The sequence below is a fragment of the Stenotrophomonas pavanii genome (assembly GCF_900101175.1).
Lineage (GTDB): Bacteria > Pseudomonadota > Gammaproteobacteria > Xanthomonadales > Xanthomonadaceae > Stenotrophomonas > Stenotrophomonas pavanii.
The window spans coordinates 223517-281187 of sequence record NZ_FNFQ01000003.1; the positions used below are offsets into that span (position 1 = coordinate 223517).

Genomic DNA, 57671 nt, shown 5'->3' on the forward strand with positions numbered 1-57671 from the left:
CATCGAAGGGATTGGGGGACAGCTTGACGCCGTCGGTGACCACGCCGGAACCGTCCGGCTTGACCTGAATGCGGACGTTGTAGTCCACCACGCGCTTGTACGCGACGAGGATTTTCATCTGGTACGGGGTCCTTCAATAACGGGGAGAACGTCCGGTCCTCGCACAGCAACCGGTTCGGGGGTGGGATCCCGATTCTAGCTGGCTTGAGGGAACCATGCGAATGCGTATGGTTATGCTGCGGTGCAGTATGGCTTGTGTTGATCGGGTGCGTCGTTCACGTCACGCAGGCAGTCGTGAAGACGAACCACATGTATCCTGTACTGCTGTGCTGGGTGCTTGGTAGCGCCCCCTTGGATGAATTTAGATCAGGAGAACAGGTAGTGCCCACATGGCTTGTCACCGGCGGTGCCGGATTCATTGGCGGTAACTTCGTTCTCGAGGCCGTCGCACGCGGCGTCAAGGTCATCAACCTCGACGCGCTGACCTACGCCGGCAACCTGAAGACCCTGTCCAGCCTGGACGGCAACCCGAACCACGTGTTCGTGCAGGGTGACATCGGCGACAGCGCCCTGGTGGCCCGCCTGCTGGCCGAGCACCAGCCGGACGCAGTGCTGAATTTCGCCGCCGAGAGCCACGTCGATCGCTCCATCGATGGCCCGGGTGCCTTCATCCAGACCAATGTGGTGGGCACTCTGGGCCTGCTGGAAGCCGTGCGTGATTACTGGAAGGCGCTGCCGGCCGAGCAGGGCGCGGCCTTCCGCTTCCTGCACGTGTCGACCGACGAGGTGTACGGCACCCTGGGCGAGACCGGCAAGTTCAGCGAAACCACGCCGTACGCCCCGAATTCCCCCTATTCGGCGTCAAAGGCCGCTTCGGACCACCTGGTGCGTGCGTTCCACCACACCTACGGGTTGCCGGTGCTGACCACCAACTGCTCCAACAACTACGGCCCGTACCACTTCCCGGAGAAGCTCATTCCGCTGGTGATCGCCAAGGCGCTGGCCGGCGAGCCGCTGCCGGTGTACGGCGATGGCAAGCAGGTGCGCGACTGGCTGTTCGTGTCCGACCACTGCGAAGCGATCCGCACCGTGCTGGCCAAGGGCCAGGTCGGTGAGACCTACAACGTCGGTGGCAATTCGGAAAAGCAGAACATCGAAGTGGTGCAGGCCATCTGCGCGTTGCTGGACCAGCGCCGCCCGCGTGCGGATGGCCAGCCGCGCAGCAGCCAGATCACCTATGTCACTGACCGCCCCGGCCACGACCGTCGCTATGCGATCGATGCGTCCAAGCTGAAGAACGATCTGGGCTGGGAGCCGGCCTACACCTTCGAGCAGGGCATCGCCTTCACCGTCGACTGGTACCTGGACAACCAGGACTGGGTCAACGGCGTGCTGGACGGCAGCTACCGTCTGCAGCGCATCGGCACTGCGGCCTGAACCCTGGAGACGACATGACGCAGCGTAAAGGCATCATCCTCGCCGGTGGGTCCGGCACCCGGCTGTATCCGATCACCAAGGGCGTCAGCAAGCAGCTGCTGCCGGTGTACGACAAGCCGATGATCTATTACCCGCTCAGCGTGCTGATGCTGGCGGGCATCCGCGAGGTGCTGATCATCAACACCCCGCACGAGCAGGCGCTGTTCCAGCAGCTGCTGGGCGACGGCTCGCAGTGGGGCATGGATATCCAGTACGCGGTGCAGCCGAGCCCCGATGGCCTGGCCCAGGCCTACCTGATCGGCCGTGATTTCGTCGCGGGCAAGCCGAGCTGCCTTGTGCTGGGCGACAACATCTTCCACGGCCATGGACTGCGCGAAGTGCTGCGCAACGCTGACCAGCGCGAGCAGGGCGCGACCGTGTTCGGCTACTGGGTCAACGACCCGGAACGCTACGGCGTGGCCGAGTTCGACAAGGACGGCAAGGTCATCGACCTGGTCGAGAAGCCGGAGAATCCGCGTTCGAACTATGCGGTCACCGGCCTGTATTTCTACGATGGCAATGCCAGCGACCATGCGGCCGAGCTCAAGCCTTCGCCGCGTGGCGAGCTGGAAATCACCGATCTGAACCAGCGCTACCTGCGTGAGGGCCACCTGCACCTGGAAGCGCTCGGCCGTGGTTATGCCTGGCTCGATACCGGCACCCACCAGTCGCTGCTGGAGGCGTCCAACTTCATCGAGACCATCCAGACCCGCCAGGGCCTGCAGGTCTGCTGTCCGGAGGAAATCGCGTTCGGCCAGGGCTGGATCACTGCCGAACAACTGGAGGCACTGGCTGCACCGCTGATCAAGAATGGCTACGGCCAGTACCTGCACAAGCTCGCCCTGCGTGGAGTCGTACCGTGAAAGTGATTGAAACCAAGTTGCCCGGCTGCGTGGTGATCGAGCCGGCCGTGTTCGGCGATGCGCGCGGCTATTTCTTCGAGACCTGGAATGCCGAGCGCTTTGCCGCGCTGGGCCTGCCGGATCGCTTCGTGCAGAGCAACGTGTCGACGTCCGCGCAGGGCGTGCTGCGCGGCCTGCATTACCAGTGGCCGCGCCCGCAGGGCAAGCTGGTCAGCGTGCTCGAAGGCGAGGTCTACGATGTGGCCGTCGACATCCGCCGCGGCTCGCCGACCTTCGGCCAGTGGGAAGCGGTGGTGCTGAGCGCGGAGAACAAGAAGCAGTTCTGGATTCCGGAGGGCTTCGCGCACGGCTTTGCCGTGTTGTCCGAGCGCGCGGTGTTCAGCTACCTGTGCACCGAGGTCTACCTGAAGGACTTTGATGCCGGCGTGCGCTGGAACGATGCGGACATCGCCGTGGACTGGCCGGTCAGTGCCCCGACGTTGTCGGCCAAGGACGAGAACGCGCCGTTCCTGAAGGACATTGCTGAAGACCGCCTGCCGGTCTACGTGCCATGACCGTGCTGGTGTTGGGTGGCAACGGCCAGGTTGGCCAGGAGCTGCTGCGCGCGCTGGTGCCGCTGGGCAAGGTGGTTGCGACCACCCGCAGCGGCCAGCTGCCGGACGGCAGTGCGTGCGAAACGGCCGACTTCGGCCAGCCCGACAGCCTGCCGGCCCTGCTGGATCGCGTGCAGCCGTCGGTGGTGGTCAATGCCGCGGCCTACACGGCGGTGGATCGTGCCGAACAGGATGCGGACGCTGCGTTCGCCGCCAACGCGCAGGCACCGGGCGTGATCGCGCGCTGGTGTGCGGCGCACGGCGTGCCGTTCGTGCATTACTCCACCGACTACGTGTTCGATGGCCAGGGCAGCGCGCCCTATCGCGAGGACGAGCCGACCGCCCCGCTGGGCGTATATGGCACCAGCAAGCGCGATGGCGAGGACGCGGTGCGTGCGGCCGGTGGCCGCCATCTGATCTTCCGCACGGCGTGGGTGTATGCCTCGCACGGCGCGAACTTCCTGCGCACCATGCTGCGCGTGGGCGCCGAGCGCGATGCGTTGCGGGTGGTGGCCGACCAGATCGGCACGCCAACGCCGGCCGCGCTGATCGCTGATGTCACCTTGCAGGCGCTGCAGCATCCGGGGCAGTTGTCGGGTACCTGGCACCTGACCGCCAGCGGCCAGACCAGCTGGCATGGGTTCGCCGAAGCGATCTTCGCCGAGGCATTGGCCACCGGCGTGTTGGACAAGGTGCCGACGGTCGAGGCGATTCCCAGTTCCGAGTATCCGACCCCGGCCAAGCGCCCGGCCTGGTCTGTGCTGGACAACCGCAAGCTGCAGCAGGATTTCGGCATCGTGCTGCCGACCTGGCAGGATGGCCTGAAGCGGGTGATGGCGGAGATTGCCTGATGGCCGTAGCGCCGGGCCATGCCCGGCGACGCTGCGCGGCCGGGCCGATCAGGAACGGGTCAGAGCCCGCTGCGCAGCAACGGGATCCGACCCCGGGCAAACCTCAGCTGCGCCCGTAGGTATCCTCGAAGCGCACGATGTCATCCTCGCCGAGGTAGCTGCCGGATTGCACTTCGATCAGTTCCAGCGGCAGCTTGCCCGGGTTGCGCAGGCGGTGGGTCACGCCCAGCGGAATGTAGGTGCTCTGGTTCTCGCTGAGCAGGATCACTTCATCGCCACGGGTCACCTCGGCGGTGCCGCTGACCACGATCCAGTGCTCGGCGCGATGGTGGTGCATCTGCAGGCTCAGCGTGCCGCCGGGCTTGACCGTGATCCGCTTGACCTGGAAGCGCTCGCCGTTGTCGATCGAATCGTAGGCGCCCCACGGGCGATAGACCTTGCGGTGCCAGGTGGCCTCGCTGCGGCCTTCGGCCTTCAGCTGGGCCACCACGGTCTTGACCTCCTGCATGCGGTCGGCCTTGCCCACCAGCACCGCATCGTCGGTCTCGACCACGATCACGTCATCGAGGCCGACCATGGCCACCAATCGTTGGCCGTAGGCATAGGTATTGCGGCAGTCGATGGCGATCACGTCGCCCTGGTGGGCATTGCCATCGCCGTCCTGCTGCGAGACATCGCGCAGCGCGGTCCACGAACCGACATCGTTCCAGCCCGCATCCAGTGGAATCACCACCGCGTCGGCGGTCTTCTCCATCACCGCGTAGTCGATCGAATCGGACGGAACGGCAGTGAAGGCGTCCTTGTCCAGGCGGGTGAAGTCGGCATCTCGGCGCGCCTGCTGCCAGGCCTGGCGGCTGCCAGCCAGCATCGCGGGCTGGAAGCGTTCCAGCTCCTGCAGGTAGCGCGAGGCCTTGAACAGGAACATGCCGCTGTTCCAGTAGTACTGGCCGCTGCTGACGTAGCCGGTCGCGGTATCCAGGTCCGGCTTCTCGACGAAGCGCTCGACCGCACGCAGGCCCTGGCCATCGGCGGCCTTGATGTAGCCGTAGCCGGTTTCCGGCCCGGTCGGCACGATGCCGAAGGTCACCAGCTTGCCGGCCTCGGCAGCGCCGGCCGCCGCCTGCACGGCGCTGCGGAACGCGGCCTCGTCGGTGATCACGTGATCGGACGGCAACACCAGCAGCAGGGCGTCGGCACCGTCGCGGGTGGCCTCCAGCGCGGCCACCGCGATCGCCGGGGCCGTGTTGCGGCCGACCGGCTCGAGGATGATCGCGGCCGGCTCGGCGCCAACCTGCTGCAGCTGCTCGGCGGCGACGAAGCGATGCTCTTCGTTGGCGATCACCAGCGGTCCGCGCGCGGCGATCGGCGCCACGCGCTTCCAGGTGGCCTGCAGCATCGTCAGTTCGCCCGCCAACGGCAGGAACTGCTTCGGGTACGCCTCGCGCGACAGCGGCCACAGGCGGGTACCGGATCCACCGGACAGGATGACGGGCTGGATGCTGCTCATGCGTTCCTCGGTTACTGCTGGATGAGGCGGGAGATGTCGTCGGTGCGCGCCTGCATCAGCGCGGCATCACCACGGGCTTCAACATTCAGGCGCAGCAGTGGCTCGGTGTTGGAGCTGCGCAGGTTGAAGCGCCAGTCGCCGAAGTCGGCACTGATGCCGTCGGTGTGGTCCAGCGTGGGCGACTGCGCCGCGAAGTGCTCCATCACGCGTGCGACGGCCGCCTTGGCATCGCTGACCTTGAAATTGATTTCGCCGCTGCACGGGTAAGCCGCCATGCGGTCTTCGACCCAGTCGGCCAGCGAGCGCCCGCTTTCGGAAACCAGCTGGGCGATCAGCAGCCACGGGATCATGCCCGAGTCGGCATAGGCGAACTCGCGGAAATAGTGGTGGGCGCTCATCTCGCCGCCGTACACCGCGTCTTCGGCGCGCATCTTTTCCTTGATGAAGGCGTGGCCGCTCTTGCACTGCACCGGTACGCCGCCGGCCTGTTCGACCATGTCCACGGTGTTCCAGACCAGGCGCGGGTCGTGCACGACCTTGCCGCCGGGGTTGCGCGCCAGGATTGCCTTGGCCAGCAGGCCGACCAGGTAGTAGCCCTCGATGAAGCGACCGGTGTGGTCGAAGAAGAAGCAGCGGTCGAAGTCGCCGTCCCAGGCAATGCCGAAATCGGCACCGTGTTCGCGCACGGCGTCGGCGGTGGCGGCGCGGTTCTCCGGCAGCAGCGGGTTGGGAATGCCGTTGGGGAAACGGCCGTCCGGCTCGTGGCAGATGCGGATGAACTCGAACGGCAGGTGTGGTGCCAGCAGATCGACGATGGCACCGGCACCGCCGTTGCCGGCGTTGACCACCAGCTTCAGCGGTCGCAGCTTGCCGGCGTCGACATAGCTCAGCAGGTGCTGGATGTACGCGCTCTTGTCGTGCTGGGCGCTCTGCGCGGCACGCGGCGGTTGCGCCGCGGACGTATCGGCGGCAACCGCATCGGAAATCGCGAACAGGCCAGTATCGGAGCTGATCGGCCGTGCGTTCTCCTTGACCAGCTTCATGCCGTTGTAGTCCATCGGGTTGTGGCTGGCGGTGACCATCACGCCGCCGGCCGCGCCCAGGTGGTCGGTCTGGAAATAGACTTCTTCCGTGCCGCACAGGCCGATATCGATCACCTCGCGCCCGGTACCGCGCAGGCCCGCGGCCAGTGCATCCTGCAGCGCGGGGCTGGTCAGGCGCACGTCATGGCCCAGTACCACCGGGCCCGGCGCAAGCTGCGCCGCCAGCGCCACGCCGATGCGGCGGGCCAGATCTTCGTTCAGTTCTTCCGGCACGCGGCCGCGGATGTCATAGGCCTTGAAGGCGGGCAGGGGCATTGATCGGGATCCTTGGGTGGCTCAGCACGCGATTGTAGTACCTGTCTTGTATGGGAAGCGTTTCCATGCCGCAACGCCACGTGACCGCCTGCTGCGCTGGCCTAGAATGGTGTGATTACATCAACGAAGTGAGGGCGTAGATGAGCAATCCGGCAACGACCGGCGGAAAGCGCGGCAAGCGCTACGCCAGCGCGGCGGAGGCCCTGCAGGGGGTGGTCGCCGATGGCCAGACCCTGGCCGTGGGTGGCTTTGGCCTGTGTGGCATTCCCGAGGCGCTGATCGCTGCGCTGCGCGACAGCGGCGTCAAGGGCCTGACCGTGATCTCCAACAATGCCGGCGTCGATGGCTTCGGCCTGGGCCAGCTGCTGGAAACGCGGCAGATCAAGAAGATGATTTCGTCCTACGTGGGCGAGAACAAGGAATTCGAGCGGCAGTTCCTGGCCGGCGAGCTGGAGCTGGAGTTCAACCCGCAGGGCACCCTGGCCGAGCGCCTGCGTGCCGGAGGCGCGGGTATTCCGGCGTTCTTCACTGCCACCGGCTACGGCACGGTGGTGGCCGAGGGCAAGGAGACCCGCGAGTTCGACGGCAAGCACTACGTGATGGAAAGCGCGCTGCGCGCCGACGTGGCGCTGGTCAAGGCCTGGAAGGCCGACGAGGCTGGCAACCTGGTGTTCCGCAAGACCGCGCGCAACTTCAACCCGGCCTGCGCGATGGCCGGCAAGGTGTGCATCGTGGAGGTGGAGGAGGTGGTGCCGGTCGGTGCGATTGATCCGGACCAGGTGCACCTGCCGGGCATCTACGTGCATCGCATCGTGCACAACGCGCATCCAGAGAAGCGAATCGAACAGCGCACCATCCGCGCGGAGGGCAACTGACATGGCGTGGACCCGAGATGAAATGGCCGCACGCGCGGCGCGCGAGCTGACCGATGGTGCCTACGTGAACCTGGGCATCGGCCTGCCGACGCTGGTGGCCAACCATATTCCCGACGGCGTGGATGTATGGCTGCAGTCGGAGAACGGCCTGCTCGGCATTGGCCCGTTCCCGACCGACGCCGAGGTCGACGCCGACCTGATCAACGCCGGCAAGCAGACCGTCACCGCACGTGCGGGCGCCAGCTACTTCGGCAGCCACGACAGCTTCGCGATGATCCGCGGTGGTCACGTCAACCTTGCCATCCTCGGCGCCATGCAGGTCACCGACAAGGGCGACCTGGCCAACTGGATGGTGCCCGGCAAGATGGTCAAGGGCATGGGCGGCGCGATGGACCTGGTGGCCGGCGTGCAGCGCGTGGTGGTGCTGATGGAGCACACCGCCAAGAACGGCGAGCACAAGATCCTGGCCGAATGCACGCTGCCGCTGACCGGCGTGGGCGTGGTCGACCGCATCATCACCGACCTGGCGGTGTTCGACGTGACTGACAAGGGCCTGCTGCTGGTGGAGGCCGCGCCGGGTGTCAGTGATGACGAGCTGAAGGAAAAGACCGGCGTCGCATTCCAGCGCGGCTGATCGATACGGGCAAGGGGGGCGCGTTGTGCCCCCCTCAACGTCAGCCGCGTCGGGCGTAGGCGTACTCGTCGCTGCTGGCATCGGCCTCGCCGAGGCAGGCTGCGGCTGTCGCGACGCGCAGTCCAGCGTGTTCGCAGCAGGCACCCAGTACACGTTCAATGGCGTGGGCCAGCGTTCCATCGATCTGGCCCTGCTCGATGTCGAAAGCGCTGCGATACAGATGCGCGTCCAACAATGGACGCAGGGCCTGCAGCCGCCACCAGCCCATGCTGCCGGCGCCAAACCGGCTGGTGTCCACGGGTACTTCCAACCCAAGCCGTGCCTGCAGTCGAGCCAATGCGAGACCATTGCCGCCCACGAAATCAGCGACGGGCAGCAGATGCCCTTCGGCCACCACCATGCCCAGCCCAGGGTCGGCCTCGAAGGCGGCAAGGATGCGTGCGGCACGCCCGTCCTGTACCAGCCGTTGCAGTAGTTCCTGCCGCCATTGGTCGCCATCTGCGCGATGGGTTGAGCGTTTCGTATGCAGCTTAAGCACCACTTCGTGCCCGGCCTGCAGCAGCCGTTCGGCGACCTCCAGGAACGGCAGGATGTCGCGACCGTGGTTGTCCACGGCCACCACCTCGCCCTCAAGCCCATGTGTCGCCAGGGCCTGCCGAACCTGATCGATCTGCGCAGCCGGGGTGGTCACTACGATTGCCCAGTCCAGTGTTGCCTCGCGCAGAGCTCGCAGCACTTCCGGCAGCGTCTCCAGATACCAGGCGTGGAGATGCACTGCCGGTGCGGGACGCGGCGCCGGCGCCGGCAACAACGCATCACGGGTGGCCTGCAGCCAAGCATGGCCGAGGCGGGCATCCGGTTCCAGCACGGCACCTTCAGCCCACTCGTTCCAAGCGTTTATGAACACCAGTCGCTGCGCCTGCGGTGCTGCGGAGAGGCGTTCATGGATCGTGGTGCGCAACCAGTCACGGTAACCACGTGGTGAGGCGTGCAGGTACACGCGGCCGCGACCGGAACGTCGGGCCTCGTTGTCCCAACCGGGGTTGACCCCGGGATAGAGCGGATAATCGGGCAGGGCACGGGCGGCGATTTCGCCGGCCAATTCGCGCCAATCGCGGACATCGCCATTGAAATCGGGATTGAGCAGCCACTGCTGTGCCGACAGCGAAGAGGGATTGCTCATGTTCGGCGGAAACTCGACCGCAGCGTCAAAGCCGATGTCGCGTGGATCGGGGCGCTCGAAGCCCTGGACGTAGGCCAGATGGATTTCGCCCACGCCGTTGTCGCGGCACCAGCGGCGCCAGCGCTCGGCAGTCGCACGGGCGTCGGGCAGCAGGTTCGGGCGATAGACCAGCAGCATCGGCCGCCCCTCGACCTTCAATGCACGGCGGTCGCGCAGGTAGGGCGCGACATGTGCGATGAAGGCCAGATCGTCCTCAGCGCTGTGCTGCTGGCCGATCAGGATATCGTCGTCGCGGCCGTCCCAGCGTCGCGCCCAGTTTTCATTGGCCCAGCACAGGCAGAACGGCAGGTCGATGCTGTCATCGGCCAGCCATTGCCGCAGCGGGTCCTCCATCAACGTGCGGCCGCTGAACCAGTAGTAATAGAAGCAGAACGCGCCGATGCCGTACTCGGCGGCAAGCTGCGCCTGGTCGCGCATCACCTGCGGGTTGCGCAGGTCATAGAAACCCAGATCAGCCGGAAGCCGCGGTTGGATGTGGCCTTCGAACTGCGGTAGCGCACGGGTGACGTTGCGCCATTCGGTGAAGCCCTTGCCCCACCAGGCGTCATTTTCGGGGAAGGTGTGGAATTGCGGCAGGTAGAACGCGACCAGCGTGGCGGGCATCGGGTCCGGCAGCGCGTCCTTCTGGTGCGGGCGGTGGCCGATCGCGGCCTCGTCCGCGCGCCAGCGGAGCTGCGCGCTGGCCCGCGGCCTACCCGCGTCCTGCCGTCCCTTCGGCGGCGGTGGCACCCAGTCGCCGTGCCGGGCCAGCCAGCGGGTACGCAGGCGGTCGCGCTGCGCCTGCGACAGCGGCAAGACCCGGAATACCGCGCGCAGCAACGGGAACAACGACTGGCGCAGGCTCATCGGGCGTAGCCCCAACCAGTCAGGCAATCGCAGGGTATCGGCATCTGGGCAACGGTCATGGGCTCATTTTCAGTGTTGGCGGCCACGACGGCAAACGCCGGCGAACGCCGGCGTGCTAGCGTGTGGCCATGCTGTTCCCCCACGACCTGCCCGACGCCGACGTCCAGCACCTGCCGGGCTGGCTGGCCGCAGCCGACGCCGACCGGCTCATGGGGGCGCTGCTGGCCGACGTGCCGTGGGAGGTCCACCGCATCCGCATGTTCGGCCACTGGGTGGATTCGCCGCGGCTGAGCTGCTGGATCGGCGATCCGCAGGCCCGCTACCGCTATTCCGGTGCCGAGTTCGTACCGCACCCCTGGCCGCCCGTGTTGCAGGCCGTGCGCGAGCGCCTGCAGGCCGAAGGCCACGGCCGCTTCAACAGCGTGCTGCTGAACCGCTACCGCAGCGGGGGTGACTCCATGGGTTGGCACAGCGATGACGAGCCGGAGCTGGGACCGGCCCCGGTGATCGCGTCGCTGAGCCTGGGCGCCGCGCGCCGTTTCCTGCTGCGCCGACGCGACGATACGTCGCGCAAGGCGGAATTCGTGCTGGGCCACGGTGACCTGCTGCGGATGGCCGGGCAGACCCAGCGCTTCTACCAGCACGCGCTGCCGAAGATGGCGCGCGTGCGGGGCGAGCGGATCAACCTGACCTTCCGCTGGATTACGCCGCGGTGACGAAGAAGGGGTCAGATCCCTTTCCCGTCGGGGAACGGCTCTGACCCCTGCGATGCGTCAGCGCTTGGCCGCCGCGGCGTCGGCCTGCCCGCTCACCAGCGTCCAGCCCACAACATCCTGCGCCAGCTGCTGCAGGCCGCGCTCGAACGCCGCGGTCACCGCCGGTACGTCGGTGCTGCCGACCGGCTGCGCCTGGCGGAAGGTGCGGTCGGCCACCACGCGCTGGTCGGCGACGTGGATCAGCTTGGCGTTGACTTCGATCACCACAGTCGGCGTGGCCTGGCCCTGGTAATCCGATTCGAAGCGGCGCACGTCGGTGGACAGCTTGTAGTCGGCACGGATGCCGGCGGTGCTGCGCGCCACGCCGCGGATGCGGCCGGAGTCTTCAAAGCCACGCAGCAGCGTGTCCTCGATCATGTCGGTGGCCGGCTGCGCCCAGCTGGCGCCCTTGTAGATCTCCAGCTGCGAGGGCGTCGGCCGCACGTTGATGCGCGGGCTGTCGACCAGGCGCGCGGCGCTGGGCTTGGCCAGCACCAGCTGCCAGCTGGCCTGCGGCCAGGCTGGGTCCGCCTTGACCTGCACGGACGGCGAGTACAGCGTCACTGCGGTTTTCTCGCTGCTGCCGAGGATGGAGCAGCCGCCCAGCAGGCCGGCCATCGAAGCGGCCAGCAGCAGGCGCGGAAGGGTGGGCGTGCTCATTGGGGTTCGAACTCCTTCGGTGCGTCGCGGCCCAGCAGGTAGCGCGCGGGGTTGTTCTCGAGACGGTCGCTGACCCGGCGCAGGTCGCGGATCAGGCCGCGCAGTTCGGTCAGCGTCGGGCCCAGCTGGCCGAGGCCATCGTTGGCGAAGCTGTTGATCGCGGCGCGGTTCTCGCCAAGGATCGAATCGGCATTGCCGGCGGCCGAGTCGAGCTTGGCCAGGGTCGCGTCGAGCTTGTCGATGATGCCGGGCAGCTGCTGCACCAGGTTCTTGTCCAGGCGCTCGATGGTGCCGTTGGTGGTCTTCAGCGTGGTGTCCAGGCTGCGGGCGGCATCGCGCGCGCTGAGCAGCAGCGCCTGCGTGCCCTGGTCGCGGTCGGCCAGGCCGCCGCTGATCGTCTCCAGGTTGGCGAGCGTCGCGTTGATCGAGGCCACGTTGCGGTCGCTGAGGATCTGGTCCATGCGCTCGACGATGCGGTTGGCCACATCGGTGATGTTCTGCAGCGCCGAGGGCGTGGTCGGGATGATCGGTGCCGGATCCTTGTTGACCGTGGTCAGCGCCGGCGACTGCGGCGTGCCGCCGCTGAGCTGGATGATCGACGGGCCGGTCAGGCTGGTGATCGCCAGCTTGGCGCGGGTATCGGTCTTGACCGGCGTGTTGGAGTTCAGGCGGATGCGCGCGACCACCTGGCGCGGGTCGTCGGGCACCAGGTTCAGTTCGGTGATCGAGCCCACCGCGATGCCGTTGTACTGCACCGGGCTGCCCACCGACAGGCCGGTCACCGCTTCGCGGAAGACCACGCGGTACTCCTGCCAGGTGCGGTCGGAGGAGTATTTGGCCGCCCACAGTCCGAAGGCCAGCAGGGCCAGGCCGGTGATCAGGGTGAACGCGCCGATCAGCACGTAGTTGGCTTTGGTTTCCATGGCTCAGGCACTCTCGATCTGTTCGCCCCGCGCGGCGCGCGCGCGGGGTCCGTGGAAGTATTCCTGGATCCACGGATGATCCAGTTTCTCGATGTCCGGCAGCGGCGCATTGGCCACCACCCTGCGGTCGGCCAGCACGGCGACGCGATCGCAGATGGCATACAGCGTGTCCAGGTCGTGGGTGATCAGGAACACGGTCAGCCCCAGCGCTTCCTGCAGGGTCTTGATCAGGCGGTCGAACGCGGCAGCGCCGATCGGGTCGAGGCCGGCGGTGGGTTCGTCCAGGAACAGCAGCGGCGGATCCAGCGCCAGCGCCCGCGCCAGGCCGGCGCGCTTGCGCATGCCGCCGGACAGCTGCGAGGGCAGCTTGTTGATCGCGTCGGCAGGCAGGCCGGCCAGCTTCACCTTCAGCAGCGCCAGTTCGTAGTGCCAGCGCTCGGGCAGCTCGCGGTGGTGTTCCTTCAACGGCACCTGCACGTTCTCGCCCACGGTCAGCGAGGAGAACAGGGCGCCGTCCTGGAACAGCACGCCGGTGTTGCGTTCGATGTGCAGGCGGCTCTCGGCGTCGTCGGCACGCGCGTCGCGGCCCAGCACTTCGATCTGGCCCTCGTCGGGCGTGCGCAGGCCCAGGATCGAGCGCATCAGCACCGACTTGCCGGTACCGGAGCCACCGACCACGCCCAGGATCTCGCCGCGGCGCACGTCCAGGTCAAGGTCTTCGTGCACGGTCTGGCTGCCGAAGCGGTTGACCAGGCCGCGCACGCGGATGGCCAGCGCGTGGCCGTCGCCATCGCGCATGTCGAGCGTTTCAGGGGAAGAGGAGGTGCTCATGTCACCAGTCCATGTGCATGAACCACAACGCCGCGAAGGCGTCGATGATGATCACCAGCGAGATCGTCTGCACCACGCTGGAGGTGGTGCGCTCGCCGACCGACTGCGCGGTACCCTCGACCTTCAGGCCCTCCAGGCAGCCGATCAGGCCGATCACCAGCGCGAACACCGGCGCCTTCGACAAACCCACCAGCAGGTGCCGCACTTCCATCGTCTCGTGCATGCGCGCGATGTACATCTGCGGCGGGATGTCGAGGTCGAACGCACCGACGGTGATGCCGCCGGCCAGGCCCGCGATCATCGCGATGAAGGTCAGCAAGGGCAGGGTGACCAGCAGCGCCAGCAGTCGCGGCAGCACCAGCAGGTCGACCGGGTCCAGGCCCAGCGTGCGCATCGCATCGATCTCCTCGCGTGCCTTCATCGCGCCGATCTGCGCGGTGAACGCACTGGCGGTACGGCCGGCCAGCACGATCGCGGTCAGCAGCACGGCGAACTCGCGCAGGAAGGCGATGTTGACCAGCTCGACCACGTAGATCTCGGCGCCGAAGTCGCGCAGGATGGTCGAGCCGAGGAACGCGATCACCGCGCCCACCAGGTAGGACAGCAACGCCACCAGCGGCACCGCATCCAGCCCCACCTGTTCCATCTGATGCACGGTGGCGGTCAGCCGGAAACGGCGCGGTTCCTTGACCAGCCGGGCCGCCTTGACCAGGTTCTCGCCGAGGAAACTGCACAGGGCCTTGATGTTGTGGCCAGTGGCGTGGACGCTGACACCCAGCCGCTCCAGTGCCGCCAGCACGCCGAAATCGCGCTTGGCCCTGGGCCGGTCATCGGCCACTTCCTCGATGGTGCATACCAGCGCCTGGTGGTCCGGGCGGAACTGCAGCGCGTCTTCGTGGAGATCGGCGCGATGGGCCACGCGCAGCACCTGCAGCACGCCGGCCGAATCCAGCTGCTCGATGCCGGTGGCATCGATGCCGGTCAGCTTGTCGGGAACGCCGTGCAGGACCTCGGCCGCGGCCAGCGCGGTCTTCAAGGTCCAGGTGCCGGACAGGTGGATCAGGCCCGGGTCATGGGCATCCTGTTCGAGCTGGGGGGCGAGGTTCGGGGTGACGTGGGCCATTCGGGTCGCAGCATAACCGTTCTGTCTTGGGCATCGCGTCGAACTCGGATGAATTTCTCCGGTAAGCCCCTGCCTAGGTAATACTACGGCGCATGTCCGCAGATGCTCACACGATCCCCACGCCCCAGGCCACCTACGCGCAGCGCGTGGCCTTCGTTTCCGAGATCGCCGGACGCCTGCACAGCTATGGCACCACGGCCCAGCGCCTGGAGACGGCGGTGGTGGCACTGGCCCGCCAGCTCGATCTGGATTGTGAACCGTGGTCGAATCCCACCGGTATCATCCTCAGCTTCAGCGACCCGGCGCAGGCCATCGGCTCCAGTGACATCACCCGCGTGATCCGCCTGGCGCCCGGTGAAAACGACCTGCACAAGCTCAGCGTTGCCGACCATATCGCCGAAGAAGTGTCCAACGGGCGGATGAGCATCGCCCAGGGCCACACCGCGCTGCGGCAGCTGGACAAGGATCCGGGCCGGCGCGGCAAGCTGCGCACGATCCTGTCGTTCACCCTGGGCGCGGCTGGCGTGGCCGGCATGTGGAAGCTGCCGTGGCTGGACATCGCCACCGCCGGTGTCATCGGCCTGATGATCGGCCTGCTCGGCATGGTCACCGACCGCCGCCCGGCCACCCGCGAAGCCGCCGAGGCGCTGGCCGCGCTGCTGGCCGGCATGGTTGCCACTCTGGTGGCGTCCTTCATCGGCGCGCTAAACCTCAATACGGTGATCATCGCGTCGCTGGTGGTGCTGCTGCCCGGCATGTCGCTGACCAATGCGGTCAACGAACTGGCCAGCCAGCACTGGGTATCGGGCACCGCGCGCTTTGCCGGCGCGCTGACCACCATCATGAAGCTCAGCGTCGGCGCGATGATCGCGGTGACCCTGGCCGACGTGCTCGGCCTGGACCCGGTGATACGGGCGGCGCGACCGCAGGGACCGTGGGTGGAGTGGGGTTCGCTGCTGACCGCGGCCTTTGCGTTCGCGATGCTGTTCAAGGCCAACCGCCGCGATTACCCGTGGGTGATCGCCGCCTCGGTGGCCGGCTATGCGATCTCCAAGTTCGGTGGCCACGCCTGGGGCGCGCCGGCCGGCATCTTCCTGTCGGCGATGCTGCTGACTGCCGGCGGCAATCTGTTCGGTCGCCTGGTCGGGCGTCCGGGCGCGATCATCCGCCTGCCCGGCATCATCATGATGGTGCCCGGCAGCACCAGCCTGCGCGGTGTGCTGACCCTGGTCCAGCAACAGGATGTCGGCGCCGGCCAGAGCGTGTTCCTCACCGTGCTCAACGTGGTGATGGCGCTGGTCGCCGGCCTGCTGTTCGGCAACCTCCTGATGCCCGCCCGCAAAACCCTGTGATGATGTCGGTGGGTGTGGACCTCGGTCCACACACCGGAGAATGAAAAACGCCGGCGTCCGCCGGCGTTTTTCATTGCATCCCGATCCGGCCTCAGGCCTTCTTGATCAGGAAATCTTCCGGCTTCTTGTTGCCCTTGGCGGTCAGTTCGGCCATCCAGCGCGGCTGCTTGCCACGGCCGGTCCAGGTTTCCTTCGGATTGGCCGGGTTGCGGTATTTCGGTGCCACCTTGCCCAGCTTGCGGCCGGCGGTCTTCGACGGCGCCTTGGCGGCCGGGGCGGCCTTGCGGGCACGCGTGGCCGGGGCGCTGCCGAACAGTTCTTCGATGGTGTAACCCTCGGTCTTGGCCAGCTTGGTCAGCTGGGCCCGGACCTTGGTGATCGGCCGGCGCTTGGCGACGATGGTCTGCTGCTTCTTGGCGGTACGGATCAGGGCGCCCAGCTCGCGTGCTGACAGGCCGGTCAGGTCAATGCTCATTTACGGTTACTCCGGAAACTAATGTGTGGACGGGACAAGCCAGTCCATGGCGTCGGCGGACAGAATAGAGATGAATTAATCACAGCACAAATGCAGGCGGGTCATGGCGTGGCGGCATGCAGACGCCGTCGGGGTGATTTTGACCGGATTATGTCCGCTGCAATATCGGGGAAGGCCGCGGCAGAAAAAAAAGACCGGGGCAGGCCCCGGTCTTTTTGCCGATCAGCCCTGCAGGCGCTGCAGCAGGGAGGCCTTGTCCAGGCTTTCCGCTTCGCTGGCGCGGCGCGAGCGGTATTCGTAGGTGCCGGCGGCCAGGCCACGTTCGCTGACCACCACGCGATGCGGAATGCCGATCAGTTCCATGTCGGCGAACATCGCGCCGGGACGCAGGCCGCGGTCGTCAAGCGCGGCGTCCAGGCCGGCGTCGCGCAGTTCCTGCAGCAGGCTAGCCGCGGCATCGGCCACGGCGGCGTCGCCCTTGGGATTGATCACGCACACCACTACCTGCCACGGCGCCATCGCGTCCGGCCAGATGATGCCCGCCTCGTCATGGTTCTGTTCGATCGCGGCAGCCACAACCCGCGAGATGCCGATGCCGTAGCAGCCCATCGCCATCACCGCTGCCTTGCCGTTCTCGTCCAGCACGGTGGCGTCCAGCGCCTCGGCGTACTTGCGGCCGAGCTGGAACACATGGCCGACCTCGATGCCGCGGGCGATCTTCAGTTCGCCGCCGTCCACGGCACGATCGCCGGCACGCACGTTGCGGATGTCGGCCACTTCCGGTTCAGGCAGGTCGCGGCCCCAGTTGACGCCGGCCAGGTGGAAACCGGCCTCGTTGGCGCCAACGACGAAGTCGGACATCGCCGCCACTTCGCGATCGGCGACCACGCGGATGGCCTTGGCCGGGGCGACCGGGCCGAGGAAGCCCGGTACGCTGCCCAGGTACTCGGCGATCTCCGCTTCGCTGGCGAACCGCTGCTCGTCCAGGCCGGCGACCTTGGCCAGCTTGATCTCGTTGACTTCGTGGTCGCCACGCACCAGCACCAGCACGAACTGCTGGGCCTCGCCTTCGCCGGCGATCAGCGCCACCGACTTCACCGTGCGCTGCAGGTCGATGCCGAGCAGGGCAGCGACGTCCTCGCAGGTCTTCTGGGTGGGGGTATCCACCTTGCGCATCGCTTCGGTGGCGGCGGCACGCGGTGCCGGATCGGCGGCGATCGCCGCTTCCATGTTGGCCGCGTAGTCCGAGCCGGTGGAGAACACCAGCGCGTCCTCGCCCGAATCGGCGATCACGTGGAACTCCTGCGAGGCATCGCCGCCGATCGCGCCGGAGTCTGCCTGCACCATGCGGAAGTCCAGGCCGAGGCGGGTGAAGATGCGGCTGTAGGCCGACTTCATGTTCTCGTATTCGCGCACCAGGCACTCATCGTGCAGGTGGAACGAATAGGCGTCCTTCATCAGGAATTCGCGCGAGCGCATCACGCCGAAGCGCGGGCGGATCTCGTCGCGGAACTTGGTCTGTACCTGGTAGAAATTCACCGGAAGCTGCTTGTAGCTGGACAGCTCGCTGCGCGCGAAGTCGCAGGCGGCTTCTTCGGCGGTCGGGCTGTAGCAGAACACCTGGTCCTTGCGGTCCTTGATCTTCAGCAGCTGCGGGCCGAACTTCTGCCAGCGGCCGGTCTGCTCCCACAGCTCCTTCGGCTGGATGGTCGGGATCTGGAATTCCACCGCACCGGCCCGGTCCATTTCCTCGCGCACGATGCGCTCGACCTTGCGCAGCACGCGCAGGCCCAGCGGCGACCAGGTGTACAGGCCCGATGCCAGCTTGCGGATCATGCCCGCGCGCAGCATCAGCCGATGGCTGGTCAGCTCGGCGTCGCTGGGGGTTTCCTTGGTGGTGTGCAGGTGGAACTGGGAGAGGCGCATCGTCGGCTTCGGATAACGGCAGAGACCTCTATTCTGCCAGCCCGGCCGGGGGGAGGGGTATCGGCAGGGCTGCGCCCTGCACCCGCGGTAGTGCCGGCCGCTGGCCGGCAACCTCAGAAGCAACAGCCGAAGCAACAACGGGTTATGCGGCTCATGCCCCCCAACCGGACCCACCCCGCCTTAGACAGTTTCCTGCGAGCTGTCGAAATGGCTCCCGGGGTCAGATCCGTTTTCCGCAGGAAAACGGATCTGACCCCGGATTCAATTCGAGATCCGACAGATTTCATCCACGCATGGCGTGGATCTACCACCGTCACCGGGAAACTGTCGAAGGCGGGGCGGTGTCGGATTGCGGGGTGTCCGCGGCATGGATGCCGCGGCCAAGCCCCCATGGACGGGTTTACGGCGTCCCCGCAATCCCACACCGCCCCGCCCAACCCCACAGAAAGCCCAGAGCCGGCTGTTGCCCTTGCTGTTGCCTCTGCGGGCGCAGGGCTGCAAGCCCTGCCGATACCCTCACTGTGCTGGGCAGTAAGCCTTGATGGCCGCCTCCGCCAATCCCCTCTGCGCGGTGTGCTGCTCCGGGGTCAACGGGGTATCGGCCTTGCCATCGCCATCGGTGTCCTGCATCACCTGGCCACCGCCGTCCAGCAGGGCCAGGTTGGCCCGGGCCGTGCTGCACTGCTCGGGGACCGGCGCGGCCGGGGCCTCGCTGCTGGCTGCGGCCTGCGGGGTGCGCGCCTGCTCGCGGGTCTCGTACTTCCGGCCCGCCGGCGGGGTCTCCGAGTACTGGGTCACGCCCCGGGCGTCCTTCCATTTGTAGACGGGACCGGCCACGGCGTTGGCACTGACCAACAGCAGCAGGCATCCAAGGCAGGACAGGGCACGCATGGCAGACTCCACGGAATGGGCGCAGAACATCGATTGCAGCATTGGCGCCGACCGCTGGCAAGTCGATTAAACTGGATTCCATGGACCCGATCACACCGCCGCCGCGCTCGCGCACGATTTACCTGCTGCCCAACCTGTTCACCACCGCCGGCCTGTTCGCCGGCTTCTACGCGATCATCGCCGCGGCCAATGGGGATTTCGTCAACGCCAGCATCGCCGTGTTCGTGGCGGCGGTGATGGATGGCCTGGACGGGCGCGTGGCGCGCCTGACCGGCACCAGCAGCGAATTCGGCGTGCAGTACGACTCGCTGGCCGACCTGGTCAGCTTCGGCATGGCCCCGGCGCTGGTGATGTACCACTGGTCGCTGTCGTGGCTGAAGTTCGACGATCCGCTGCTCGGCCGCGTCGGCTGGGCCGTGGCCTTCCTGTATGCGGCCTGCGCGGCACTGCGCCTGGCCCGCTTCAATACCCAGGTGGCGGTGGTCGACAAACGCTGGTTCGTCGGCCTGGCCAGCCCGGCCGCAGCGGGCCTGATGATGTCCTTCGTCTGGGCCTTTGCCGATGGCAACCTGGGCTGGGACGGCAACCAGCTGCGCTATGTGGCGCTGGCGGTGACGATCATCGCTGCGCTGCTGATGGTCAGCCGCATCCGCTTCTGGAGCTTCAAGGGCGGCGGTGCCAAGGGCACCCGTTCGGACCGCGTGCCGTTCCTGGTGCTGGCACTGGTGCCGGTGGCCATCGCCATTGCAGTCATCGACCTGCCGCGCGTGCTGTTCGCGGTCGGCATCCTGTACGCCTTGTCCGGCCCGGTGATGTGGGCCGTGCAGCGCCTGCGCAAGAAAACCGAGGCGGCGTGAGCCAGGACCTGCCCGTGCTGTGGTCCCCGGCCCAGCAGGCCTGGCTGCAGGCCATGGGCTACACCGTCTATCACGACGGCCAGCTTGCGGCCGAGCTGGACGCCGCGCTGCAGTTGAGCGTGGCCGAAGCCGAGGCCAGCGTTGCCCCGCCACACCCGGTGCCGCCGCTGGAGGCGGCGCGCGCACTGCCGGCCAGGCCGGCGCCCGCCACCGGCCAGCAACGCCCGGCACCGCCGCGCCGCGAAACGCCGGTCAGGGCGCCGGACACCGTGCCGGCCGCTGAGCGACCGTTGCCCAGCGGCACCGCGCGGGAACCGGTGGTGCGCCTGCCGGACCGTCTGCAGATCGCGCTGCTGCGCGCGTCCGGCTGCAACCCGAATGACCCGGCCACGCAGGCGCTGATGGACAGCTGGCCGCTGGACCAGCTGCGCCGCGATCCGGCGGCCAAGCGTGCGCTGTGGCCGCAGCTGCGAGCCCTGCGCAAGCGGGGAACGCCATGAGCGCGGTGACCCGGCCCGGTCCGGTCAGCCTGCGCGCGCTGCGCGAGAGCGACCTCAATGCCGTGATGGCGATCGAGCTGCGGGGCTATCCCTTCCCCTGGACCCGCGGCATCTTCATCGACTGCCTGCGCGCCGGCTATCCCGGCCTGGCGATGGAGCGCGATGGCCTGCTGGTCGGCTATGGCGTGCTCAGCATCGCCGCCGATGAAGCGCACGTGCTGAACATCTGCATCGATCCGCTGGCGCAGTCGCGCGGGCTGGGCCGCCAGCTGCTGCGCGCGCTGGTACGGCTGGCCGCCGATCGCGGCGCACAGCGCGTGTTCCTGGAAGTGCGCCCATCCAATACGCCGGCATTGGCGCTGTACCACAGCGAAGGCTTCAACGAGATCGGCCGACGCCCGCGCTACTACCCGGCTGCACAGGGCCGCGAGGATGCGGTGGTGATGGCCATCGAGCTGGTCGACGGCGACCTGCAGGCGATGCCGCCGCTGTGACGGAGAAGGGTTGCCGGCCAGCGGCCGGCACTGCCGATGCGTCGCTCACGCCAGGCGCAACGCCAGCACACCGCCGACGATGAGCACCGCTGCCAGCCAGCGCGCGCGGGGTATCCGTTCGCGCAGCAGGAACACCGAGATCAGCAGCGCGAACAGGATCGAGGATTCGCGCAGCGCCGAGACCATCGCCACCGGCACCTGCGTCATGGCCCACAGCGCCATCGCATAGGAGGCGGTGGTGCCGACGCCGCCGGCCAGCCCCAGCGGCCAATGCTGCCGTGCATAGTGCAGCACCGCGCTGCCGCGCGTGTACACCGCCCACAGCGGCAGCGGGATGCCCGACAGCAGGAACAACCACAACGTGTAGCTGAGCGCGTTGCCGGACTGGCGTGCGCCGTGCGCGTCGACCAGCGTGTAGGTGGCGATCATCGCTGCGGTCAGCAGCGGCAGTCGCAGTTGGCCGCGCCGTGCACCCAGCGCCATGCACAGGATGCCGGTGCTTACCAGCACCACCCCGAGCCAGGCTGCCGCCGGCAGCGTCTCACCCAGCAGCGTGCCCGCCAGTGCGACCAGGATCGGCGCGCAGCCACGCATCAGCGGATAGGCCAGGCTCATGTCGACCTGCTGGTAACAGCGCGCGACCAATCCGTAGTAGGTCACCTGCAGCAGCACCGACGCGGCCAGCCAGGGCCAGCTGTGCGCGGCCGGGAACGGCAGCAGGGGCAGCGCAGCGGCGGACAGCAGCGCTGCGCTTCCGGTAACCAGCACCGTGCCGAGGAACTTGTCCGGCCCGCGTTTGACGATCGCGTTCCAGCTGGCATGCAGCGCCGCGGCAGCGAGGACCAGCAGGAAGATGGAAATCGGCATCCGGTGATGATGCCATGCGAGAGAAATGCAGAGTCGAGCCATGCTCGACTGCTGTCATGCGTCGAGCACCGCTCGACTCTACAGAAGGAAACGCCGGGCAGTGCCCGGCGTTTCCCTGCGGCGGTTACAGCTTCGCGCGCTGCTCGCGCAGGCCGGCCAGCTGGGTGTTCCAGTCGACCAGGCGCACGCGTTCCTGCTCGACCACCGCCGGCGGCACCTTGTCGGTGAACCTGGCCAGCTTGGTCTCGCTCTTTTCCTGTTCGCCTTCCACGCGCTTGATTTCCTTGTCCAGGCGCGCACGCTCGGCATCAAGATCGACCAGGCCTTCCAGCGGCACCAGCAGCTTCAGCTCGCCCACGATCGCGGCGGCAGCCGGCGGCGCGCTTTCGCCTTCGGCCAGCCACTGGATGCTGTCCAGCTTCAGCAGGAACGACAGCGAGGCGCTGAAGCGCTCGATGCGCACCCGGTCCTGCGCCAGGCCGGCCTGCAGGCGCAGCGGCACCTGCCTGGACGGCGCGACGTTCAGTTCGCTGCGCACGCGACGCACCGCACTGATCACCGCCTTCAGCCATTCCACGTCGGCCTCGGCCTGGGCGAAATCGCCCTCGAACTCGGCGGCGGTGGGGTACGGGCGCAACGACAGCGTGGTTTCGGCCAGGCCCAGGCGCGGCGCCAGCTGCTGCCACAGCTGTTCGGTGATGAACGGCGTCAGCGGGTGCAGCAGGCGCAGCAGCGCTTCCAGCACGTACAGCAGGGTGTGGCGGGTGCTCTCGGCGTCGGCGGCGTCGGCGCCGTTCAGCGCCGGCTTGCTCAGTTCCAGGAACCAGTCGCAGAACGCGTTCCAGGCGAATTCGTACAGGCACTGCGCCAGCAGGTCGAAACGATAGGCGGCGAAATGGCCCTGTGCCTCGGCGGTGGTGGCGGCCAGGCGCGCGAGGATCCAGCGCTCGGCATCGGTGCGCGGCTTCGGCACGCCGGTGAACGCAGCACCTTCGGTGTTCATCAGCGCGAAGCGGCTGGCGTTCCACAGCTTGTTGCAGAAGTTCTTGTAACCCTCGGCGCGGTTCATGTCGAACTTGATGTCGCGGCCGTGGGTGGCCAGCGCGGCGATGGTGAAGCGCAGCGCATCGGCGCCGTGGGCCGCAATGCCGTCCGGGAATTCCCTGCGGGTGGCCTTCTCGATCTTCTCTACCATCTTCGGCTGCATCAGGCCGCCGGTGCGCTTGGCGACCAGGTCGTCGATGCTGATGCCGTCGATGATGTCCAGCGGGTCGAGCACGTTGCCCTTGCTCTTGGACATCTTCTGGCCTTGGCCGTCGCGGATCAGGCCGGTGAAGTAGACGTCCTTGAACGGGATCTTCCCGACCAGGTTGTCGGTGGCCATGATCATGCGCGCCACCCAGAAGAAGATGATGTCGAAGCCGGTGATCAGCACCGACGACGGCAGGTAGCGGTCGAAGCCGCGCTCGGCCATGGCCTGTTCGTTGGGCCAGCCCAGGGTGGAGAACGGCCACAGCTGCGAAGAGAACCAGGTCTCCAGCACGTCGCTTTCCTGGTTCAGCACCACCTCGCTGCCCAGGTTGTGCTTTGCCCGCACCTCCTCTTCGCTGCGGCCGACGTAGCAGGTGCCGGTAGCGGCGTCGAACCACGCCGGAATGCGATGGCCCCACCACAGCTGGCGGCTGATGCACCAGTCCTGGATGTTGTTCATCCAGTGGCGGTAGGTGTTGATCCAGTTCGGCGGCACGAAGGCAATGCTTCCGTCCTCGACCAGTTCCAGGCCACGCCTGGCCAGCTCGTCCATCTTCACGAACCACTGGTCGGTCAGGTACGGCTCGATCACCTGGCCGGTACGGTCGCCGCGCGGCACCTGCAGCTTGTGCGCCTTGGTTTCGACCAGGATGCCGAGGTCTTCCAGTTCGGCCAGTACGGCCTTGCGCGCGTCATAACGGTCCAGGCCCTGGAAGCGCTCGGGCGCGTTCTCGTTCAGCGCCGCCACCGGGGTGAACAGGTTGATCATCGGCAGGCTGTGGCGCACGCCGACTTCATAGTCATTGAAATCATGGGCCGGGGTGACCTTGACCACGCCGGTGCCGAACGCGCGGTCCACGTACTCGTCGGCAATCACCGGCACGCGGCGGCCGGTCAGCGGCAGCACCACGCTCTTGCCGATCAGGTGCGCGTAGCGCGCATCTTCCGGGTGCACCATCACCGCGGTATCGCCCAGCAGGGTTTCCGGGCGGGTGGTGGCGACCACCAGGTAGTCGCGGGTTTCGCGCAGGGTTTCCACGCCGTCGGCATCGCGCTCGACGTGCTCGTAGCTCAGGCCTTCATCGAGCGTGTAGGCGATCGACCACAGGAAGCCATCTTCCTCGGCGCTCTCCACCTCCAGGTCGGAAATGGCGGTCTTCAGCACCGGGTCCCAGTTGACCAGGCGCTGGCCGCGGTAGATCAGGCCCTGCTCGTACCAGCGCACGAACGCTTCGTTGACCGCCGCCGACGGCTGCGGGTCCATGGTGAAAGTGCTGCGCGACCAGTCGGCGGAGGTGCCGAGGCGACGCATCTGGCGCTCGATGGTGTCGCCGGACTGCTGCTTCCACTCCCAGACCTTGCCGATGAAGCCTTCGCGGCCCAGCGAGTCGCGGGTCTCGCCCTTGCCTTCCAGCGCCAGGTTGCGGCTGACCACCATTTCGGTGGCGATGCCGGCGTGGTCGGTACCGACCTGCCACAGCGTGTCGTAGCCGCGCATGCGGTGGTAGCGCACCAGCGCATCCATCAGGGTCTGCTGGAACGCGTGGCCCATGTGCAGCGTGCCGGTCACGTTCGGCGGCGGCAGCAGGATGGTGTACGGCTCGCCCGTGCCGGACGGCTTGAAGTGGCCGGCCTTCTCCCAGGCCTCGTAGAGGTCGGTCTCGAAGGACGTCGGGTCGTAGCTGGAGGCGAGTTGGGTCATGCGGGGGAACCAGGAGGTAATCGTTGAAGGATCAGGGCACGGCGGCGGCCCATCAAGGGGGCCGGGGCGCGCTTACATGTCGTGCTTGTTCAGGTCGTAACCGGCCGCCTTGTACTGGCGCCAGCGCTCGCGCAGCGGTTCGCGCGCTTCCGGATCGGCCGGAACCACTTCCAGCACGCGCTCGCACTGGCCCAGCCAGGGCGCGTCGCGCAGGTTGATCACCAGCGGACGCGCCGGTGCCTCGGTGCCGGGCACGGCGATCAGCACCAGGGCTTCTTCCTCGTCCATGTCTTCCCCGGCAATCTGGTGCGGGATGTAGGCATCGTTGTCGAAGGCCCACAGCAGCTCGTCCAGCTCCTCGGCCTGGGCCTGGTCGCGGGCCAGTACCAGGGTGAACAGCCCGGCGTCGTTGGCCTTGCGCGCCAGTTCGCAGACCAGGCGCAGGGGCTCGGTCAGGAAGCGGGGCTTGGCGATCAGGTAGAAGTCGGCGCGGGGCATGGCAGGGTCCGGGTCAGGCAGGGGCCCGGCAGTGCCGGGCGAGGCCCCGGCCGGCGTCTGCCGGCCAGGGTCGGGTACGGCATCAGGCGCGGGCGACCTGGTCCAGCAGCCACTGGCTCAGCAGGCCGACCGGGCGGCCGGTGGCCATGCCGCGCTTGCCTTCATCGCTGGCCACGCCGGCGATGTCCAGGTGGGCCCAGCGCTGGCCTTCGGTGAAGCGCGACAGGAAGCAGCCGGCGGTGATCGCGCCGGCCCAGCGGCCGCCGATGTTGTAGACGTCGGCGAAGGTCGAATCCAGCATCGGCTGGTATTCGTCCCACAGCGGCAGGCGCCAGGCGCGGTCGAACACCTGCTCGCCGGCGGCCAGCAGCTCGCTGGCCAGGTCGTCGTGCTTGCTCATCAGGCCGGCGGTCTGGTGGCCCAGGGCGACCATGCAGGCACCGGTCAGGGTGGCGACGTCGACCAGCGCGGCCGGTTCGAAGCGCTGCGCGTAGGTCAGTGCGTCGCACAGGATCAGGCGGCCTTCGGCGTCGGTGTTGCCGACTTCGATGGTCTTGCCCGACATCGAGGTGATCACGTCGGACGGACGGTAGGCGTTGCCGTCGATGGCGTTTTCCACCGCCGGCACCACCACCACCAGGTTCAGCGGCAGCTTGGCCTTGACCGCCGCGACGAAGGTGCCGATGACGTTGGCGCCACCGCACATGTCGTACTTCATCTCTTCGATGCCGCCCTGAGTCTTCAGGTTGACGCCACCGGTATCGAAGGTGATGCCCTTGCCGACCAGCACATAGGGCTTGGCGTCGCCGCCATTGTTCCACTTCAGCACGACCAGGCGCGGGCGGTTGGCCGAACCACGGGCCACCGCCAGCAGCGAGCCCATGCCCAGCGCTTCCATCTGGTGCTCGTCGAGGATCTCGGCTTCGGCACCGTCGTGCTCGCCGGCGAACTTCACGCCGACCTCGGCCAGGTAGGCCGGGGTGCAGTAGTTCGGCGGCAGGTTGCCCAGTTCGCGGGCGAACTCGACACCGGCAGCGATCGCCTGGCCCTGGGCCAGCGCCTGGGCGTCGTCACCGGCAATGGCGAGCTGGGCCAGGCCGGCATCGTCGGCCTTCTTCTTGCCCAGGGTGGCGGTGTAGCGATACGCGGCGTGATCGGCGGCGATCACCGCCTGGCGGATCGCCCAGGCCGCATCGCGGTCCTTCACGGCCACTTCGGACAGGGTGAACAGCGCGCTGCGGGCGGCACCGGCCTTCAGCGCGCGCACCGCATCGCCCACGGCCTTCAGGTACTGCGGCACGCCGAAGCGGGCGGCGTCGCCCAGGCCGACCACCAGCACGCGCGGCGCGGTCACGCCCGGCAAGTCGTGCAGCAGGGTGGTCGCGCCGGTCTTGCCGGACAGGTCGCCACGCTGGGCCAGAGCGGCCAGGCGGCCACCGCTGGCGGCGTCCAGGGCCTGCGCGGCCGGGGTCAGGGTATGGTCGGCATACGCACCGACCACCAGGCAATCAACGGTGGCGGCGGCCGGAGCAACGTGGTTCAGGGTGAATTCGAGGGCCATTGAGCAGATTCCATTGGCGAGTCCGTACAATCGCAGGCCGTTTACGCCCAGACAGTAGACTGGGCGGCACCGCGAACGAACCCCAGAGTTTAAACCACCGCCCCATGCTGAAGCTCGACCGATACCTGCTGGGCGATTTCGTCCAGAGTTTCCTGGCTACCCTGATCGTCCTGCTGGTGGTCAGCGTGGGCGGCGTGCTGGTGGACATCCTCGGCAACATCGCCGACGGGCGCCTGCCGGCCAAGCTGCTGTTCTCGCAGCTGGGCCTGCAGTTCATCGCCTACCTGCCGCTGATCCTGCCGCTGGCGCTGATGCTGGGCCTGCTGCTGGCCATTGCCCGCCTGTACCGCGACTCGGAGATGGCGGTCATCACCGCGATCGGGGTGGGCCCCAAGCGGCTGCTGCGGCCGCTGCTGATGCTGGTGGTGCCGGTGGTGCTGCTGGTCGGCGCCTGCTCGCTGTGGCTGGGCCCGTGGGCCGGCCGGGTGGCCGAGCAGATGATCATCGAGGCCAACCGCAGCGTGCTGATGGCCGGCCTGGAGCCGGGCCGTTTCACGCCGCTGCCCAACGGCGGCGTGGTCTACCTGTCCTCGATCTCGCCCGACGGCACCCAGCTGGGCAAGGTGTTCCTGCAGCGGCAGAAGGACGACCGCCTGGAAGTGGTGTCGGCCAACAGCGGCCGCATGTACTTCGAGGGCACCCGCCAGCGTTTCCTGGAGCTGGATGATGGCCACCAGGTGGAGGGGCCGGTGGCCGGGGCGCTCGATTACCGGCTGGCGACCTTTGCCCGCAACGACGTGGCCCTGCCCGACGGCGCGCAGACCCGCACCGAGGACGACCCGGAACTGATGCCCACCCTGCAGCTGATCGGCGATGCGCGCCCGCAGGCGCAGGCGCAGCTGCATCGCCGCCTGGCACCGCCGCTGATCGCGCTCGCCTTCGCCCTGCTGACCGTGCCGCTGGGCCGCAGTTCGCCGCGCCAGCAGCGTTATGGCCGCATGATGCTGGCCCTGATGGCCTACATGGTGGGTACCAACCTGATGTTCATCGGCAGTGGCTGGATCGCCAACGGCAAGATTCCGGCCGCGCTTGGCCTGTGGTGGTTGACGGTGCCGCTGCTGGCGCTGGCGATCTGGATGTATGTACGTGATGGCCGCCTGGGCCGCCCGAAGGGAGCCCGCGCATGAGGCTGCGCCCGATGCGTTTCGACCTGTACCTGGGTCGCTCGGTGTTCACCACGGTGCTGCTGACCTGGGCGGTGCTGGTCGGCCTGGACGTGGTGATGGCCTTCTCCGGCGAGTTCAAGGACATCGGCAAGAACGGCTATACGCTGGGCCATGCCGCTGCCTGGGTGCTGTACACGGTGCCGCGCCGCGCCTACACGATGTTCCCGACCGCCGCGGTGATCGGTGCACTGATGGGCCTGGGCCAGCTGGCGGCGACCTCGGAGCTGACCGCCCTGCGTGCGCTGGGCCTGTCGCGCAAGCGCCTGAGCGTGTCGGTGGCGATCGCGCTGTCGCTGCTGACCGCGGTGATGGTGCTCAGCGCCGAGACGCTGGGCCCGTGGGGCCAGGACCGCGCCGACGCACTGAAGTCCAGCGCCAAGTGGGGCCGTGACATCTCCACCACCCGGTACTCGGGGCTGTGGGCGCGCGAAGGCGACACCTTCCTCAACGCCCAGAGCGGCGAGGAGCAGCTGGTGGGCGACAAGGGCACGCGGCTGATCCTGCGCGACGTGCGCCTGTACCGGATCGCCGAAGACGGCAACATCGCCTCGCTGACCCATGCGGCCACGGCCGAGCATGACAAGGACGGCTGGGTGCTGACCGGTGTGCGCCGCGATACCTTCGGCGAGCGCTCGGCCACCCGCCAGGAAGTGGCGCGTGAGCCGTGGAACTCGAAGCTGGATGCGGCGGCGCTGGCCACCGGCATCGCCAAGCCGCGCAATCTCAGCGTGGCCGAGCTGAGCACCAGCATCGCCTACCGCCAGCGCAACGGGCTGGATGCGCGTGATTTCGAGGATGTGTACTGGAGCCGCTGGTTCTACCCGGTGAACGTGCTGGCGCTGTGCCTGGCGGCGGTGCCGTTCGCGTTCGGGTCGCTGCGCAGTGGCGGCATGGGCAAGCGCCTGTTCCTGGGCATTCTGTTCGCGCTGGGCTTCTGGCTGCTGCAGCTGTTCTTCGGTCGCATGGCCGGCGCGCTGAAGTTCGATTACCGCATTGCCTATGCGCTGCCGCCGATCGTCATGCTGGCCGTGTCCGGACTGTTGTTCCGGCGCAAATCGGGCTGACCCTCGTTGGTGTAGCGCCGAGCGCTGCGCAGGATCGGATTGAAAGGTGACGCATCACCGCTTGGGCATGCGCACCAGGCGGGTACCGCTGGCGCGGTCGTGCCAGGTCAGCCGTTCGCGGTCGAGCCACGCCCACCAGAATCCCAGCCCGCCCAGCAGCAGTGACAGCGTGCCAATGGCGAAGCGCCGCCATAGCTGGCCGCGCCGCAACGGCGTGCCATCGCGCGATTGCACTTTCAGCCGCCACGGGCGCATGCCCAGCGTCTGCCCGCCGCGACGCCAGCTGGCAGTGGCGTACCAGCCGGTGATGACCCAGCAGGTCGCCCACAGCAGCCACTGCCAGGCACTGAAGGGCGCGATGTTCTCGCGCTGCGCGTGGCCGCTGAAGGTGTAGGCCAGGGTGAACAACGTGCCGGCCAGCATCCACAGCGCCAGCACCGGCAACGCGTCGTAGACCATTGCCAGCAGGCGCCACGGCAGCAGTGCGCGCGGGCGGGGCAGTTCGCTGGCGGCTGCAGGGGCCGTGTCGGTGGCGGGGCGGGACATGCGCCGAGCATACGCAAAGCTGGCCGTGCCCGCAGTGGCCCTCGTATCCTGCACGCATGGCCCTTGTTTCCACCCCCGCCGAACGCCGCCAGCTGGTCCAGCAACTGCCCGAACTGCGCGCCGACGACAGCGCACGCATCCAGCGCTTCCTCGATGCGATCTGGGCCGAGAATGGCCTGGCCCGCGCCACCCTCGACAGCTACCGCCGCGATCTGGAAGGCCTGGCGCGCTGGATGGATGGACGTGACGGTGGCCTGGCCGGCATCGAGCGCCCGGGGTTGTTCGATTACCTGGCCTGGCGCACCCGCCATGGCTGGTCGCCGCGCAGCAATGCGCGGTTGTTGTCGGCGCTGCGGGCCTTCTTCGCCGATGGCGTGCGCCGTGGCGAACGCAGCGAGGATCCCAGCGCGCTGCTGGATCCGCCCAAGCTGCCACGCTTGCTGCCCAAGGCGCTGGCCGAAAGCCAGATCGATGCGCTGCTGGCGGCGCCTGACATCGACAGCCCGCTGGGGCTGCGCGACCGCGCCATGCTGGAGCTGATGTACGCCGCCGGCCTGCGCGTCAGCGAGCTGGTGCTGCTGCCGGCCACCGCGGTCAACCTGCGCCAGGGCGTGCTGCGGGTCACCGGCAAGGGCAGCAAGGAACGGCTGGTGCCGTTGGGCGAGGAATCGCAGCACTGGCTGGAGCGTTACCTGCAGCAGTCGCGCCCGCAGCTGGTCGGCAAGGGCAAGGTGCAGGCCCTGCCCGATGGGCAGACCCCGTTGTTCATCGAGCCGACCCTGCAGGCGCTGACCCGGCAGGCATTCTGGCACCTGGTCAAGCGCCACGCGCAGGTGGCTGGCATCGACCCGGCACGGATCAGTCCGCATGGGCTGCGGCACAGCTTCGCCACCCATCTGCTCAACCGGGGTGCCGACCTGCGCGCGCTGCAGATGCTGCTCGGGCACAGCTCGCTATCCACCACCCAGATCTACACCCTGGTGGCGCGCGAACACCTGCAGAAGCTGCATGCCCGCCACCATCCACGCGGCTGAGCGCGGGCCTGAATCGCTGCCCGGGCCCGTCCGTGGCAGCGCGGCCCGCTGCCGGCGGCTGTGTCAGAATCCGGGATCTTCTTCTGCTGCGGATCGTTCCATGCTCCGATTTGCCATCGCCGCCGTGTTCGGTGCGCTCAGCCTGACCGCCTGCGCCCAGCCGGCCCCGCCGGCCGCCAAGGCGCCTACCGCTGCGGCCAAGGCCAGCCCGGCCGCGAACGCACCGGCCGACCAGGCGGTCCGTGCCGCGTTGACCGCGCTCAACCCGGGCTTCCAGGTCGACTACATCGGTGCTGCGCCGTTCCCGGGCTTCCGCGAGGTGGTGGTGTCCGGCCAGCTGCTGTACGTGTCCGATGACGGCCGCTACCTGTTCCAGTCGCAGCCTTACGACACCCGTGCCAAGGGCCCGGCCAACAGCGAAGGCCTGCTCGGCTACCGTCGCGGCCTGCTGGCCAAGGCCAACCACGGCGATCGCATCGTGTTCGCCGCGCCGAACGCGAAATACACCATCAGCGTGTTCACCGACATCGAGTGCGGATACTGCCGCAAGCTGCACCAGGACATCGCCGAGCTCAACCGCAACGGCATCACCGTCGAGTATCTCGCGTTCCCGCGCATGGGGCTGGGCAGCAAGGACTACACCGACATGATTTCGGTCTGGTGCGCAGCGGATCGTCGCCAGGCCCTGACCAACGCCAAGCGCGGCGGCAGCGTGCCGGCCAAGAACTGCACCAACCCGGTGGCGATGCAGTACGCGCTTGGCCAGCAGCTGGGCGTGAATGGCACGCCGGCGATCTTCGCGCCGGATGGCACCCAGCTGGGCGGTTACCTGCCGCCGGCACAGCTGCGTGCGGCGCTGGAAAAGCTGTCGGCCAAGCGCTGATCGGCGCTGCAGGCAGGAGGCCGGGGATGCGTGTATCGCATCCCCGGCTTTTTTATTACTTCAGGCCATCACTGACCGCCTTGGTCAGCGTGCCCTGCGCATCGTCACCGCTGAACTCCCAGACGAATGCACCGCCCAGGCCCTGGGTCTTCACGTAACCCATCTTGCGGGTGATGTTGGCCGGGGTGTCGAAGCTCCACAACGTGCTGCCGTTGTAGATCCAGGTGGCGCCGGCGGTGTTGTCGGTGTAGCCCGGCCACGCCAGGTTCTTCAGCACCTTCCAGTCCTCGATGCCGGCCTCGTAGGTACCCGGGGCGGCACCGCTCGCGGTCTGGTACAGGCCGTTGTTGGCATTGGCCACACCGGTCCAGCCACGCCCGTAGTAGCCGATGCCCAGGTTGAGCTTGGCGGCGGGCACGCCACGGCTGATGAAGGCCTCGATGGCGTCGTTGCTGTTGTACAGCTTCTGGTCGCCGGTGGACGGATCATTGGGCGAATCGAACAGCGCCGACTGGTGATTGGTCTTCGCATCCCACGCGCCGTGGAAGTCGTAGGTCATCACGTTGATGTAGTCCAGGTACGGGTGGTACGCGGCCGGATCGGTGACGCGGATCTTGTCGATGCCCGCACCCACCGCCACCGTCAGCAACAGGCCCGGACGCACTGCATCAAGCTGGCGGCGGAACTCGGCCATCAGCGCGGTGAAGTTGGCGTTGTCTTCCGGCTTGCCGCATTCGATGCCGCAGGCCACCGGGTATTCCCAGTCGATGTCGATGCCGTCGAACACGCCCAGCGCGGCACCGGCACCACCGGCACCGTCGGTCACCGGCAGGTTGCCCTTGATGTAGGCGTCGATGCACGAGGCGACGAACGCCTGGCGGTTTTCCGGACGCGCCGCGCTGGAGAAGCCGCGCGACCAGGTCCAGCCACCCAGCGAGATCAGTACCTTCAGGTTCGGATACTTGGCCTTGAGCTGCTTGAGCTGGTTCCAGTTGCCACGCAGCGGCTGGTCCCAGGTATCGGCACTGCCGCTGACGCTCTCGGCGGCACTGAAGGCCTTGGTGTAGTCGGCGAAGGCATCGCCACCGGCACCGCTGTTCGGATCCGACGGCTGGGTGATGCCCACTTCGCAGCGGTTGTTGCGCACGTTGCCGAACGCGTAGTTGATGTGGGTCAGGCGCGCGGCCGAGCCGCTGCTGTCGATGTTCTTGACCCGGTAGTTGCGGCCATAGATGCCCCACTGGGTGAAGTAGCCGATGACCCGCTTGCCGGTGGTGCCGCCGTCACCGGCCAGCGTGGTGGCGCTGATCTCGGTGCCTTGTGCCGAGGCATTGCCGGCGTTGTCGCGGGCACGTACGCGGTAGCGGTAGGTGGTCGATGCAGTCAGCCCGCCATCGACGTAGCTGGCGCTGGACGGCGAACCGACCAGGCTGCCGTTGCGGTACACGTCATAGCCGGCCAGGCCACTGCCGCCGGTGTTGTCGGTGGACGGGCTCCAGCTGAGGGCGATGCTGTTGGCGGTACGGGTGCCGACCGCCAGCCCGCCCGGCACGCTCGGTGCGGTGGTGTCGCCACCGGCGGCGTTGACGGTGATGGTGATCGTCGCGGTGCTGGCGGTGGCGTTGTTGTTGTCGGTGGCGACCGCGCGCAGGGTGTGGCTGCCGGCACTGGCATTGGCCCAGCTGGCCGCATACGGCGCACTGGTGGCCACGCCGAGCGTGCTGCCATCGCGGAAGAACTCGACCTTGGCGACGCTGCCGTCCGGATCACTGGCGGTGGCGGTCACGTTGACCGTGCTGCCGGCACTGAAGGTGGCACCGTTGGCCGGCGAGGTCAGGCTGACCACCGGCGGCTGGTTGACGCCGCCGCCATCGCAGGCGCCGAGGTTGGTGTAGTAGGGCGCACCGGCCGGATGGTCCGGCGGCGCGTTCCAGATGTCCTGGTTCGCCCGATAGAGGACGCCTCCTTTCTGCAGGGTGTCGCCGGCCCGGTAGATCTTGGCCTGGTCCCACTGCGCCACCCCGGCACAGCTGGCGGCCTGCGCCAGGCCGGGCAGGGCGGCGGTACCGGCGGCCAGGGCAAGTAGCCAGGCCAGGTGGCGGGGACGACAGCTTCGGGTCGAACGTTCGGCACTGCGCACAATCGGGTCGTACATGGGTGAGTCTCCGATCAAAGGGCGCGCGGGCCCCGATGGCGCCGCGCGTGACGCAGGTCCGGGCGTCGCCCGGGAAGGCGACGGAGGGGCCGGACGGAGGCACCTGGGAGGCCGGGGAGAGAGTCCGGCACCAGGTGGGGACAACGTTGTCATCAATTGCGTGGTCAATCCGTGAGCAAGCGCATGGTTCGGCGATTTGGGCGGAAAGCGGCGCTGGCGCGCAGTCGGCGGCCATCGGCGGAGCCCCCTCGTGGCTGGGGCTTGCCGCGAACAGCGGATTTCTGGGGATTGGCCGGGCGGGTGGGCTGCGCAGGGGGCGCTGCAAGTACGTCCATGTAAGCTCGGTCGCCGCATCCATGCGGCTCACGCCCCTGCGCAGCCCACCCGCCCGGCCACGGACAGGTTCCTGCGCGGCCAGCCACGAAAGACAGAACAAAAAATCAAAGCAAAAGCCGGTCGCTGCGCTCTTCAATGCCTGATTTCTGACATTTCCTGGTTGCCGGCCAGCGGCCGGCACTACCGGGGAGCATTCACGCATGGCCGCAGATCGCGGAAATCTGTCGGGGGCGGGGTGGTGGGGGCCAGCAGGACCGTTGGCGCCATGGATGGCGCCATCGAGCCCCCATGGATGGGTTTACGGCGTGTCCTGCTGGCCCCCACCACCCCGCCATCCCACGGGAACCCAGCTTTTGCTTGGGCCGTTGCTGCTGCTGTTGCTGTTGCCCTGGCCTCGGCGGGTGCCGGGCGCCGCCCGGCCAAAGCCATCCCCCTGCTTCCGGTACAATGTCGGGCCCGTTTCCCAACTACGGTTCCCCGGACATGATGGTCCTCGAGGGCGCGCCCGCCCTGTCGCCGTTCCGCCGCGAACGTCTTGAATCCCGCCTGCAGTCCATCGCTCCCTCCCTGCGCATCAGCGGTGCCTGGCACGTCTACTTCGTGCAGCCCGAAGGCAGTGCCGCCCCCGACCTGGCCACCCTGTGCCGCATCCTCGAAGCAGCGCCGCAGGGCGAGGCCGTGGCCGACGGCGCGGTCAGCCGCATCGTGGTGCCGCGCCTGGGCACGCTGTCACCGTGGTCGAGCAAGGCCACCGAACTGGTGCGCGGTGCCGGCCAGCCGGTGAGCCGGGTCGAGCGCGGCCTGCGCATCGACGTGCAGGGCTGGCCGGCCGATGCCGCCGCCCAGCAGGCGCTGGCCAAGGCGCTGCACGATCCGATGACGCAGTCGGTGCTGGAAACGGTCGAGCAGGGCCAGGCGCTGTTCTCCGCGCCGGCGCGGGGTGAGCTGGAACGCGTGCCGGTGGACCAGCTGGAGGCCGCCAACCAGCGCCTCGGCCTGGCCATGGCCCAGGACGAGATCGACTACCTGCGTGAACGCTTCACCGCGCTGGGCCGGTCGCCGTCGGACGTGGAACTGATGATGTTCGCGCAGGCCAATTCCGAGCACTGCCGGCACAAGATCTTCAATGCCAGCTGGACCATCGACGGCCAGGAACAGGACCGCTCGCTGTTCCGGATGATCAAGAACACCCACCAGCAGACCCCGCAGCACACGCTCAGCGCGTACAGCGACAACGCTGCGGTGATCGAAGGCCATCCGGCCTCGCGCTACCGTCCCGATCCGGCCAGTGGCGAATACCGCCGCGAGCCGCAGGTACCCAGCGCCTTCCAGATCAAGGTGGAAACGCACAACCATCCGACCGCGATCGCGCCGTTCCCCGGTGCCTCGACCGGTGCCGGTGGCGAGATCCGCGACGAGGGCGCGACCGGCCGTGGCGGCAAGCCGAAGGCGGGCCTGACCGGCTTCTCGGTCTCGCACCTGCGCATCCCCGAGCTGCCGCAGCCGTGGGAAGCGCCGCGCGCGCTGAACCCGCGCATGGCGCCGGCGCTGGAAATCATGACCGACGGCCCGCTCGGCGGCGCCGCGTTCAACAACGAGTTCGGCCGCCCCAACCTGCTCGGCTACTTCCGCAGCTTCGAATTGCCCGAAGGCGCCGATCTGGTGCGCGCGTACGACAAGCCGATCATGCTGGCCGGTGGCCTCGGCGCGATCGACCGCATCCAGGTCGACAAGATCCCGCTGCAGGCCGGTGATGCTGTCATCGTGCTCGGCGGGCCGGCGATGCTGATCGGCCTGGGCGGCGGTGCCGCCAGTTCGGTGGCCTCCGGTGAAAGCGCCGAGGACCTGGACTTCGCCAGCGTGCAGCGCGACAACCCGGAAATGGAACGCCGCTGCCAGGAGGTCATCGACCGCTGCGTGGCGATGGGCGCCAACAACCCGATCAAGTTCTTCCACGACGTCGGCGCCGGTGGCCTGTCCAACGCCATCCCCGAACTGCTGCACGACTCGAACGTCGGTGGTGTCATCGACCTGGGCAAGGTGCCCACCGATGATCCGTCGCTGTCGCCGATGCAGCTGTGGTGCAACGAGTCGCAGGAACGCTACGTGCTGGGCGTGGCCCAGGAACGCCTGGCCGAGTTCGCCGCGCTGTGCGCCCGCGAACGCTGCCCCTTCGCGGCCGTCGGCGTGGCCACCGCTGAAGAGCATCTGGTGGTGGCCTACGGCGCCGAGCCGGGCCACACCCCGGCCGATGCACCGATCGATCTGCCGATGGACGTGCTGTTCGGCAAGCCGCCGAAGATGCATCGCGACACCGCACATCCGCCGGCACCGCGCTGGCCGGCGCTGAAGACCGGCGGCCTGGACCTGCATGAGGCCGGCCTGCGCGTGCTGGCGCACCCGACCGTGGCTTCGAAGAATTTCCTGGTCACCATCGGCGACCGCAGCGTCGGCGGCCTGACCGCGCGCGAACAGATGGTCGGCCCGTGGCAGCTGCCGGTGGCCGATGTGGCGATCACCCTGGCCGACTTCGACGGCGTGGCCGGTGAGGCGATGTCGATCGGCGAGCGCACCCCGCTGGCCCTGCTCGATGCGGCGGCTTCGGCGCGCATGGCGGTGGGCGAAGCGCTGACCAACCTGTGCGCGGCCCCGGTCGATGCGCTGGATGAGATCAAGCTGTCGGCGAACTGGATGGCCGCGGCCGGCCACCCGGGCGAAGACGCGCTGCTGTACGACGCGGTGAAGGCGGTGGGCATGGAACTGTGCCCGCAGCTGGACATCAGCATCCCGGTGGGCAAGGACTCGCTGTCGATGCAGGCGCAGTGGCACGACCAGGGCGAAGCGCACAAGAGCGTGTCGCCGGTGTCGCTGGTGATCTCGGCGTTCGCGCCGGTGGCCGATGTGCGCCAGCAGCTGACCCCGCTGCTCGACCGCGACGTGGAAAGCGAGCTGTGGCTGATCGGCCTGGGGGCCGGCAAGCAGCGCCTGGGCGGTTCGATCCTGGCCCAGGTGCACGCCGACCATGGCGACCTGCCGGCCTTCGCCGGTGCCGCCCCGGACCTGGACGACCCGCAGCGCCTGCGGGGTTTCTTCGAGCTGATCCGCGATGCGCGCCAGGCCGGCCTGCTGCTGGCTTACCACGACCGCAGCGACGGTGGTGCCTTCGCCGCGCTGTGCGAAATGGCCTTCACCTCGCGGATGGGCCTGGACATCACCCTCGATGCGTGGGGCGATGATCCGTTCCGCAGCCTGTTCAATGAGGAACTGGGTGCGGTGGTGCAGATCGCACGCGAAGACCGCGCCGCGTTCGCTGACCTGGTCGAGCGCCATGCACTGACCGAATGCGCACAGCGCATCGCCAAACCGACCACCGCACCGGTGGTGCGTGTGTCGCTGGGCGGTGGCAACCTGGCCGAATGGCGCTGGGAAGCGCTGTTCGACGCCTGGTGGTCGGTCACTCACGCGATGCAGAAGCGCCGCGACAATCCGGCCAATGCCGACGCCGAGCGCGAGGTGGCACGTGCCTTCAGCGCACCGGGCCTGAAGCCGAAGCTCAGCTTTGATCTCAACGAAGATGTCGCAGCACCGTTCATCAGCACCGGTGCGCGTCCACGCGTGGCGGTGCTGCGCGAGCAGGGCGTCAACGGCCAGATTGAAATGGCCAACGCCTTCGAACGTGCCGGCTTCCGTGCCTTCGACGTGCACATGAGCGACCTGATCGAAGGCCGCGTGGCGCTGCAGGAGTTCACCGGCCTGGTCGCCTGTGGTGGCTTCAGCTATGGCGATGTGCTCGGTGCCGGCCGTGGCTGGGCCACCTCGATCCTGGAGCGCAGTGCGTTGCGTGATGCCTTCGCCGCGTTCTTCGCGCGCGAAGACAGCTTCGCGCTGGGCGTGTGCAACGGCTGCCAGATGATGAGCCAGCTCAAGGGCATCATTCCGGGTGCCGAGCACTGGCCGCAGTTCCGCCGCAATGCCAGCGAGCAGTTCGAAGCCCGTACCGCGCTGCTGGAAGTGGTGGAGTCGCCGTCGATCCTGCTGCGTGGCATGGCCGGCTCGCGCCTGCCGGTGGCGGTGGCGCATGGTGAAGGCCAGGCGGTGTTCGACACGGCCGTCGACCAGGCCGCGGCCCGCGTCTCGCTGCGCTACATCGATGGCCATGGCAACGTTGCCAGCCAGTATCCGCTGAATCCGAACGGTTCGCCGGACGGCATCACCGGCCTCACCAGCAGCGACGGTCGCGTCACCATCATGATGCCGCACCCGGAGCGCACCCCGCGCGCGCTCAACCTGAGCTGGGCGCCCGCCGAATGGCAGGGGGATTCGCCGTGGATGCGCATGTTCCGCAATGCACGGGTGTGGTGCGGCTGATCGCATCATCCCGCGCAGGGCGCAATGCCATCGCGTATGGAAAAACCCGCTGCATTGCCAGCGGGTTTTTCTTTGCGCGTGTGAAACTCCAGTCGCGCCCGCTAGTTACATCGATTTTCATGCGCCAGCCGTTCGTCACGTCTGCATAACGAAATCCTTTTATAAACCCGTGAAATAGTGAACTGCTTCACGGCAATAGGATTTGTCGTGTCAAAGTCTTGACGTTCTCCAAAGTTGCCGTTAACACTTGAAGCCCGTTTCAGAATCATTCATTTCGCAGTAACCGCTTGGCGCATGCGCTCGGGTTTCTGTCGCTGCGCGCCGTTCGGCAATACCCGCAGTAAATCACGCGAATAGACGCCCCCAGGGGGGACGTTGGGCCGCACGGCCCGGCGGTGGCGTTGCTTTGCCCAAAACCAGTCCAATCAGGAGCCGTACCGATGAATCGGATTTATCGCAAGGTCTGGAACAAAGCATTGGGTCAGTTGGTCGTGGCCTCGGAACTGGCCTCTTCCGACAGCAGCGGTGGTGTGGTCGACCAGCGCCGCGACACGACGCAGGCAACGCCAGCCGCGCTGGCTGTGGCACTGGGGCTGGTATTGGGATTGGGCATGAGCAGTGCCGCCGTTGCGCAGTCGGTGCAGATCGGCGGCAGCGCTACCTGCGTGGCGTTCAGTGGCAAGCTGCTGGAAAAGTGCCTGGTTGAAGGCACGGCCAGCGCCAAGGGCAGCAACGCGGTGGCGATCGGCGGCAACAGCAGCGCGAGCGCGGCCAACAGCGTGGCGCTGGGCGCCGGTTCCAAGGCCGCGCGCGCCAACACCGTGTCCGTCGGCGATGCCGGCAAGGAACGGCAGATCACCAACGTGGCCGCCGGCACCCAGGCCACCGATGCGGTGAACAAGGCGCAGCTGGATGCGCAGGCGCGCGCCACGCAGGCGGCGCTGGCGGACGTGGCCGCCGATGGCGAGCGCTATTTCAAGGCCGATGGCGCCGGTGATGACAGCGACGCAGCGAAGATCGACGGGCAGGGCGCGGTGGCCGCCGGTGCCGGTGCACAGGCGTTGGCCAACGCCACGACTGCCATCGGCACCCAGGCCATTGCCGCCGGCCTGGGCGCCAGCGCATTCGGCCAGGGCGCCCTGGCCATCGGCGACGCCAGCGTGGTGGTCGGGCAGAGCGCGGCCGCGTTCGGCCTCGGTGACACCGCTGTCGGCGCCAGCGCCTATGCCGCCAGCGAGAACGGCGCGGCTACCGCACTGGGTGCCTTGTCCGAAGCAAGCGCCGACGGCGCCACTGCCGTCGGTGGCGGTGCCGTGGCGATGGGTCCGGGCAGTACCGCTCTGGGCCGTGGCGCCACCGCCGCCAATGAAGCATCGATCGCGGTGGGTGCGTTCAGCACCGCCGTGGGTGAGTACAGCACCGCGCTGGGTTCCAACTCGGCGGCGGTCGCCACCGGCAGCGTGGCGCTGGGTGCCGGCTCGCTGGCCGACCGCGTCGATACGGTGTCCGTCGGTGCGGCCGAGTACGGCCTGACCCGCCAGATCACCAGTGTCGCGGCGGGCACCGAAGACACCGATGCGGTCAATGTCGGCCAGTTGAAGGACGTGGCCGCCGTGGCCGATGCCACCGCCAGGCACTTCCAGGCCACGGGCAGCCGCAACAGCGACGCGGGCGCGCTGGCCGAAGGCGACGAGGCACTGGCGGCCGGCGAGGCGGCCAACGCGATCGGCAACGGCACCACCGCTGTGGGCGCGGGCGCCAATGCCGTCGCACAGAACGCGACCGCGGTGGGCAACAACGCACTGGCCTCAGGTCAGAACAGCGCCGCGTTCGGCAACAACGCGCAGGCGAACGGCCCGGGCAGCGTCGCTGTCGGTGGTGCTGCGGTGGATGCCGATGGCAATCCGCTGATCACCAGTGGTGGCGTGCCGGTCGAAACCGGCGCCACCAGCGCCGGTGTCGGTGGCACCGCGGTGGGCGCCAGTGCCGAAGCCAGCGGCTTTGCGGCGTCGTCCTACGGCGTCGGTGCCTATGCCGCCGGTGCCCAGGCCTCCGCGTTCGGTGCGGTCGCCAATGCCATCGGTGATTACTCCACTGCGCTGGGTACGCAGAGCAACGCCACCGGCACCAGCAGCGTGGCCATCGGTGGCCCGGCCGACCTGATTCCGGGCCTGGGTTTCTTCGTGCAGACCCAGGCCAGCGGCGAAGCGGCGACGGCCGTCGGCGCCGGTGCCATCGCAAGCGGTGACCGCGCGGTGGCCAACGGCAGCCTGACCGAAGCCTCCGGCGCGGAATCCACCGCCGTCGGCTACTTCGCTTACGCCCCGGGTGAGAATGCCAGCGCACTCGGCGCGCAGACCTGGGCCAGCGGCGCACAGAGCACGGCCGTCGGGTACTACGCCACTGCGCGTGGCGCCAACAGCGTCGCGCTTGGCGCGAATTCCGAAGCGGTGCGCGCCAACAGTGTGGCCGTGGGCAGTGCCGGCAACGAACGGCAGATCACCAGCGTGGCCGCGGGCAGCGAAGCCACCGACGCAGTGAACAAGGCGCAGCTGGACGCCGTGGCCAGTACCGCGGACAACACCGCGCGCTTCTTCCAGGCCCAGCCGGAAGCGGGCAGTGATGCCGGTGCGCTCGCCGAGGGCGAAGGCGCGGTGGCGGCCGGTTCGTCGAGCAATGCGATCGGCGCCGGCGCGGTTGCACATGGCGCGGCCGCTTCGGCCATCGGTGACGACGCCGTGGCGGTCGGTCGCAACAGCAACGCCACCGGCAACGGCGGTGTTGCCATCGGTGGCCTCGGCCAGGCCTACGACGAGTACAACCAGCCGATCATCGGTGCCGACGGCACGGCGCAGCAGGTAGGCACCACCGCCGTCGCTAACGCCACCGCAGTGGGCAGCGGCGCACAGGCCACCGGCGCCGCCAGCAGCGCGTTCGGCAATGCGGCCAAGGCCAGCGGGGACAACAGCTTCGCTGCTGGCGGAACGTCGCGTGCAACCGGCGGCTACGCGGTTGCGGTTGGCGACAGTGCCTTCGCCAGCAGCGACGACAGCACCGCCGTCGGTGGCTACAGCTGGGCCACGGCCAGTGGCGCCAGTGCCTTCGGCTCCGGTGCGTGGGCCACGGCCACCAATGCCTCGGCGTTCGGCAATGCGGCGTGGGCCAGTGGCAGCGGCGCAACGTCCATCGGTTACAACAGCTGGGCCAACGGTGCCAGCGCCACGGCGGTCGGCCGGGGCGCCTTCGGGTATGGCGACAACAGCGTGGCGCTGGGCTTCCAGGCGCTCGGCAACAGCGTCAACAGCATCGCCATCGGCACCAACACGGTCGCCGGTGGTGAAAGCGCGATCGCGCTCGGCGCCGGCAGCAACGCCAGTGCCAGCAACGCCGTCGCGCTGGGCGCCGGCTCGGTTGCCAACCGCGCCCGCAGCGTTTCGGTCGGCAGCGCCGGCAACGAGCGCCAGCTGACCAACGTCGCTGCCGGTACCCAGGCCACCGACGCGGTGAACAAGGCACAGCTCGACGCGGTTGCGACCACCGCCACCACCACCAGCCGCTTCTTCCAGGCCAGCGGCAACGGCGACGACGTGGCCGGTGCCCTGGTGGACGGTGACAACGCGCTGGCGGCCGGTGATGCGGCCAATGCCATCGGCAACGGTGCCACCGCGCTCGGCAGCGGTGCCAACGCGCTGGCCACCAACGCGCAGGCACTGGGCTTCAACGCCCTGGCCAGTGCCGCCAACGCCAGCGCAGTCGGCGCCAACGCGCAGGCGACCGGCGAGTACGCCACCGCACAGGGTGCGGAGAGCGAGGCCAGCGGCGAGCAGAGCGCGGCGTTCGGCGCCGCCAGCATCGCCAGCGGCGCCGGCAGCACCGCCAGCGGCGTGCTGTCCGAAGCCTCCGGTGAGGAGGCCGTGGCGGTGGGTTACTTCAGCAACGCCAGTGGCAGCGGCGCCACCGCGGTCGGCAGCGAAAGCGTCGCCAGCGGCACCGCGTCGGCCGCGTTCGGCATCGGTGCCGAAGCGACCGGCGGCTACAGCACCGCCATCGGTGGCTACGCGCAGGCTTCGGCGTTCAACGCCACTGCCTTCGGCAACTTCGCCAATGCCTCCGGTTCCAACAGCGTGGCGCTGGGCGGCGACGCCGAAGCCTCGGGTGCCTACAGCACGGCCACCGGCCAGGGCAGCCTGGCGACCGGCACCAACAGCGTCGCCGTCGGCGGCTCGCTGTTCGGCGTGCTGGCCACCGAAGCATCGGGCAACTACTCCACCGCTGTCGGTGGCGGCGCCTGGTCGGCTGGCATCAACAGCACCGCGCTGGGCAACGCCGCCGAATCGCGCGCGGCCAATAGCGTGGCGCTGGGCGCCGACTCGATCGCCGACCGTGACAACACCGTGTCGGTCGGCGGCGGTGGCAACACCCGCCAGATCACCAATGTGGCCGCTGGCACGCAGGGCACCGATGCGGTCAACAAGAACCAGCTTGATGCCGTCGCCGCCGCAGCGGAAAAGACCAGCAGGCAATTCCAGGCCAGTGGCAACGCCGACGGTGAAACCGGCGCACTGGTCGAGGGCGACAACGCGCTGGCGGCTGGTGATGCGGCCAACGCGATCGGCAACGGTGCCACCGCGCTCGGTAGCGGCGCCAATGCACTGGCGGCCAACGCCACCGCCGTCGGCATCGACGCGCTGGCCACCGGCAACAACGCTGCGGCGCTGGGCAGCACCGCACAGGCCACCGGCGAGGACAGCCTCGCGCTCGGCACCGGCGCCAGCGCCAGCGAGCTGGGGGCCAGTGCCGTGGGTGCGCGGGCCCAGGCCAGCGGTGCGTACAGCACCGCAACCGGCACCGAATCCAATGCCAGCGGCACGCAGGCACTGGCCAGTGGCTTCCGCAGTGCCGCCTCCGCCGATGGCACCACCGCCGTCGGTGGCTATGCCGAAGCCAGCGGTCGCCTCGGCACCGCGCTGGGCTACGGTTCGGCCGCCAGTGGCGCCAACACCACGGCGGTCGGCTTCGGTGCCGCGGCGGCCGGTAGCGGCGCCGTTGCGGTCGGCCAGTCCAGCGAAGCCAGTGGCGCCGAGAGCGTGGCCATCGGTGGCAGCACCTTCTTCGGCCTGATCCCGTCGCGCGCCAGCGGCACCGGCGCGGCGGCCTTCGGTGCCGGCGCCTGGGCGACCGAAGATTACGCCACCGCGATCGGCTGGAATTCGTGGGCGGATGCGGCAGATGCCACGGCACTGGGCGCCAGTGCCACCGCCAGTGGGTTGAACAGCGTGGCGCTGGGCGCCGGCTCCAAGGCCGAGCGCGACAATACTGTGGCCGTGGGCACCGCCGGCGGCGAGCGCCAGGTGACGCACGTGGCGGCGGGCACCGAGGCCACCGACGCGGTGAACAAGGGCCAGCTGGACGCGGTTGCCAGCGTTGCCGACAGGACCGGCCGGCAGTTCCAGGCCAGCGGCAACGCCGATGGCGAAGCCGGAGCACGGGTGGAGGGCGACGATGCGCTCGCCGCTGGCAACGCGGCCAATGCGATTGGCAACGGCGCCACCGCAGTGGGCAGCGGCGCAACGGTGGTCGCGGCCAATGCCACCGCGGTCGGCGTCGACGCGCTGGCCACGGCCGAGCAGGGTGTGGCGATCGGCAGCGGTGCCAGCAGCACCGCAGGCGGTGCCGTCGCGCTGGGTGCACAGAGCAGCAGCGGCGGCGCCGCCAGCATTGCGATCGGCGCGCAGTCGCAGTCGCAGGGCATCGGGGCAACCGCTGTCGGCGGCATGGCCGAGGCCGCCGGCCTGGCGGCCACCGCAGTGGGCTACGGCGCGATCGCCGATGGTCGCGAAACCACGGCAGTCGGCAACTTCGCACAGGCCAGTGGCTGGCGCGCCACGGCGTTGGGTGCAGGCGCCAGCGCCGGCTTCTTCGGCACCGCGATCGGCAGTGCCGCGCAGGCCGCCGACGTGTCCACGGCGGTGGGCCAGGGCACCATCGCGGAGATCGCCGGCGCCGGCTTCGGCGTGCAGGCCAAGGCGGGCGAGTATGGCACCGCTCTGGGCAACAACGCCGCGACCGGATTGAACGGCGTGGCGGTCGGCTTCAATGCACTGGCCGGACAGGATGCCGCCAGCGTCAGCGCTGGCCGGTTCACCACCGCCATCGGCAGCGAGGCGTGGGCCACCGAAGACGGCGCCACCGTGGTCGGCTACAACAGCTACGCGCAGGCCAGCAACGCGACGGTGCTCGGCAGCAACACCTGGACCACCAAGGACGCCGGCAACAGCGTCGCGTTGGGTGCGGGCTCGCTGGCCGACCGCGCCAACACGGTGTCGGTGGGTGCCGCGCAGGAGTGGGTCGATGCTGCCGGAGTCACCCACAGCGCGATCAACCGCCAGCTGACCAATGTCGCGGCCGGTACGCAGGCCACCGATGCGGTGAACAAGGGCCAGCTGGATGCAGTGGCCGCCACCGCCGATGCGGTCGGGCAACGCTTCAAGGCCAACGGTTCGGGTACCGCCAGTGCCACCGGCGCCGATGCCGTGGCCATCGGCGGCAACGCCAACGCCAGTGGCAGCCGCAGCAATGCGCTGGGCAGTGGTGCCACGGCCATCGGCAACGCGGCGCTGGCACTGGGCGCCAACAGCGGCGCCAGCGGCAACAACTCGGTGGCATTGGGTGCCGGTTCGCGTGCGCTGGAGGCCAATGTGGTCTCGGTCGGCGGTGGCAACGGCACCGCCGGTCCGGCCACGCGGCGCATCGTCAACGTGGCCGACGGCCGCATCGCGGCCGGCAGTACCGATGCGGTCACCGGTTCCCAGCTCAATGTCACCAACCAGCGCGTCGGCGCCGTGGAAACCCGGGTCGGTGATTTCGACGCGCGCATCGCCACGGTCGAGACCACGGCGGCCAGTGCGGTCGGCTATGACGATGCCAGCCGTGAGCGCCTGACCCTGTCCGGCATCCAGGGCACCACCATCGACAATGTCGGCGCCGGCAGCATTGCCGCCGGCAGCCGCCAGGCGATCAATGGCGGGCAGTTGTTCCAGTCGCTCAGTGACGCCGCCAGCTTCCTCGGCGGTGGCGCCAGCGTCGGCATGCAAGGCGTGTTCGTGGCACCGAACTATGTGATCCAGGGCGCTACCTACAGCAACGTCGGCGATGCGCTGGGTGCGTTGGACCGCAAGGTGAGCGAGATCGACCGCCGCACCGCCGGTGGCACGCGCGCCGGCACGGCCAGCCTGCGCGCAATGAGTGCGTCGCTGGATGACGGTTCGGCCAACCTGGGGGATGCCGCCGTGGCAGCCGATGCCGCACCGGCCGCGTCGACCGCAGGCAGCGCGCGCGTGCAGGGCACGCCGACCGTGGCCGCAGCGGGCGCCGGGATTCCGGTCGGAACCCCGGCAACCGGCGCCAACGCGGTGGCCATGGGCGAGGGGGCCGTCGCCAGCGGCGCGTCGTCCACGGCCATTGGCCAGGGTGCGAACGCCACGGCCGCAAATGCCGTGGCACTGGGCCAGGGTTCGGTCGCCGACCGTGCCAACACCGTGTCGGTCGGCAGCGAAGGCAACGAACGCCAGGTCACCAACGTCGCCGCCGGCACCACCGCCACCGACGCCGTCAACAAGGGCCAGCTGGATCGTGGCGTGGCCACGGCGAACAGCTACACCGACAGTCGCGTGCAGGCCGTCGCCGACAGCTTCGATGTGTTCAAGGGCGAAATCGATGGACGCCTGCGCCACATGGACCGCCGCATCGACCGCCAGGGTGCGATGAGCGCGGCGATGCTCAACATGGCCACCAGTGCCGCCGGCATCCGCACCCAGAACCGGGTCGGCGTCGGCATCGGTTTCCAGGGCGGCGAATCGGCGTTGTCACTGGGTTACCAGCGCGCGATCAGCGATCGCGCCACGGTCACCTTCGGCGGCGCCTTCAGCAGCGATGACAGCTCGGTCGGCGTGGGCGCCGGCTTCGGCTGGTAAGCCCGTCCATCGCGCCGGCGGCCACCCACGCCGGCGCATCACCTGCAACGAGGGCCTGGGGGGAGGTCACGGCAATCCCGGCTGGGCCGGCCGGGAGTCGTCAAGGAATGATGGCCGCAGTGTTGGTTCGATCCATGACCCAGAAGAGGAATTCGACGTGATCAAGAAGCAGAACCTTCGCATCAATGTGCTTGCCGCCGCCGTGCTGTCGATGACCGCGGTGGGTGCCGTCCACGCCGCCGGGTTGCCGACCCGTGAACCGGTGCGCCAGGCCAGCACCGCCGAGCCGGGCGCCGAGCGCATCATCGTCAAGTACCGTGCCGGCACCGCTGCGGCGGGCGACCGTTCGGCCAAGCTGTCCACCGTGCAGTCCGCGCTGACCCGCGCCAGCCTGTCCGGTGGCACCGCCCGCGCCAGCACGCTTGGCCCGCAGGTCGTGCGCAGGCTCGGCGTCGGTGCCGACCTGATCCGTCTGCAGGGGCGCCTGGCGCCTGCGGAACTGCAGCGCGTGCTGAAGGAACTGAAGGCCGACCCGGCCGTGCAGTACGCCGAAGCCGACGTGAAGCTGCGCCGCACCGAGCTGCGTGCCGGTGACGTGCAGCCGGCGCTGGCACCGAACGATCCGTACTACCAGCAGTACCAGTGGCACCTGCACAACGCCACCGGTGGCATCAACGCACCGTCTGCGTGGGATGTATCGCAGGGCGAGGGCGTGGTGGTGGCCGTGCTCGACACCGGCATCCTGCCGCAGCACCCGGACCTGGTCGGCAACCTGCTGGAAGGCTACGACTTCATCAGCGATGCCGAGACGTCGCGCCGTGCCACCAATGATCGCGTGCCGGGCGCGCAGGACTATGGCGACTGGGTCGAGAACGACAACGAGTGCTACACCGGCTCCGTCGCCGAGGACAGTTCCTGGCACGGTACCCATGTGGCCGGTACCGTGGCCGAGCAGACCAACAACGGCGTCGGCATGGCCGGTGTCGCGCACAAGGCCAAGGTGCTGCCGGTCCGCGTGCTCGGCAAGTGCGGTGGCTACCTCTCCGATATCGCCGACGCCATCACCTGGGCGTCCGGCGGCACCGTAGCGGGCGTGCCCGCCAATGCCAACCCGGCCGAGATCATCAACATGAGCCTCGGCGGCAGCGGCAGCTGTGACGGGACCTACCAGGACGCCATCAACGGCGCGATCTCGCGCGGCACCACCGTGGTGGTGGCCGCCGGCAACGAGACCGACAACGCATCCAAGTACCGTCCGGCCAGCTGCGATGGCGTGGTGACCGTGGGCGCCACCCGTATCACCGGCGGCATCACCTACTACTCCAACTACGGCACGCGCGTGGACCTGTCCGGCCCCGGCGGCGGTGGCAGCGTGGACGGCAACCCGGGCGGCTACATCTGGCAGTCCGGTTCGGATGCGGCCACCACCCCGCAGTCGGGCAGCTACAGCTACATGGGCATGGGCGGCACGTCGATGGCGTCGCCGCACGTGGCAGCGGTCGCTGCGCTGGTGCAGAGCGCGCTGATCGCCAAGGGCAAGGATCCGCTGGCCCCGGCGGCGATGCGCACGCTGCTGAAGGAGACCGCGCGTCCCTTCCCGGTCAGCATCCCGGCTGCCACCCCGATCGGTACCGGCATCGTTGATGCCAAGGCGGCGCTGGCCAAGGCGCTGGAAGAGCCGTGCACCGAGAACTGCGGGCCGGTGGCGACGCCGCTGACCAACAAGGCCGCCGTGGGGGGCCTGAACGGTGCGGCCGGCAGCAGCCGCCTGTACAGCTTCGAGGCGGCCGCCGGCAAGCAGCTCAGCGTGATCACCTACGGCGGTACCGGCAACGTCTCGGTCTACATCGCCCAGGGACGCGAACCGAGTGCCAGCGACAACGACGCCAAGTCGACCCGCCCTGGCACCTCGGAAACGGTGCGGGTGAACAAGCCGGTCGCGGGCACCTACTACATCAAGGTGGTGGGCGAAGCGGCATACAACGGCGTGAGCATTCTCGCCACGCAGTAAGCACCCGTTGTCGTAGTTGAACGGCCGACGCCCGTCACCCTGTGTGACGGGCTTCGTCTTTTTACGAAAGGTGGCCGCGGGGCAGCGGAAATCACGGCTTAACTGCTAAAGTCGGGCCGATTGACAGGAGAGTCATGTGAACGCGCTCGCTGCACCCGTTATCGACGACGCCGAAGGCCGCATCCTCGATGCGCTGCTGGCACGCGGCCGGCTCAAGGAAGGCGACCTGGCGCGCGCGCGGCCGCTGCATGCCGAGGCCGGCGGCAGCCTGCTGGGCCTGCTGGTGCGGCTGGGCCTGGTGTCTGAACGCGACCAGGCGCTGGCCAGCGCCGAAGTGCTGGGCCTGCCGCTGCTGGAGGGCAAGCAGGTGCCCGAAGCGCCGCCGCAGGCGCTGGCCGAAGGGTTGCCGCTGTCGCTGCGTTTCCTCAAGCAGTTCCACGTGTGCCCGCTGGAACTGGATGAACACGGGGTGCGGCTGTGGCTGGCCGATGCCCATGACGCCTATCCGCAGCAGGCCGTGCAGCTGGCGCTGGGGGTCCCGGTGACGCCGGTGCTGGGCATGCGCGCGGAGATCGATGATCTGGTCGAGCGCTGGTTCGGCCAGGGCCGCAGCGCGATGGGGGCGATCGTGGAAACCGCCGATGGCGAGGGCGGTGCCGTCGACGATATCGAGCACCTGCGCGATCTTGCGTCGGAAGCGCCGGTGATCCGCCTGGTCAACCTGGTGATCCAGCGTGCGGTGGAGCTGCGCGCCTCGGACATCCATGTCGAACCGTTCGAGAGCCGGCTGAAGGTCCGCTACCGCGTCGATGGCGTGCTGGTGGAGGGCGAAAGCCCGCCGGCCAACCTCACTGCCGCGGTGATCAGCCGCATCAAGATCATGGCCCGGCTCAACATCGCCGAACGGCGCCTGCCGCAGGACGGCCGCATCATGCTGCGCGTGCAGGGCAAGGAACTGGACCTGCGCGTGAGCACCGTGCCGACCGCGCACGGCGAAAGCGTGGTGATGCGACTGCTCGACCGCGAGACAGTGGTGTTCGATTTCCATCGGCTGGGTTTCACCGACGCCTTCCTGCCGCAGTTCCGCAAAGTGCTGGAACAGCCGCATGGCATCCTGCTGGTGACCGGCCCGACCGGTTCGGGCAAGACCACCACGCTGTACACCGCGCTGAGCCAGCTCAACACCGCCGACGTCAAGATCATCACGGTCGAAGACCCGGTCGAGTACCAGATCGAGGGCATCAACCAGATCCAGGCCAAGCCGCAGATCGGCCTGGACTTCGCCAATGCGCTGCGCAGCATCGTCCGCCAGGATCCGGACATCATCATGATCGGTGAAATGCGCGACCTGGAAACCGCGCGCATTGCGATCCAGTCGGCGCTGACCGGCCACCTGGTGCTGTCCACCTTGCACACCAACAATGCGGCCGGCGGCATCACCCGGCTGCTCGACATGGGCGTGGAAGACTACCTGCTCACCTCCACCATCAACGGCATCCTGGCCCAGCGCCTGGTACGCCGGCTGGAGCCGACCCACGCTGAGCGCTACGCAGCCTCGCCGGAGGAGATCGAACGGTTCGAACTGCGCCGCCTGCAGCCGCAAGGGCCGATCCATCTGTACCGCCCCAAGCCGTCTGCGCTGGCGCCGACCGGCTATCTGGGGCGTACCACCATCATGGAATTCCTGGTGATGAACGATGCGCTGCGCCGTGCGGTGATGCGTCGCGACGGCATGGGCGAGATCGAACGCATCGCCCGCGAGGCCGGCATGCGCACGATGTACGAGGATGGCCTGTCCAAGGCGCTGAGCGGGCAGACCACCATCGAGGAAGTGCTGCGCGTGACCGAGGAAAGCTGATGCGCGCAGGACGCCGGGGCTGACATGCCGAACTATCGCTACAAGGCGCTCAACCCGCATGGCGAGGTCTTCGACGGGCAGATGGAAGCGGCCAGCGAGGCCGAGCTGATCGCGCGCCTGCAGGACCAGGGCCACCTGCCGATGGAGACGCAGCTGGCCGACGCCGGCGCGATCGGCGGCAGCAGCTGGCGCAACCTGCTGCAGCAGCGCCCGCTGCAGGGTGCTGCATTGCTGCAGTTCACCCAGCAGTTGGCGACCCTGCTCGGTGCCGGCCAGCCGCTGGATCGCGCGCTGTCGATCCTGCTGGGCTTGCCCGAGGACGAACGGTCACGCCGCGCGATCACCGACATCCGCGACGTGGTGCGCGGCGGTGCGCCCCTGTCCACCGCGCTGGAACGCCAGCATGGGCTGTTCTCGCGCCTGTACGTGAACATGGTGCGTGCCGGCGAGGCCGGTGGCAGCCTGCATGAAACCCTGCAGCGCCTGGCCGACTACCTCGAGCGCAGCCGTGCGCTGCAGGGCAAGGTCATCAACGCACTGGTCTACCCGGCGATCCTGCTGGTGGTGGTCGGTGGCGCGCTGTTGTTCCTGCTCGGCTACGTGGTGCCGCAGTTCGCGCAGATGTACGAAAGCCTGGACGTGGCGCTGCCGTGGTTCACCAACGCAGTGCTGCAGCTGGGCCTGTTCGTGCGCGACTGGTGGGTGCTGCTGCTGGTGGTGCCCGGCGTGCTGGTGCTGTTTTTCGAGCGCAAGGCGCGGCAACCGGCGTTCCGTCTGGCGCTGGATGGCTGGCTGCTGCAGCGGCGTGGCATCGGCCGCCTCATCGGCGAGCTGGAAACCGCCCGGCTGGCGCGCACGCTGGGCACACTGCTGCGCAATGGCGTGCCGCTGCTGGGGGCACTGGGCATCGCGCGCAACGTGCTGGGCAACCGTGCCCTGGCCGCCGATGTCGAAACCGCCGCCGATGAAGTGAAGAACGGTGCCGGCCTGTCGCTGGCGCTGTCGCGCGGCAAGCGGTTCCCGCGCCTGGCGCTGCAGATGATCCAGGTCGGCGAGGAATCCGGCGCGCTCGATACCATGCTGCTGAAAGCGGCCGATACCTTCGAACAGGACAGCGCCCGGCGCATCGACCGCATGCTGGCGGCGATGGTGCCGGCGATCACCCTGGTGCTGGCCTCGGTGGTCGGTGCGGTGATCGTGGCCGTGCTGGTGCCGCTGTATGACCTGACCAATGCCATCGGTTGACGATGGCACGCTCCGCAACCCTGACACTCCGCAACTGAAAGGACCGTCCATGATTGCCAGTCGCCGACCGATCCGCCTTTCCTTCGCCGCCGCGCGCAACCAGTCGGGCATGAGCCTGCTGGAGATCATCATCGTCATCGTGCTGATCGGCGCGGTGCTGACCCTGGTCGCCAGCCGCGTGCTGGGCGGTGCCGACCGTGGCAAGGCCAACATCGCCAAGGCGCAGGTGCAGACCGTCGCCTCCAAGATCGACAACTACCAGATCGACACCGGCAAGCTGCCCGGCACGCTCAATGACCTGGTGACCGCGCCGGCCGGCGTCGGCGGCTGGCTCGGCCCGTACGCCAAGCCGGCCGACCTGAATGATCCGTGGGGCCACGCGCTGGAATACCGCGCGCCCGGCGAAGGCCAGCCGTACGAGCTGGTCAGCCTGGGCAAGGATGGCAAGGCCGGTGGCAGCAGCGTCGACGCCGATATCCGCTATCAGCCGTAACCGCGCATGACGCCTTTCCTGCCGCGCCGGGTGCCGCACCCGCGCCTGCCCGGCAGGCGCGCGGCGGGCCTGTCGCTGCTGGAGATGCTGCTGGTGATCGCGCTGATCGCGGCGATCGGCCTGATCACCGCTGCCGGCCTGTCACGAGGGTTCGCCGGCATGCAGCTGCGCGGCGCCGGGAAGGACATCGCCAACCAGCTGCGCATGGTGCGCGCGCAGGCGATTTCCCGTGGTGAGCCGCAGCGCTTCGTGATCGAGCCGGCGCGGCGGCGCTGGGAGGGAGCCAACCAGCGCCAGGGCGAGGTGCCGGCACAACTGCAGGTGCAGTTCGAAGGCGCCGCGCAGCTGGCCACCGCACCGGGGCAGGGCGTGATCGAGTTCCATCCCGATGGCGGCTCCAGCGGCGGCCGCATCCGGTTGCAGCGCGACGGCGCCGAGTGGCGCATCGACGTCGGCTGGCTCACCGGCGAGGTCCGCTCCGGGCCCTGGCGGGCGCCATGAAGCGGCGCGCGCGTGGCTTCACCCTGCTGGAAGTGATCATCGCCTTCGCCCTGCTGGGCCTGGCGCTGACCCTGCTGCTGGGCAGCCTGTCCGGTGGCGCGAAACAGGTGCGTGACGCCGAACTGCGCACGCGCGCGGTGCTGCATGCACAGTCACTGCTGGCCCAGGCCGGCGTCGACACGCCGTTGCAGGTGGGCAGCCAGCAGGGTGACTGGGAACAGGGACGCTATCACTGGGAGCTGCAGGTCCAGCCGTGGGTCGAACCACGCGCCGGCAACGTCGTGCAGGCCACGTCACCGGGGACCCCATGGCTGGCCGAGCTGCAGCTGCAGGTGCGCTGGGGCGACAGCGAGCGCGAACAACTGCACTGGCGCAGCTTGCGCCTGTTGCCGCCCGACCTGGAGAACGCGCGATGAAGCGGCGCGCCGCGGGCTTCACCCTGGTCGAAGTGATGCTGGCGACGGTGCTGCTGGCTGGCGGCCTGGCATTGGCCTTTGCCAGCGTGCGCTCGGCGATGGCGGTCAGCCAGCGCGGCGAGCAGATCGCTGCCGAAAGCGAACGCATGCGCGCCGTCGAGTCGTTGTTGCGCAGGCAGCTGGCGGGTGCACTGCGCACCCCGCTGGAGGCCCCGGACCCCACTCGCGAGCCGGTCTTCTTCCAGGGCGAAGAGCAGCGCATGCTGTTCGCCGCCGACCTGCCCGGTTACCTCGGCCGTGGCGGACCCTACCTGCACGCGCTGCAGGTGGACGGACGCGGTGGCCAACAGCGCCTGTTGCTGGACCTGGTGCTGCTGCAGGAAGGCGAGCGCATCGCCGAGAATCCGCCGCGCCCGCCGGAGGTGCTGGTGGAGAACCTGAAGTCGGTGCAGCTGCGCTACCGCGGCATCGATGCCAGCACCGGGCAGGTGACCGACTGGCTGCCGCGCTGGGATGACACCCGCCGCCTGCCGATGCTGGTGGAAATCCAGATCGTGCCGAACCGCGGCACGCCGTGGCCGCCGCTGGTGGTGGCGCTGCGTGCCGGTGGCAGTGGAGGCGCACGATGAGCCGGCAGGGCGGGGCGGCACTGGTGCTGGTGCTGTGGCTGATCGCGTTGATGACGGCGCTGGTCGGTGCCTTCGCGCTGAGCGCACGGGTCGAGCACCTGCAGCAGCGCGTGCTGGATGACGATGCACGCGGGCAGGAACGTGCGCGCGCCGGCCTTGAATATGCCCTGCTGCGGCTGTCGGCCGATCCGCAACGCGCGCCCTGGCGTGCCGATGGCCGTACCTACCGCTGGCAGTTCGACGACGCCAGCATCGAGATCAAGGTGCTGGACGAGAACGGCAAGATCAACCTGAATCTGGCCGATGCGGCGCTGCTGACCGCCTTCCTCAAGGCGCTGGGCGAAGACGATGCACAGGCCCGGCAGCTGGCCGGGGCGATCATCGACTGGCGCGACGAGGACAGCCTGCTGCAGCCGGGAGGGGGCGCCGAAGCGCAGGACTACGCCGCAGCCGGATTGCCCTACGGTCCCCGCAACAAGCGCTTCGAGACCCTGGGCGAGCTGCAGCGGGTACTGGGCATGCGCGGCCCGCTGTACCGGGCGATGCTGCCGCACCTGACCCTGTACAGCCGCCAGGCACGCCCGGATCCGCAGTTCGCCAGCGCACCGGTGCTGACCGCGCTGGGCCTGGATGCGGACAGTGTGATGGCGCAGCGCGCACAGCAGGAGCGTGATGCAGATTCCGCTGGCGGTACGACAACGCTTGCCAGCAGCAGCGGCACCTATAGTATCGAGTCCGGTGCCATCGACAGCAGTGGACGCAGGTCGGTGGTGCAGGCAGTGGTACGCAGTGGCTCGGGCGGGGTTCCCGGGCGGACTTACACAGTGCTTCGCTGGGAGCAGGGAATGACAGCAAGATGACGGCGTGGCAGGACAGTCTGCGGCAGGTGCAGGGCCGGATCGGCCCGGGCGCGGGCCGTTTCCTGCGCTGGTGGCGTCAATCGCTGCTGGCCTGGGTGCCGGTGCGCTGGCAATGGGCGCTGGGCTGGGGTCAGGCACGCCTGCTGTTGCAGCAGCAGGGGGGCGAGCTGCAGGTCTGGCGCGAGGCCGGTGAGCGCCGCGAAGCGGTGGCGCGCCTGCCGTGGCCGCTGTCGCCGGCGGACCTGGACCGCGTGCTGGAGCCTCGTCTGCGTACTCTGCCGCGGGTGTGGCTGCTGCCGGCGACGGACGTCCTGCGGCGTACCCTGCGCCTGCCCGCCGCCGCGGCCGATCGCCTGCGCGCGGTGGTCGGTTTCGAGATCGACCGGCAGACGCCGTTCGAAGCGTCCCAGGTCAGCTATGACGTGCGTGAACTGGGCGCGGCCGGCGAAGGCCAGCTGCAGGTCGAACTGGTGGCGTGGCCGTTGCGGCAGCTGGACGCATGGCGCAGTGGCGTGGGCTCGTGGGCCGACGCACTGGCCGGTGTCGATGCCATCGATGTGCAGGGCAACGTGCTGCAGGTGAACCTGCTGCCGCCCGCGCAGCGCCAGGTGCGTCCGGACCCGATGCGGCGCTGGAACCTGCTGCTGGCGGTGGCGGCAGCGGTGATGCTGGTGCTGGCAGCAGTGCAGCTGCTGGACAACCGCCGGGCTGCCGCCGACGCGCTGCGTGAGCAGGTCGAGCGCAGCGCGCGCAGTGCGCGTGGCGTGGCCAGCGAACGCGCGCAGCTTCAGGCGCTGATCGATGGTGCCGCGTTCCTGGAGAAACAGCGCAGCCAGCGCGCCGGTACCGTGGAAATCTGGAATGAACTGACCCGGCGCCTGCCGGAAGGCACCTATCTGGAAAAGCTGGCGATCGAGAACAACAACCTGCAGCTGATCGGCCTGAGCCGCGAGGCATCGCAGCTGGTGCAGCTGCTGCAGGATGCACCTCAGTGGCGCAAGGTCAACCTGACCGGGGTGCTGCAGGCCGATGGCGCCGCCAGTGGCCGTGACCGCTTCACCATGACCGCCGAGCTGCAGCCCTTGCCGGCCGCGGCACCGAGCCCGGAGGCGGCCGATGCCGATGCCAAGCGCACGCCGTGACCGCTGGCTGGCGCTGGCACTGCTGCTGGCCGTGCTCGGCGTGGCGTATCTGTTGCTGGTGCACCCATGGTTCACACAGCCGCTGCGTGTGATCGATGCCGATGTCGCCGCGCTGCGCGAGCGCGAGGCGCGCGTGCAGGCGCAGCTGCAGCAGCAGCCGCAGATCGAACAGCGCCTGCGTGCCACCCGCGAGGCATTGCAGCAGCGGCCGGGCTTCCTGCGCGAAGCCACGGCCGAAGCCGCTGCCGCCGCACTGGGTGCCCGCCTGCAGGATGCCGTGGCGATGGCCAGCCCGGGCAACCGCAGCTGCACCATCAGCAACCGCACGCCGCTGGCCGACAACCGCCGCGATGCCGAGTTCGTGCGTGTCGCGATGCAGGTGCGGCTGCGCTGCGGCGTGGCCGAACTGGCCACCGTGCTGCACAGCCTTGAAACCGGCAGCCCACGCCTGTTCGTCGACAACCTCAACCTGATCGCGCAGCGTTTCCAGCAATCGCCGAATGAATCGGGGCTGGGCCTGGACGTGTCGTTCGAGCTGGCCGGCTACCTGCTGCCGGGCGCCGCCGCCGACGGCGCGGCGACAACGCCTGCCGCAGCGCCCGCAGTGCTGCCTTCACCGGCCGAGGCGACCCCTGCGCCGCCGCCGGTCGCCCCGTCCGAAGGGCAGGAGGTGGCCGATGAAACGTGAACAGATCAGCCTGCGCACCGGCTTCCTGCTGGCGTTGGCCGGTTGGGCCGCCGCCGTCTGGCTGGCCACGGGCTTCGGGCTGGGCAGCCATCTGCCCGGTGCCGGCGGTGATGCCGACGCCGCGCCTGCGCTGCCGTCATTGCCGCCGCTGGCGGCCGAGCGCATGGCCAGCGCCGACAGCTACAGCGCTATCGGCGAGCGCCCGCTGTTCGCCGAAGACCGCAGGCCGCGCCCGTACCTGCTGGGTGGCAGCGAACCCGCGGCCAGTGCCGCGCTGCGCCTGACCGGCGTGCTGTTGACCGGCGACTTCGGCATGGCCACCTTCACCACCGAGCAGAACCGCTCGCTGCGGCTGCGCCTCAACGGCGACGCCGTGGACGGCTGGCAGCTGGTGGCGCTGCAGCCGCGGCAGGCGACCGTGATCGGCCCCGGTGGCAACCAGGTCCTTGAACTGGCGGTATTCAACGGCCAGGGCGGAGAGCCGCCGACCGTGCTGCGGGGTGCCAATGGCGCGGTGCCGCCAGCGCCGGGCAGCGGGGCACCGCCACCGGTGCAGCCCCCCGCCGCGCCGGTCGCTGCACCGGGGGTCAGTGCACAGCGCGGTACCGGCAACGCCGCTGCCGCCGCCGCGCCGGCCGCACCCACGAACACGCCACCGGCCAACACCAATGGGCCCAGCGAAGCGCAGATGCAGGCCATCCGCGAACGCATCCAGGCCCGCCGTCGCCAGCTGCAGCAACAGCAGCAACAACCGTCGCCGCCCCCGGGCGATGGCACCAACCGATAGAGTGAATGCATGAACCTGCGTTTTCTTCCCTGGTCCTTTGCCCTCGCGCTGCTGGTCGGCTGCAGTACGGTGTCCGCGCCGCACGTGCAGCGCAACGGCAACCTGTCGCCCAGCGCCGGCGCCGGCCAGGCGGCCGATGGCGTCGCCGATGCCGCCCGCGAGAGCCAGGGCGCGCCGCAGGCGGTAATCCGCCGTGGCACCGGCACGATGATCAACCGTGAGGCCGCGCGCGCGCCGGCGCCGGCGCTGCATGGCGCCAGCACCGGCGAGGCCACCTTCAACTTCGAAGGCGAATCGCTGCATGCGGTGGTCAAGGCCATCCTCGGCGACATGCTGGGCCAGAACTACGTGATCGCACCGGGCGTGCAGGGCACGGTCACCCTGGCCACGCCCAAGCCGGTCTCGCCGGCGCAGGCGCTGAACCTGCTGGAGATGGTGCTGGGCTGGAACAACGCGCGCATGGTCTACAGCGGCGGGCGCTACAACATCGTCGCCGCCGACCAGGCCCTGGCCGGCACGGTGGCACCGAGCACCGCGCCGGCCG

Annotated in this window: 46 protein-coding genes (2 of these 46 running past the window's edge); 29 read left to right on the forward strand and 17 right to left on the reverse strand. The window is 68.7% G+C overall.

Translation table 11 applies throughout. From position 1 onward, the window contains the following. Positions 1-118 carry the 5' end (the start) of an electron transfer flavoprotein subunit beta/FixA family protein gene (locus tag BLS66_RS07230; RefSeq protein ID WP_014035896.1) on the reverse strand. The gene continues 629 nt to the left of window position 1, outside the view, so the window shows 118 of its 747 coding nt (coding positions 1-118); its start codon is at positions 116-118; its stop codon lies beyond the left edge, outside the window. Between the two features lie 263 nt (positions 119-381). On the opposite strand from BLS66_RS07230, the gene rfbB reads away from it, so the two are divergent. The 4 genes from rfbB to rfbD are packed head-to-tail and all read left to right on the forward strand — an operon-like array spanning position 382 to position 3783. Next, entirely contained in the window at positions 382-1437 is a 1056-nt protein-coding gene (rfbB, locus tag BLS66_RS07235) for a dTDP-glucose 4,6-dehydratase (protein WP_074725535.1), read from the forward strand. A 14-nt stretch (positions 1438-1451) separates the two neighbouring features. Then, complete coding sequence (gene rfbA, locus BLS66_RS07240) at positions 1452-2339, forward strand: glucose-1-phosphate thymidylyltransferase RfbA (RefSeq protein ID WP_074725536.1); 888 nt, start codon at positions 1452-1454, stop codon at positions 2337-2339. Further along, positions 2336-2893, forward strand: a complete 558-nt coding sequence (gene rfbC / locus BLS66_RS07245; RefSeq protein ID WP_004141806.1) for a dTDP-4-dehydrorhamnose 3,5-epimerase — start codon at positions 2336-2338, stop codon at positions 2891-2893. The genes rfbA and rfbC overlap by 4 nt, the downstream gene beginning before the upstream one ends. After that, positions 2890-3783 (forward strand): dTDP-4-dehydrorhamnose reductase, encoded by an 894-nt coding sequence (gene rfbD / locus BLS66_RS07250; protein ID WP_074725537.1) that lies wholly within the window; start codon positions 2890-2892, stop codon positions 3781-3783. Before rfbC ends, rfbD begins: the two co-directional genes overlap by 4 nt. A gap of 103 nt (positions 3784-3886) precedes the next feature. Here the strand turns inward: rfbD and BLS66_RS07255 are convergent, their stop codons facing one another. Then, on the reverse strand, positions 3887-5290 hold the full coding sequence (locus BLS66_RS07255) for a mannose-1-phosphate guanylyltransferase/mannose-6-phosphate isomerase (RefSeq protein WP_049465337.1): 1404 nt from the start codon (positions 5288-5290) through the stop codon (positions 3887-3889). A gap of 11 nt (positions 5291-5301) precedes the next feature. Beyond that, positions 5302-6648, reverse strand: a complete 1347-nt coding sequence (locus BLS66_RS07260) for a phosphohexomutase domain-containing protein (RefSeq protein WP_065179128.1) — start codon at positions 6646-6648, stop codon at positions 5302-5304. 140 nt (positions 6649-6788) lie between these two features. Between BLS66_RS07260 and BLS66_RS07265 the strand changes: the two genes are divergently transcribed. Continuing rightward, on the forward strand, positions 6789-7523 hold the full coding sequence (locus tag BLS66_RS07265; protein ID WP_074725538.1) for a CoA transferase subunit A: 735 nt from the start codon (positions 6789-6791) through the stop codon (positions 7521-7523). Position 7524: 1 nt separating this feature from the next. Next, positions 7525-8157, forward strand: coding sequence for a CoA transferase subunit B (locus BLS66_RS07270; RefSeq protein WP_049465320.1), 633 nt, complete (start codon positions 7525-7527; stop codon positions 8155-8157). A gap of 40 nt (positions 8158-8197) precedes the next feature. On the opposite strand, the gene BLS66_RS07275 is transcribed toward BLS66_RS07270, so the two are convergent. Continuing rightward, on the reverse strand, positions 8198-10246 hold the full coding sequence (locus BLS66_RS07275) for a glycoside hydrolase family 99-like domain-containing protein (RefSeq protein WP_074725539.1): 2049 nt from the start codon (positions 10244-10246) through the stop codon (positions 8198-8200). A 128-nt stretch (positions 10247-10374) separates the two neighbouring features. Here BLS66_RS07275 and BLS66_RS07280 point away from each other — a divergent pair, with 128 nt between their 5' ends. Next, positions 10375-10962 carry an alpha-ketoglutarate-dependent dioxygenase AlkB family protein gene (locus BLS66_RS07280; protein ID WP_074725540.1) on the forward strand — a complete coding sequence of 196 codons (588 nt, stop codon included), beginning with the start codon at positions 10375-10377 and terminating at the stop codon, positions 10960-10962. A 57-nt stretch (positions 10963-11019) separates the two neighbouring features. Here the strand turns inward: BLS66_RS07280 and BLS66_RS07285 are convergent, their stop codons facing one another. Genes BLS66_RS07285 through BLS66_RS07300 form a run of 4 tightly spaced genes read right to left on the reverse strand, consistent with a single transcriptional unit; the run spans position 11020 to position 14538 of the window. After that, entirely contained in the window at positions 11020-11661 is a 642-nt protein-coding gene (locus BLS66_RS07285) for an ABC-type transport auxiliary lipoprotein family protein (protein ID WP_074725541.1), read from the reverse strand. After that, positions 11658-12584: an MlaD family protein gene (locus tag BLS66_RS07290; RefSeq protein ID WP_049465312.1), complete on the reverse strand. Its 927-nt coding sequence runs from the start codon at positions 12582-12584 to the stop codon at positions 11658-11660. The genes BLS66_RS07285 and BLS66_RS07290 overlap by 4 nt, the downstream gene beginning before the upstream one ends. 3 nt (positions 12585-12587) lie before the next feature. Further along, entirely contained in the window at positions 12588-13415 is an 828-nt protein-coding gene (locus tag BLS66_RS07295; RefSeq protein ID WP_074725542.1) for an ABC transporter ATP-binding protein, read from the reverse strand. A 1-nt stretch (position 13416) separates the two neighbouring features. After that, positions 13417-14538: an MlaE family ABC transporter permease gene (locus BLS66_RS07300; protein ID WP_049465308.1), complete on the reverse strand. Its 1122-nt coding sequence runs from the start codon at positions 14536-14538 to the stop codon at positions 13417-13419. 92 nt (positions 14539-14630) lie between these two features. Between BLS66_RS07300 and BLS66_RS07305 the strand changes: the two genes are divergently transcribed. Beyond that, positions 14631-15890 (forward strand): threonine/serine exporter family protein, encoded by a 1260-nt coding sequence (locus BLS66_RS07305; protein ID WP_046428410.1) that lies wholly within the window; start codon positions 14631-14633, stop codon positions 15888-15890. A gap of 91 nt (positions 15891-15981) precedes the next feature. On the opposite strand, the gene BLS66_RS07310 is transcribed toward BLS66_RS07305, so the two are convergent. The 3 genes from BLS66_RS07310 to BLS66_RS07320 all read right to left on the reverse strand — a co-directional run bounded on the left by BLS66_RS07310 (position 15982) and on the right by BLS66_RS07320 (position 19182). After that, positions 15982-16365, reverse strand: a complete 384-nt coding sequence (locus tag BLS66_RS07310; RefSeq protein ID WP_010480700.1) for an H-NS histone family protein — start codon at positions 16363-16365, stop codon at positions 15982-15984. Between the two features lie 222 nt (positions 16366-16587). Further along, a complete protein-coding gene (locus BLS66_RS07315; protein ID WP_064237611.1) occupies positions 16588-18291 on the reverse strand; it encodes a proline--tRNA ligase in 1704 nt (567 codons plus the stop codon). Positions 18292-18807: 516 nt separating this feature from the next. Beyond that, positions 18808-19182: a DUF4124 domain-containing protein gene (locus BLS66_RS07320; protein ID WP_064239604.1), complete on the reverse strand. Its 375-nt coding sequence runs from the start codon at positions 19180-19182 to the stop codon at positions 18808-18810. An 80-nt stretch (positions 19183-19262) separates the two neighbouring features. On the opposite strand from BLS66_RS07320, the gene pssA reads away from it, so the two are divergent. The 3 genes from pssA to rimI are packed head-to-tail and all read left to right on the forward strand — an operon-like array spanning position 19263 to position 21033. Beyond that, a complete protein-coding gene (gene pssA, locus BLS66_RS07325; RefSeq protein ID WP_049465105.1) occupies positions 19263-20039 on the forward strand; it encodes a CDP-diacylglycerol--serine O-phosphatidyltransferase in 777 nt (258 codons plus the stop codon). After that, positions 20036-20539 carry a hypothetical protein gene (locus tag BLS66_RS07330; protein WP_057494127.1) on the forward strand — a complete coding sequence of 168 codons (504 nt, stop codon included), beginning with the start codon at positions 20036-20038 and terminating at the stop codon, positions 20537-20539. Before pssA ends, BLS66_RS07330 begins: the two co-directional genes overlap by 4 nt. Continuing rightward, a complete protein-coding gene (rimI, locus tag BLS66_RS07335; RefSeq protein ID WP_053462112.1) occupies positions 20536-21033 on the forward strand; it encodes a ribosomal protein S18-alanine N-acetyltransferase in 498 nt (165 codons plus the stop codon). The genes BLS66_RS07330 and rimI overlap by 4 nt, the downstream gene beginning before the upstream one ends. A gap of 45 nt (positions 21034-21078) precedes the next feature. On the opposite strand, the gene BLS66_RS07340 is transcribed toward rimI, so the two are convergent. From BLS66_RS07340 to BLS66_RS07355, 4 genes are all read right to left on the reverse strand, one after another. Further along, positions 21079-21900, reverse strand: coding sequence for an EamA family transporter (locus BLS66_RS07340; RefSeq protein WP_074725543.1), 822 nt, complete (start codon positions 21898-21900; stop codon positions 21079-21081). Positions 21901-22024: 124 nt separating this feature from the next. Continuing rightward, entirely contained in the window at positions 22025-24853 is a 2829-nt protein-coding gene (locus BLS66_RS07345) for a valine--tRNA ligase (RefSeq protein WP_074725544.1), read from the reverse strand. Between the two features lie 72 nt (positions 24854-24925). Next, positions 24926-25351 carry a DNA polymerase III subunit chi gene (locus BLS66_RS07350; protein WP_049418512.1) on the reverse strand — a complete coding sequence of 142 codons (426 nt, stop codon included), beginning with the start codon at positions 25349-25351 and terminating at the stop codon, positions 24926-24928. Positions 25352-25433: 82 nt separating this feature from the next. Continuing rightward, entirely contained in the window at positions 25434-26912 is a 1479-nt protein-coding gene (locus tag BLS66_RS07355) for a leucyl aminopeptidase (protein WP_053462115.1), read from the reverse strand. A 104-nt stretch (positions 26913-27016) separates the two neighbouring features. On the opposite strand from BLS66_RS07355, the gene lptF reads away from it, so the two are divergent. Continuing rightward, positions 27017-28099 (forward strand): LPS export ABC transporter permease LptF, encoded by a 1083-nt coding sequence (gene lptF / locus BLS66_RS07360; protein ID WP_049465119.1) that lies wholly within the window; start codon positions 27017-27019, stop codon positions 28097-28099. Next, on the forward strand, positions 28096-29202 hold the full coding sequence (gene lptG, locus BLS66_RS07365) for an LPS export ABC transporter permease LptG (RefSeq protein WP_074725545.1): 1107 nt from the start codon (positions 28096-28098) through the stop codon (positions 29200-29202). The genes lptF and lptG overlap by 4 nt, the downstream gene beginning before the upstream one ends. 54 nt (positions 29203-29256) lie before the next feature. Here the strand turns inward: lptG and BLS66_RS07370 are convergent, their stop codons facing one another. Next, complete coding sequence (locus BLS66_RS07370; RefSeq protein ID WP_049465123.1) at positions 29257-29748, reverse strand: RDD family protein; 492 nt, start codon at positions 29746-29748, stop codon at positions 29257-29259. 56 nt (positions 29749-29804) lie between these two features. Between BLS66_RS07370 and xerD the strand changes: the two genes are divergently transcribed. Further along, entirely contained in the window at positions 29805-30782 is a 978-nt protein-coding gene (xerD, locus tag BLS66_RS07375) for a site-specific tyrosine recombinase XerD (protein ID WP_049465125.1), read from the forward strand. A 100-nt stretch (positions 30783-30882) separates the two neighbouring features. Next, a complete protein-coding gene (locus BLS66_RS07380) occupies positions 30883-31665 on the forward strand; it encodes a thioredoxin fold domain-containing protein (protein WP_049465127.1) in 783 nt (260 codons plus the stop codon). Between the two features lie 55 nt (positions 31666-31720). On the opposite strand, the gene BLS66_RS07385 is transcribed toward BLS66_RS07380, so the two are convergent. Continuing rightward, on the reverse strand, positions 31721-33820 hold the full coding sequence (locus BLS66_RS07385) for a glycosyl hydrolase family 18 protein (RefSeq protein ID WP_049465129.1): 2100 nt from the start codon (positions 33818-33820) through the stop codon (positions 31721-31723). A gap of 819 nt (positions 33821-34639) precedes the next feature. Here BLS66_RS07385 and purL point away from each other — a divergent pair. The 14 genes from purL to gspD form a co-directional block, all read left to right on the forward strand. Beyond that, positions 34640-38524: a phosphoribosylformylglycinamidine synthase gene (gene purL, locus BLS66_RS07390; RefSeq protein WP_244152966.1), complete on the forward strand. Its 3885-nt coding sequence runs from the start codon at positions 34640-34642 to the stop codon at positions 38522-38524. Between the two features lie 440 nt (positions 38525-38964). Next, a complete protein-coding gene (locus BLS66_RS07395) occupies positions 38965-46497 on the forward strand; it encodes an ESPR-type extended signal peptide-containing protein (RefSeq protein WP_074725547.1) in 7533 nt (2510 codons plus the stop codon). A gap of 157 nt (positions 46498-46654) precedes the next feature. After that, entirely contained in the window at positions 46655-48508 is a 1854-nt protein-coding gene (locus tag BLS66_RS07400) for a S8 family peptidase (protein ID WP_049464278.1), read from the forward strand. Between the two features lie 136 nt (positions 48509-48644). Further along, positions 48645-50366, forward strand: coding sequence for a type II secretion system ATPase GspE (gene gspE, locus BLS66_RS07405; RefSeq protein WP_074725548.1), 1722 nt, complete (start codon positions 48645-48647; stop codon positions 50364-50366). Between the two features lie 24 nt (positions 50367-50390). Further along, entirely contained in the window at positions 50391-51611 is a 1221-nt protein-coding gene (gene xpsF, locus BLS66_RS07410; protein WP_032956504.1) for a type II secretion system protein XpsF, read from the forward strand. Positions 51612-51660: 49 nt separating this feature from the next. Further along, complete coding sequence (gspG, locus tag BLS66_RS07415) at positions 51661-52104, forward strand: type II secretion system major pseudopilin GspG (RefSeq protein WP_049464282.1); 444 nt, start codon at positions 51661-51663, stop codon at positions 52102-52104. A 6-nt stretch (positions 52105-52110) separates the two neighbouring features. Then, entirely contained in the window at positions 52111-52605 is a 495-nt protein-coding gene (gene xpsH / locus BLS66_RS07420; protein ID WP_049464284.1) for a type II secretion system protein XpsH, read from the forward strand. After that, a complete protein-coding gene (xpsI, locus tag BLS66_RS07425) occupies positions 52602-53021 on the forward strand; it encodes a type II secretion system protein XpsI (protein ID WP_049464286.1) in 420 nt (139 codons plus the stop codon). Before xpsH ends, xpsI begins: the two co-directional genes overlap by 4 nt. Beyond that, positions 53018-53650 carry a type II secretion system protein J gene (locus BLS66_RS07430; RefSeq protein ID WP_049464288.1) on the forward strand — a complete coding sequence of 211 codons (633 nt, stop codon included), beginning with the start codon at positions 53018-53020 and terminating at the stop codon, positions 53648-53650. Before xpsI ends, BLS66_RS07430 begins: the two co-directional genes overlap by 4 nt. Then, the gene (locus BLS66_RS07435) at positions 53647-54510 is read left to right on the forward strand and encodes a type II secretion system minor pseudopilin (RefSeq protein ID WP_064237626.1); all 864 of its coding nucleotides are present in this window, start codon (positions 53647-53649) and stop codon (positions 54508-54510) included. Before BLS66_RS07430 ends, BLS66_RS07435 begins: the two co-directional genes overlap by 4 nt. Next, complete coding sequence (locus BLS66_RS07440; protein ID WP_074725549.1) at positions 54507-55652, forward strand: PilN domain-containing protein; 1146 nt, start codon at positions 54507-54509, stop codon at positions 55650-55652. Before BLS66_RS07435 ends, BLS66_RS07440 begins: the two co-directional genes overlap by 4 nt. Beyond that, entirely contained in the window at positions 55627-56340 is a 714-nt protein-coding gene (gene gspM, locus BLS66_RS07445; protein ID WP_074725550.1) for a type II secretion system protein GspM, read from the forward strand. The genes BLS66_RS07440 and gspM overlap by 26 nt, the downstream gene beginning before the upstream one ends. Further along, the gene (locus BLS66_RS07450) at positions 56330-57127 is read left to right on the forward strand and encodes a hypothetical protein (protein WP_057493409.1); all 798 of its coding nucleotides are present in this window, start codon (positions 56330-56332) and stop codon (positions 57125-57127) included. Before gspM ends, BLS66_RS07450 begins: the two co-directional genes overlap by 11 nt. A gap of 9 nt (positions 57128-57136) precedes the next feature. Then, a protein-coding gene (gspD, locus tag BLS66_RS07455; protein ID WP_057493410.1) for a type II secretion system secretin GspD crosses the window boundary here: on the forward strand, positions 57137-57671 show its 5' end (the start). 1670 nt of this gene lie beyond the right edge of the window; 535 of the gene's 2205 nt are visible here — the first part of the coding sequence; it begins with the start codon at positions 57137-57139; its stop codon lies off the right edge, out of view.

Coding starts and splice junctions, on each gene's coding strand:
- gspM (WP_074725550.1), top strand. CDS start 55,627: ATGCCGATGCCAAGCGCACGCCGTGACCGCTGGCTGGCGCTGGCACTG.
- BLS66_RS07435 (WP_064237626.1), top strand. CDS start 53,647: ATGAGCCGGCAGGGCGGGGCGGCACTGGTGCTGGTGCTGTGGCTGATC.
- BLS66_RS07315 (WP_064237611.1), bottom strand. CDS start 18,291: ATGCGCCTCTCCCAGTTCCACCTGCACACCACCAAGGAAACCCCCAGC.
- BLS66_RS07295 (WP_074725542.1), bottom strand. CDS start 13,415: ATGAGCACCTCCTCTTCCCCTGAAACGCTCGACATGCGCGATGGCGAC.
- BLS66_RS07255 (WP_049465337.1), bottom strand. CDS start 5,290: ATGAGCAGCATCCAGCCCGTCATCCTGTCCGGTGGATCCGGTACCCGC.
- BLS66_RS07385 (WP_049465129.1), bottom strand. CDS start 33,820: ATGTACGACCCGATTGTGCGCAGTGCCGAACGTTCGACCCGAAGCTGT.
- purL (WP_244152966.1), top strand. CDS start 34,640: ATGATGGTCCTCGAGGGCGCGCCCGCCCTGTCGCCGTTCCGCCGCGAA.
- BLS66_RS07340 (WP_074725543.1), bottom strand. CDS start 21,900: ATGCCGATTTCCATCTTCCTGCTGGTCCTCGCTGCCGCGGCGCTGCAT.
- BLS66_RS07265 (WP_074725538.1), top strand. CDS start 6,789: ATGAGCAATCCGGCAACGACCGGCGGAAAGCGCGGCAAGCGCTACGCC.
- BLS66_RS07270 (WP_049465320.1), top strand. CDS start 7,525: ATGGCGTGGACCCGAGATGAAATGGCCGCACGCGCGGCGCGCGAGCTG.
- xpsI (WP_049464286.1), top strand. CDS start 52,602: ATGAAGCGGCGCGCGCGTGGCTTCACCCTGCTGGAAGTGATCATCGCC.
- rfbA (WP_074725536.1), top strand. CDS start 1,452: ATGACGCAGCGTAAAGGCATCATCCTCGCCGGTGGGTCCGGCACCCGG.
- BLS66_RS07345 (WP_074725544.1), bottom strand. CDS start 24,853: ATGACCCAACTCGCCTCCAGCTACGACCCGACGTCCTTCGAGACCGAC.
- rfbD (WP_074725537.1), top strand. CDS start 2,890: ATGACCGTGCTGGTGTTGGGTGGCAACGGCCAGGTTGGCCAGGAGCTG.
- xpsF (WP_032956504.1), top strand. CDS start 50,391: ATGCCGAACTATCGCTACAAGGCGCTCAACCCGCATGGCGAGGTCTTC.
- xpsH (WP_049464284.1), top strand. CDS start 52,111: ATGACGCCTTTCCTGCCGCGCCGGGTGCCGCACCCGCGCCTGCCCGGC.
- BLS66_RS07305 (WP_046428410.1), top strand. CDS start 14,631: ATGTCCGCAGATGCTCACACGATCCCCACGCCCCAGGCCACCTACGCG.
- BLS66_RS07440 (WP_074725549.1), top strand. CDS start 54,507: ATGACGGCGTGGCAGGACAGTCTGCGGCAGGTGCAGGGCCGGATCGGC.
- BLS66_RS07260 (WP_065179128.1), bottom strand. CDS start 6,648: ATGCCCCTGCCCGCCTTCAAGGCCTATGACATCCGCGGCCGCGTGCCG.
- BLS66_RS07450 (WP_057493409.1), top strand. CDS start 56,330: ATGAAACGTGAACAGATCAGCCTGCGCACCGGCTTCCTGCTGGCGTTG.
- BLS66_RS07280 (WP_074725540.1), top strand. CDS start 10,375: ATGCTGTTCCCCCACGACCTGCCCGACGCCGACGTCCAGCACCTGCCG.
- BLS66_RS07285 (WP_074725541.1), bottom strand. CDS start 11,661: ATGAGCACGCCCACCCTTCCGCGCCTGCTGCTGGCCGCTTCGATGGCC.
- BLS66_RS07320 (WP_064239604.1), bottom strand. CDS start 19,182: ATGCGTGCCCTGTCCTGCCTTGGATGCCTGCTGCTGTTGGTCAGTGCC.
- BLS66_RS07355 (WP_053462115.1), bottom strand. CDS start 26,912: ATGGCCCTCGAATTCACCCTGAACCACGTTGCTCCGGCCGCCGCCACC.
- BLS66_RS07300 (WP_049465308.1), bottom strand. CDS start 14,538: ATGGCCCACGTCACCCCGAACCTCGCCCCCCAGCTCGAACAGGATGCC.
- lptF (WP_049465119.1), top strand. CDS start 27,017: ATGCTGAAGCTCGACCGATACCTGCTGGGCGATTTCGTCCAGAGTTTC.
- BLS66_RS07395 (WP_074725547.1), top strand. CDS start 38,965: ATGAATCGGATTTATCGCAAGGTCTGGAACAAAGCATTGGGTCAGTTG.
- BLS66_RS07275 (WP_074725539.1), bottom strand. CDS start 10,246: ATGAGCCTGCGCCAGTCGTTGTTCCCGTTGCTGCGCGCGGTATTCCGG.
- BLS66_RS07380 (WP_049465127.1), top strand. CDS start 30,883: ATGCTCCGATTTGCCATCGCCGCCGTGTTCGGTGCGCTCAGCCTGACC.
- BLS66_RS07430 (WP_049464288.1), top strand. CDS start 53,018: ATGAAGCGGCGCGCCGCGGGCTTCACCCTGGTCGAAGTGATGCTGGCG.
- BLS66_RS07290 (WP_049465312.1), bottom strand. CDS start 12,584: ATGGAAACCAAAGCCAACTACGTGCTGATCGGCGCGTTCACCCTGATC.
- rimI (WP_053462112.1), top strand. CDS start 20,536: ATGAGCGCGGTGACCCGGCCCGGTCCGGTCAGCCTGCGCGCGCTGCGC.
- xerD (WP_049465125.1), top strand. CDS start 29,805: ATGGCCCTTGTTTCCACCCCCGCCGAACGCCGCCAGCTGGTCCAGCAA.
- BLS66_RS07370 (WP_049465123.1), bottom strand. CDS start 29,748: ATGTCCCGCCCCGCCACCGACACGGCCCCTGCAGCCGCCAGCGAACTG.
- lptG (WP_074725545.1), top strand. CDS start 28,096: ATGAGGCTGCGCCCGATGCGTTTCGACCTGTACCTGGGTCGCTCGGTG.
- BLS66_RS07350 (WP_049418512.1), bottom strand. CDS start 25,351: ATGCCCCGCGCCGACTTCTACCTGATCGCCAAGCCCCGCTTCCTGACC.
- pssA (WP_049465105.1), top strand. CDS start 19,263: ATGGACCCGATCACACCGCCGCCGCGCTCGCGCACGATTTACCTGCTG.
- gspG (WP_049464282.1), top strand. CDS start 51,661: ATGATTGCCAGTCGCCGACCGATCCGCCTTTCCTTCGCCGCCGCGCGC.
- BLS66_RS07310 (WP_010480700.1), bottom strand. CDS start 16,365: ATGAGCATTGACCTGACCGGCCTGTCAGCACGCGAGCTGGGCGCCCTG.